This is a genomic window from Rhodococcus sp. 06-156-4 (assembly GCF_002259345.1).
Classification (GTDB): Bacteria; Actinomycetota; Actinomycetes; order Mycobacteriales; family Mycobacteriaceae; genus Rhodococcoides; species Rhodococcoides fascians_E.
In genome coordinates this window covers 1-56532 of sequence record NZ_NPGB01000015.1, presented here as the reverse complement: position 1 = coordinate 56532, position 56532 = coordinate 1, and the positions used below count along the sequence as shown (strand labels likewise).

Below are 56532 nucleotides of genomic sequence, written 5' to 3'. Positions count from 1 at the left end.
CGCCGTAGACCAGTCCGCTGTCGGAGGTCCACCGATCGAACAGGGGCTCACGCCACGCGTCGGATGCGGTGACCAGGCCCTTGCCGCGACCGTCGAACCAGCGTCCGATCATCTCCATCCCGACGATCGCGCCGGCGCAGGCGGTCCGGATCTCGATCGGCAAACAGTCCTCGATACCGAGTTCGTTCTGGATGTATGCGCCGCAGTTCCACGCCTCGAGCCCGTTGTGCAGGACTACGGCGTGGACGAGGAGGTCGACGTCCTCGGTGCTGATTCCGCTGTCTTCCAACGCAGCTCGGCCCGCGAGAACGGCCATGTCCGGAGCGGACTCGCCGAGGTCGGGGTTGGACACTGCCGCCGACGTCTGCCCGGTCTTCTGATGCTCGACCTCCTCGAAGCGGCCCGCGGCGACCATGTCGGCAGCCTGGACTCGCGCATCCGGAAGATACGAACCGAAGCCCTCGATGTAGAGGCTGTCCCACTTCATGACGCGACCCTCGTGACCGTCGGTTCTCCGAGTTCGGCGTTCTTTCGGCTCAGCAATTTCAGCGCGGAGGCGATTTCGCCGGGCGTGACGTCGTTCGCGAAGTGGTGACCGCCGATGCCGACGGGGAGCGGCAATCGCTGCCGACCGTCACGGTGACGGACGGTGTCGGCGAGTGCGGCGTCGAGCAGTCCTGTCTTGTCCAACACGTCGTTCCAGACCGGCAGCCCGAGCTGCTTCATGACCGTCAGTATCCGGTCGAGGTCGGCGCTGCCGAGGCTGCCGCGCAGGAAACCCAGTGCCGACGTCAGGGCCATGTCGATGCCGACGGCTTCACCGTGTAGCAACGCGGGCAGCGCTTCCATCTCCAGAGTGGGGGAGAACGTGTGCCCGTAGTCGACGCACCGTTCGAGGCAGGACTCCCACAGATTCGGTTGCAGTTCCTCCAACATCAGGTGGATGGACTCCGCGATGACCTGCGTTGCGGCAGTGTCGAGTTCGCCTGACGTCCCCTGAAAGTTGTCGGCGATCAGACGCGGACCGTACGTTTCGAGCAACTCGAACAGGTCGACCGACTTGATCAGCGCCATCTTCAGAATCTCCGCGAGACCGTTGGACAGGTGCCGGTCGTCGAGGGTGCGGAGAAACGCGCGGTCGACGTAGGTGGCGATCGCCGGCGCATACGTTCCGAGACGGTTCTTGCCCATGGCGTAGTTGACGCCGGTCTTGACGCCGACACCGGCGTCGACCAGGCCGATGAGCGTGGTCCGGATGCGGATGTAGGGGGTTCCACGGCGGTACACGCTGGCGGCGAATCCGACGACGTCGAGCAGTACGCCACCACCGATGGCGATGACCGGCTCACGGCGCCGGTCGATGCCGAAGCCGTTCATGGCGTCGACCACCCGGATTACCGAGCTCCACTCCTTGACTGTCTCGTCGGCTCGCATGGGCACGAAGTGTGCGTCGACGCCGTGGTGTTCGAAGTAACTGCGGATACGGTCGCCGTGGATGCGGTCGACATTGGCATCGATGATGATCAGACGACGGTCGCCGCGGGTCAAGGGTGCCGCGCTGCAACTGTCGAGTAGCTGCGTACTTCTCGGCGCGAACAGGTTTCGCGCGGCGATGACATGGTATTCGACTTGCTTGACGGCCTCGACCTTCCACGCGGAGTCGGCGTCCGCCGTGTGGCTGAGGCCGAGTTTGAATGAAGCGGCACTACGCATTTCGATCCCCCTGGACGATGAACTGCAAGCTCGGGCTGTGACGGTTCCTTTGCGGTGCTTCGGCGAACCAAAGTTCGTAACCGAGGGTAAGGGATTCGCGTAGTGATCGCTACAGGAGTAGACTAGATCACAATTCGGAGCGAGACCAGGAGGTCCTATGGCAGGCGTACCGGGGCAGGGGCGGAAGTTCGACGTGGGCACCGCGTTGGAACAGGCGATGTTTGCCTTCTGGGAGCATGGCTACGAGGGCACATCCGTCTCCAAGCTGACCTCCGCGATGCACATCAACCCGCCGAGCCTCTACGGCGCATTCGGTGGCAAGGAAGGCGTTTTCTTCGCGGCCGTGGAGCATTACCTCGCCACACGCGGTGACTTCATGGACCGCGCCTTCTCGGAGGAACCTCATGCGGCCAAGCTGATCTCCCGGCTGTTGTATGACGCCGCGTCGCACTACACCGACGAGTCGTGTCCGGGTGGGTGTCTCATCATCAGCTCTGCCGTCAGCGTCACCGACGCCAACCAGGGTGTCGCAGATCGATTGCGCGACATGCGCAATGCCAACGTGGCGCTTCTGTCGGAGCGCATCACCGCCGACATTGCCGACGGCGTCCTCCCGACATCCTGGGATCCGGTCGAGATCGCCGAATACATCGGCGTGATCATCCAGGGCATGTCGCAACGAGCCCGCGACGGCGCCACGCGTGCGCAGCTCGAGCGGGTGGCCGACCGAACCGTGGCGTCCTTGGGTGCAGCGGCTGCGACGCCCCTGCGCACATGATCACTGCCCGCCCTGTCGAAGACTCATGACCTAGGTCAGTTGAATTCGGATCGAGTCCGAGCGCATCACGATTCACGTTCCGTTCGGCTCACCGACCGTTTCGGAGTCACCTGGATCATCGACGTCATTGCACCCTGGGGCTGAACTCCGCAGGCTGCGTGAGAATGGGTTGGCGTGGTTCAGGTGTTCCTCACCCCCGGCGTGAGTTCGAGACTCTGCGGCGCCGTTCGCGGAACGCGCATCGGGTTGCGCGTTTCGAAAAACGGGGAGGCTCCCTGAAATGCGCCCTCGATTCGACATTCGAGTACGGCTCGGAACCTACTTCGGAGTGGTTGTCGGTGCTTCGGAGGCCGCGGCTGGCACCGCCAGTGCATCTTGTCGAATACGTTGTCGCGGTCGTGAATCACCGCCTATCGTGCAGTGCATGATCATCGTGACTACGAACGAGATTCCTGGCCATCGCATCACGGCGGTACACGGTGAGGTGTTCGGTTTGACCGTGCGCTCGCGCCACATCGGATCGAATATCGGTGCCTCCTTCAAAGCGCTCGCGGGCGGAGAGCTGAAGGGCATCACCACGCTATTGCAGGAAACTCGCACCGAAGCGCTGTCCCGATTGTCGGCGGAAGCCACGGCGAAGGGTGGCAATGCCGTGGTCGCGTTTCGATTCGAAACCAACGATTACGGCGACACCGGAGGAGTCGAGGTGTGCGCCTACGGCACCGCGGTCACCACCGAACCCAGTTGAGGGTTTTATCCGGACGGGCGCGATAACGGTCGGGTCCAAGTCCGTTGTCGTTTGCGGGGGCTCACTGTGGGTACAACCCTGAAATGACAATCGACGACGACCGTACGGCCGGTATCTCCAAAGTGACCGAGCTCCTGAAGGATTCGAAGCTGTGCATGTTCACCACACACGGCCGTGACGGACACCTGCTGTCCCGTCCAATGGCACTGCAGGAGCACGACTTCGACGGTTCGCTGTGGTTCTTCGCGCGCAACGATTCGCGCAAGGTCGGCGACGTTCGCGCGGACAGTTCGGTGAATGTGTCGTTCCAGTCGGGGACAGCCTGGGTTTCCGTGTCCGGACGAGCAGAGATCGTTCTCGACGAGGCGAAGAAGAAGGAACTATGGAATCAGGCGGCGGCAGCATGGTTCGACGACGGCCCTGAGTCTCCCGAGGTCGTTTTGATCTCTGTGGAAGCGGAGGGCGCGGAATACTGGTCAGCGCCGGGGTCCAAGGTATCGACCCTGCTCGCGTACGCCAAGTCCAGGATCACGGGCGACAAGCCGGATGTCGGCATGAACGACACCGTCGAAATGTAGAACCTGGCGCGCTGGAGGAGGGTAGGGTGGCGGCCTCTGGACGGTGCAGGCACGAATGGTGATCGAGGGTGTGCGTGAAGTATTACGAGATGTTCGCTGGCGGCCCGCGCGCGTCGAGCATCGTTCTCGGCCTGATGCGCATCGAAGCACTCGACAATGCGAGTATCGCCAAGCTCGCCGGGACCGCTCGCGATGCGGGTGTTTCGGTGTTCGACCACGCTGATATTTACGGCACAAGTCGGCACGGATGTGAGCGTCGATTCGGAGACGCAGTGACATTCCTGCCCTCCGAACGCGAGCAGGTCGTCATTCAAAGCAAGGTAGGGATCCGGGACGGGTTCTACGACTTCTCCAAGGCGCACATCCTCGACACCGTCGAGAAATCGCTCTCCGCGCTCCGTATGGATCATCTCGACGTGCTGCTGTTGCACAGGCCGGACAGTCTGGTCGAGCCCAGCGAGGTCGCCGCTGCATTCGACGCTCTGCACTCGGCCGGAAAGGTGCGCAGTTTCGGCGTCTCCAACCACACACCCGGTCAAATTCAGTTGCTTGCCACCGAGGTGACGCAGCCGCTGATCATCGATCAGGTGCAACTGAGCCTCACCCATGCGCCGTTGATCGCTGCGGGTTTGGCGTCGAACATCGGTGGTCTCGACCAATCGATCGACCTGAGCAACGGCCTTCTGGATTACGCGCGCATCAACGACATAGCCTTGCAAGCTTGGTCGCCCTTCCAAAGCGGCTACACAGGAAAGGTTTTCATCGGTGATCGCGACAACTACCCAGAACTGAACGACGCTCTCGACGACCTCGCCCGCGATCACGGTGTGACTCCCACTTCCATTGCGACGGCATGGCTCACGCGTCATCCGGCGAAGATGCAAGTTGTCCTGGGGACGACCACGCCGAGTCGAGTAGCTGAAGCCGTGGCCGGGAGCGATATCAGTCTGAGCCGGGAAGAGTGGTATCGACTCTTCCGTGCTGCCGGATACCGCCTGCCTTGACGGTCAGCGCTTGTTTGCTCGGATTCCTTTCAACCATCCTCGGATAACTGTGAGGTCGTGCAGTCCCAAAGGTGCAGTGGTCGAGAGGCAATGCGTCGATTCACTACTTCTGCGCACGTCGTCGCATCTGGGCGATAGGTAATCTAGGGGAATGGCGGCTTTCGAGGTTGGAGACGGGGTAACAACGACGGGTGGGCCCATGAGCGGTGTCTACGGCACTGTTGTCTGGTTCTACGAGGAGAAGAACCAGATCCTGGTTCGTTTCGGTGCTACTCAACAGATGTACTTCGCGCCCGACGAATTGAAGCGTTGGGGCGGGTAGCGCCGGCGAGGCTGGAATCGTCGATCTTCGGGGCAGTCCTGGAGTCATTCGGTCGAATGAATGTCTTTGGAGAGCGCCCGACCGTCCGGCGGACTGCATATTCTGAGACTTCGGAGTCTGTTCGTGCGACAGGAGCGATTGCGCGTGAGTTCACCTTTTCTGACCAGGGGCGAGAACGTCGCGTTACCGGCAGAGGTAACCGAACTGGATGTCATCGTGTCGTGGGTGGATCAGGACCGAGATCTCGATGCATCGGCTCTCCTCGTCGACGACAGCAACCGGGTTCGATCGGACTCCGACTTCGTGTTCTACAACCAGCCCGAGTCTGCCGATGCCGCAGTTCGATACTTGGGACGTAGCAGTACCGACGAGGGCAAGCAGGAGCGGATATCGATCCATCTCCACTCGCTTCCGGCGGACGTGCTCAAGGTTGTGATCGCGGGAAGTTCGGAGGGGCGCCCACTGAGCGACTTCGGAAAGCTGGCGCTGCAGGTCAGAGATAGATCCGGTTCGATTCTGGGTGAGTTCGTCACAGCCGATGCGACATCGGAGCATGCCCTCGTGTTCGGTGAGGTGTACCGCCGGGACGGCGTGTGGAAGCTTCGGGCGGTAGGCCAGGGGTGGGAGTCCGGCCTTGCCGGTTTGGCGCAGGATTTCGGTGTCGACGTCGACGACGCTGATCGAACCGAACAGGTCGACGACGTCGTCGTGGTCGAAGTCGCAGATTCGCATGCGCAGGCCAGGACGGAAACGGGCGAGGTCGTCGAAGTCTCGATAGTCGACGTAGATCCGCCCAAACGAGGCGTTCGAACGAAGAAGCCAGTGGCGAAGAAGGCGTCGCCGCCTCAATTCACTCTGGCGGGAGGGGAGGGGTGGCACACCGCCCGTTTGTTCTCCATCTCGGGTGTCGGCTCGGGTGAAGAGCAGGAGAAGCGGGCGACCTCCGCGCTCATCGCAACGATGCAGGCGGTGCGTCCGTTCGCTCGCGCCATCTGTTCGCGCGCTGGGGCGCCGGCCGGTCCGTTCGAGGGGTACCTCGAGGTTCCCTTCGTCAAAGGTGATGGCAAGGTCATCCCCGACGGCGTATTTCGGGTGTCCCGCGCCGGACACATATGGACGGCACTGCTCGAGGTGAAGACCGGCACCGGCAAGCTGACGAAGGAGCAACTCGAGAACTATCTCGACGTTGCCAAACGGCACAAGTACGAGGTCGTGCTCAGCGTGTCCAACGACATTCCGGCGTCGGTGGGCGAACTTCCGGTTCAGGTGAACAAGTTCAAGCTGAACAATGTTGCCTTGCGGCACATGTCCTGGTCCGAAGTTATTCACGAAGCTCGAATGTTGCTGTCACACGGCGATCTCACGGACTCACTGCAAGTTTGGATCCTGAGCGAGTTCGTTCGATATCTGACTCATCCCAAGTCCGGCGCGACGGAGTTCGTGGACATGGGGCGTCACTGGGTCGCGGTGCGCGATTCGGTGTCGGCAGGCACGCTTCGTCCGAGCGACGCGAAGGCACTGTCGGTCGCCAACACATGGGCGTCGTTGTCACGGCATCTGGCGTTGCGTATGACAGCGGATCTGGGAGCAACGGTGAAGCATCACCTGCCCAGGAAACTCGGCAGCGACCCGCAGGCTCGGAACGAGTTCATCGTCAACCAACTCGCCGCTACCGGTTGTCTTGTTGCCACGCTCCGCATACCCGATGCAGCGGGTGACGTGACCGTCGAAGCGGATCTGCGTACCAACAAGATTCAGTGCAGTACGAGTATCGACGCCCCGGCCGACGGAACGTCTCTCCGACGCGCGTCGTGGTTGTTGAAACAATTGAAGGATGCGCCGGCGGACGTGCTCGTCGAGGCAGTGTTCGCCGATGTCAGCGAGGTATCGTGCGAAAACCTGGCGACCGTCCGCGCTGACACGAAATCACTGACTTCCGGGCGGGTCAGTGAACTGCGACGGTTCACCCTCACGTCACCCTCGAAGATGGGCAGCAAGCGGTCGGGAACTGCTGCGAGCTTCATCGGCAGTGTCACCGATGGGATAGATGCGTTCTACCGTGATGTGGTGCAACCGCTGAAGCCTTGGGTGCCGTCGGCGCCGGAATCGACCACGAGCACGGTCGATTCGGAGTGAGGATGCCAACCTCCGTGCTTCATGGTGGCGCATGGAGTGGAGCGAGATGCAGTTCCCATCGCGCACTGGTAGCCCCAGCGTGATGCTCGAGCCCCACGACAACAGTCACCGTGCAAGCGAATTCGCTCCCGTTGTGCGGCGCCGGAAACTGGGTGTCGGTATCCGGGTGCGGTCAGGGCAGCACTCCGGGTAATCCTGGATGTGCCACCCTCGGGTAATTCGTACCGTTGTTCCATGCGAACACGGGGCACCGAGCGAACGAAGGCTTCGACTGCAGCGTTCGCGGTTGCCGCCGGGGCCGGGGTGGTTCACGCGGTGGCAAGCATGTACTGGGCGCTCGGCGGGCGATGGCAGCTCGAATCGGTCGGGGAGTGGGCCGTCCAGCTTTCGGTTGAACACCCGCTGACGACCGGGCTGGCGCTGGGGACGATCGCTGTCGTCAAGCTGGTTGCGGCGGTCGTGCCGTGGGTCGACGAGCGTCATCAGGGGCGCTTCCACCGCCCGTTGCGGGTGGTCGGTTGGGCGGGCGGATTCGTTCTGGTCGGGTGGGGCGGCATGTCGACCATCGCGGCAGGCGCGGTGCTGGCTGGACTGTTCACACCGAGCGGTGGATACAACGAGACGACAATGATCGGACACGCGATCGTGTGGGATCCGCTGTTCGCGCTGTGGGGAATCGCGTTGTTGACAGCGTTGGGTTTGACGCGCACCGCAGAATCATCGACTGCGGGCCTCGGCCGAGTGCGTCACCGCTGAAGCCCGATCTGCGGACAAACCAATACCTGCAGCGACGGAATCCGAATACCCATCGAGAGGCATTCGACGTCGATGTCGGGGCCTGCTGACTGGAGGAGTGAGTTCATGCGGGGCGACAGGAACCATCTCAGGCTCGTCGACGATGCACCCGAAGTGTCCGCGTCGGTCCCACGAAGCGGTGCGGCCAACGTGATCGCAGTCCGAGCCGACAACGTTCGCCCAGGTCAGGTCTGCGAGGTGTTGCACGCGGGGGTGTTCGCACTGAGTCACCGCGTGGTGGTTCCCGAGGGTCACACGGGCGTCACGATGTCGACCTTCGCGCTGGTGGAGGGCAACTACGAGGTTTCGTTGCGGATCGACGGCGTCGTATACCCGTGCGCCGGTCCAGAGTCGGTTCGTGTGGGCGAACGACGCACCGAGCCGACGACCGCGCCCTCCACGCCGAAGCCGTCGTACCCGAACATCCGTACCGCTGCTGCCGGGCCGCGCAGCCTGAGCCGACCGCGGTCGGCTCAGGTCGCTGCGCACTCGCGCTGAGCACCTGTCGAGTCGTCGTGGGTGCGGCGGTCACGTCGTCTTCACGGTGCCCCCATCCACGATCACGTCGTGTCCCGTCATCGATGCAGCCGCGTCGGACACGACGAATCCGATGACGTCGGCTATCTCGGAGGCCGGCGCCAATCGGCCGGCCGGAATCCCACCGAGCGAGTCCATGAGAACAGTCATGCCCTCTTGCTCGTTCACATCGCGAGCCGCGGCTATCCGCCTGGCCAGATCGAGTGCGCCGTCGCTCTGAATCCCGCCGGGTGAGACCGTGTTGACGCGGATTCCATGAGGAGCGAGCTCGTTCGCGAGCCCCTTGCTGTACGTGCGCAACGCGGCTTTGGCAGCGGCATAACCCAGCGTCCCGTCGTACAACGGCATCCTGCCTTGTATCGACCCGACATGCACGATCGCACCCGCGCCGTTCGCGAACAGAAGTGGCACCAACGCTCTGTCGATGCGGACCGCTGCCAGCAGGTTGAGCGCGAGTTCATCGTTCCAGTGAGCATCGGTCATCGTCGCGTGACCACCGCCCGGCGAGGAGGACCCGCCGGCAACGTGCACCACGATGTCGACTCCGCCCGCTTGCTTCGTTGCGCGAGCAATCTCGGCCGCCGATGTCGGATCTGTGACGTCGACCTGGATCGTGCCTGCCGCTCTGGTTTCGGGTGCAGCTGTACGGCCAACCGACAGCACAAGTGCCCCGGCGTCGGCGAGACGATCGACGACCGCCGATCCAAGGCCTCTGGTCCCGCCGACCACAACGGCCCTTCGACCCTTCAGCGACAGGGTGGTCGGGTAGAGGGTATGTGTTTCCGGCGGCGTTGGTTCGTTCATGCTCCTACCATCCAGTCTCCCTGCAGGGGAGAGTCAAGCTGTCGGTGCGAGCGAACCAGTCGCCTGGTGATTGCTGCAAAGTGGTGTCCGGGTCGATAGTGGATGCATGGACACCCTGAACCCGGATGTACCCGACGATGTCTTTTCCGATGTGCTGACGCAGATCTCGAAATTCGTGCGGTCACGCGTCGTACCGCGCGAAGTGGAGATCATGAACGCTGATGCCGTACCGGATGATGTACGGGCGCAGTGCGCGGAGATGGGCCTGTTCGGGTTCGCGATACCGCAGGAATGGGGCGGACTGGGTCTCAACCTGATTCAGGATGTCGAAGTCGCGATGGAGCTCGGCTACACGTCGCTGGCCCTGCGGTCGATGTTCGGTACCAACAACGGGATTGCCGGGCAGGTTCTCGTCGGTTTCGGCACCGAGGAGCAGAAGGCGAAGTGGCTGCCGGGTATGGCAGCAGGCGACATCGTCGCCTCGTTCGCTCTGACCGAGGACGGTGCCGGTTCCAATCCTGCTGGGCTCGCGACCACGGCCAGAGTCGACGGTTCGGGCTGGGTGATCAACGGCAACAAGCGGTACATCACCAACGCGCCGATCGCCGATATGTTCGTCGTCTTCGCCAAGTTGGATCCGAAACCGGAGAGCGGTAACGGTATCGCAGTGTTCCTCGTCCCTGCCGACACTCCTGGAATCACCGTCGGGGCCAAGGACGCCAAGATGGGCCAGCAGGGATCGGGAACCGCGGACGTGACGTTCACCGACGTGAGGGCCCCGGCCGATTCGCTTGTCGGCGGAAACGGCGACATCGGGTACAAAGCGGCGATGACGTCGTTGGCGCGCGGGCGAGTGCACATCGCCGCACTCGCCGTCGGTCAGGCACAACGTGCGCTCGACGAGTCGGTGTCTCACGCTGCGGTGTCGAGGCAAGGCGGTGAGCCGATCGGAAACTTTCAACTCGTGCAGGCGATGATCGCCGACCAGCAGGCAGGGGTCATGGCCGGCCGCGCCATGGTCAGAGAAGCAGCGAGGGCTTGGGTCGAGAAAACAGACCGACGCATCGCCCCCTCTGCCGTGAAACTCTTCTGTACCGAAATGGTTGGCAAGGTAGCCGATCTCGCGGTCCAGATCCACGGCGGTGCAGGCTACATGCGCGAAATACCGGTCGAACGGATCTACCGCGACGTGCGGTTGCTACGTCTCTACGAGGGTACGAGCGAGATACAGCGTTTGATCGTCGGCGGCGGGCTGATCCGAGCGGAACAGAAGCGGAACAAGTAGCTCGCAGGACGGACCGGACCCTGGGATGTCGTTCTTCTCGCACTACCCCCAGTTCTCGGCTTTGGTCAGGCAGAAGGGGTGACCAGACGGATCGAGCAGGACCCGCCAGGTTTCGCCGGGCTGGTCGTCGGGGAGGGTGGCGCCCAGGTCGACGGCCGCGCGTGCTGCGTCGTCGAGATCGGCCACGGCTAGATCGAAGTGAAACTGCTTGCTGCCGTGTTCGTTGGGCCACGTGGGCGGGGCATAGTCCTCGACTCGTCCGAATCCCAACGCGCTGCTGGGGCCCGCCAACATCGCGTAGTCCTTCTCGGAGTGGACGACGTCCCATCCGAGCAGAGACGACCAGAAGGTCGCGCTGGCCTCGGGATCAGCGCAGTCCAGTGTGACCATCTTCAGTGTTGCCAAGGGCGTGGTGTTCATGTCTCTCTCCTGACGAACGGTGTCGTCACAGCCTCCTAGACTGCTCCACGTGGCGGATAGGAAAAATGCGACAGCAACCACTGCGGGTGTTCTACGACCCGCCGAACTCGCACGCCACGTCGAGCTCACTCGGCTTCCCTGCTCGGCTCCGTTGTCTCCATGGATCGAGAACTACTGGCTTCTGCACTGGGATCTGCCGTCCGGATCGACGTACGCCAGCTCGACGCTTCCGCACCCGGCATGCACCTTGAGCGTCGAACGCGGGCACCTTCGTAAAGGGGTGACCGATCCGGTGGTCGTGACGGGCGTACTCACTCGACGGTTTGACGTCCGACTGGCGCACTCCGGATGGGTGTTCGGGGCCAAGTTTCGTCCGGGAGGATTCGCGTCGTTCACCGGCACTCACGCCCGCACGTTGCGCGACGTGTTCGTCGCACCTCCCGTCGCGTTCTCGACGGAGACCGTCGGGTCGCTGGCAACTCTGGGTTCGCATCTCACGCCGGACGAGTGTCGATTGCACATGGACGCCGCACTCCGCCCGTACGTACGGGGCGTCGAGCCGGACTACTCCACAGTTCTGGACATCATCGAGGTGATGCTGCACGACCGATCCCTCGTCCGAGTCCAGCAGGTCGAGGACCGGTGCGGGATCGCGACGAGGAGGCTGCAGCGACTTTTCGAGAAGCTCGTCGGCGCCACACCCAAATGGGTACTGGCGCGCTATCGCATCCACGACGCGGTGACGGACCTGGACAACGGCTACTCCGGATCGCTTGCTGACCTCGCGGCTCGCTACGGCTGGTTCGACCAAGCTCACTTCACGCGGGAGTTCACCGAACTCGTCGGCGTTCCGCCGGGAACCTATGCACAAGCACGACCGACTGAAACCTGATCGTCGGCGGTGAGGCGCGAGTGCGTCGGGTGCGCAGATCCGAACCCCCGTTCTGGCGGCGTGATGGAATGGAGTCATGGTGACCGAAGTCGAACGTGCGCCTCGTGTGATCGTCGTGACCGGAGCGGGATCCGGGCTGGGGCGCGCCATGGCGACAGGCCTGCTGAACGTCGGCCATCGTGTGGTGTTGGTGGGCAGGACCCGGTCGAGTCTCGACGAGGTTGCCGAAGGACACGATCGAGCAGACGTCCGTGAATGTGATGTGTCCGTGCCCGATTCGGTCAAACGACTGTTCGAAGGAGTGGTCGCGGACTTCGGGAGACTCGACGTGCTCGTCAACAACGCGGGCACGTTCGGGCCGTCGGGAAGCATCGACGAGGTCGATCCCGCCGACTGGTCGCAGACCGTTGCCACGAATCTCACCGGGGTGTTCCTCTGCGCGCGCGAGGCAGTGCGCATCATGAAGGCCCAGGACCCACGAGGCGGCCGGATCATCAACAACGGTTCGATCTCCGCGCACACGCCGCGCCCCGGGAGTGTCGCCTACACCGCAACCAAGCACGGAGTGTCCGGGCTGACCAAGTCCATCGCCCTCGACGGCCGCGATTTCGACATCTGTTGCAGCCAGATCGACATCGGCAACGCCGCGACCGACATGACCGCGGGCATCGCACACGCCGCTCGGCAGGCAGACGGGTCCAGCCGCCCGGAACCTACGTTCGATCCGGTGCACGTGGCGAACACTGTCGTGCAGCTGGTGGACCTGCCGCTGGACGTGAACGTCCCGACCATGACGATCATGGCGAACCGGATGCCGTACATGGGACGGGGCTGACTCGTCCGAGTCGACTCAGCCCGGGTCGACTGTGCCCGAATAGACTCTGGGAACTACATCATTCCTGTTCGCGGGAACACCACCACGTCGTACGGCCGCCGACGGTTCCGCGAGACATCGGTGCGCCGCAGCGAGGACACGTCGCATCCTTCTTGCGGAACGGGATGATCTCACCGGTGTGTACTCCGCCTTTCTTTATGGCGGACCTGATCGCGCGCCGCAGAATCACTCGGAGTTCGTCGAGTTCGTCGACCGTCAGGGTCTTCGCACGGCGTGACGGTGACAGTTCGCTCTGCCACAGAACCTCGTCGGCGAGGAGGTTTCCGATCCCGGACACCGCGGCCTGATCGAGCAAGCGTGCTTTCAGGGGAGCACCGCTGATGCCGACGCGGTGCCGGAAATCGTCGCGGGTTATCTCGGCGGCATCCGGGCCGAGCGCGTCGATGTCGGGTTCGAGCCGTACACGGCCGAGCCGCCGCTTGTCGAACAGACGGAGCTGTCCGCCGTCGTCGAACGTGATCGCGAACCGAGTCCACTCGGGTTTGTCCGTGTCCCGTTCGCCGACATGCGGATCGCCGCCGCCGTACCGGGACGTCTGCTCGCCGTCCGGTGCGGTGACGATGATGCGTCCACCCATACCGAGGTGAATTCCGAGAGTCGGGCCGTCGGAGCCGTCGGCGAGCCTGGTCTCGCACCACATCGCTTTGCCGCGGCGGCGCGCTTCGACCAGCATGCCGCCGGTGAGTGCCCGGGCAATGTCGCCCGGACGATGGGGTCTGCATTCGAAGGTGTCGGCGTCGTCGACCTCGACGATGACGCGATCGAGCGCCTTCTCGACGACTTGTCTGGCGTTCTCGACTTCGGGTAGTTCGGGCACCGATGGTCCTTACCCCGTCGGGCAATCGTCTATGCCTGCACCGGTGCACCGAGCTACGGGGACGTGGTCCGACGCGCCAGGATTCGTCGAGCATGGGTGAGCACCGGAGCGTCGATCATCTGGCCGTCCAGGCTGAACACGCCGCGGTTCGACTGCACGGCACCCAGAACGCGCTCGGCCCAATCGATCTCGTCGTCCGTCGGCGCGAAGGCGCGGCGGATCACCGGGATGTGACTGGGATGGATCGCGACCTTGCCGTCGAAGCCCACGGCCACGGCGTCGTCGGCCTCCTCGCGCACACCGCCGAGATCGGGAATGTCGAGATAGACCGAGTCGAGGGCGAACAAACCCCGCGCTTTCGCGGCGAGCAGAACCTGCGACCGGACATGGTGCGCGACAGTTCGATACGAGCCGTCCAGCAATCGGCTGGAGCTCCCGCCCAAGGCGGCGATGAGATCCTCGGCGCCCCACATCGCACCGACGGCGTTGCCGGCGCCCAGAGCACGGTGGCACTCGACGGCCCCGGCCGGTGACTCGAACAACGCGATCACCTCGCGGGGCGCCAGGGCGGACACGTCCTGGGGGCTCTCGCACTTGGGAAGCATGACGACGGTGTAGTCGGTTCTGTCCAGTGCGGTGAGATCCGCGGAGCAGTCGTCGGTGCCGTGCGCGTTGACTCTGACGACAGTTCTGGTCGGGTCGAGTGGGGTGGCAACCAGTGCTTCGCGCGCCGCAGCCTTGTCCGCCGGTGCAACGCCGTCCTCGAGGTCCAGGATGACGACGTCTGCGCGCGCGGCCGCTTTCTCGAACCGTTCCGGTCGATCCGCTGGGCAGAACAACCAGGCCGGACCGGGCGGCACCCAGTTCATGAACGATCCTCCGACAGTGGGTCCGTGGCCGGTTTCATCCGAACCAGTGTCTTGCGGACAGCGACCACGACAACGTCGCCGTGCTGGTTACGCCCGGTATGCGTGAACGTGACGACGCCTTCGCCGGGCCGGCTCTTGGACTCACGCTTGTCCGAGATCGAAGTTTCGGCGTACAGCGTGTCGCCGTGGAACAGCGGCTTGGGGAACGTCACCTCGGAGAAACCGAGATTCGCCACGATGGTGCCCTGAGTCAGCTGTGCGACGGACAGGCCAACGACGGTGGACACCGTGAACATCGAATTGACCAACCGCTCACCGAACGATGTGCTCTCGCTGTACGCCGCGTCGAGATGTAGTGCCTGAGTGTTCATCGTCTGGGTCGTGAACAGCGTGTTGTCCGCTTCGGTGACGGTTCGGCCGGGCCGATGCTCGTAGGTGACGCCGATCTCCATTTCCTCGAACCACAGGCCTCGCTGCCGAATAGTCCTGCCGCTCACAGCCCCAACCCCCGCGCAATCAACATCAATTGGACCTCGGTCGTTCCTTCGCCGATCTCGAGGATCTTGCTGTCCCGATAATGCCGAGCCACCACGTACTCGTTCATGAATCCGTATCCACCGTGGATCTGCGTCGCGTCTCGGGCATTGTCCATCGCAGCCTCGGAGGCGACGAGCTTGGCGATCGACGCTGCTTTCTTGAACGGTTTACCTGCCAGCATCAGCGCGGCGGCGTCGTAGTACGCGGTACGGGCGGTGTGCGCACGCGCTTCCATCCGCGCGATCTTGAACGAAATCGCCTGATTGCGTCCGATCGGTGCGCCGAACGCCTCGCGCTCCTTCGCATACTTGACGCTCTCGTCGACGCATCCTTGTGCCGCACCGACGGACACGGCAGCGATGGCGATACGGCCTTCATCGAGGATCTGCAGGAAGTTGGCGTACCCGCGCCCCTCGTCCCCGAGCAGGTTCTCCACGGGTACGCGGACGTCGGTGAAGCTCAACGGATGTGTGTCCGATGCGTTCCACCCGACCTTGTTGTAGGCGGGTTCGGCGACGAATCCCGGTGTGTCGGTCGGCACGAGGATCGACGAGATGCGTTTCTTGCCTGTCGCCTCGTCGACCCCGGTCACTGCGGTCACCGTCACCAGCTCGGAGATCTCGGTTCCCGAATTGGTGATGAATTGCTTGCTGCCGTTGATGATCCAGTCACCGCCGTCGCGTTTCGCGGTGGTCTTGGTGCCGCCGGCATCGCTGCCCGCTCCCGGCTCGGTGAGACCGAAGGCCGCCAGCGCCCTACCCGTGGTCAATTTCGGTAGCCACTGTTGTTTCTGCGCGTCGTTGCCGAATCGGAACACGGGCATCGCGCCGAGGGACACCCCTGCTTCGAGTGTCATCGCGACGCTTTGATCCACCTTGCCGAGCTCCTCGAGGGCAAGGCAGAGCGCGAAGTAGTCGCCGCCCATCCCGCCGTACTCCTCGGGAAACGGGAGTCCGAACAAGCCCATGTCGCCCATCTTCGCCACGACGTCGTAGGGGAAGGAGTGCTCCTCGTCGTGTTTCGCCGATACCGGCGCGACCACCGTTTTCGCGAAATCGGCTACCGAGTCCTTGAGTTGGCGATACTCGTCCGGCAGGGAGGACGATGACAGGTAGTCGGTCACGATTGCACCTCTGAATCTTCGTTGGGAATGATGCGGGCGAGAACTTGGTCCACCTGAACCTGGTCTCCGACCGACACTGCGAGTTCGACGGTTCCGTCGACAGGTGTGGTCAGGGCATGCTCCATCTTCATCGCTTCGACGACGACGACGGCGCTTCCTGCACTCACGGCGTCGCCGGTAGCGACCTCGACAGCGATGACCGAACCGGGCATCGGGCTGACGATCTCGGCGTTACCCGAGTGGGCTTCCTCGGCGCGAACACTCGGCTCGGACACCGTCGACATCGACCAGGTTCCGCGTGAACTGGAAATCCACGTCGCATTCTCGGCGTGGGCGAATCGCGCAGTCTCACGGTGACCGTCGACGACGGTCACGATGGTGTCCGTTCGTAATTCTGCGTGCAGGGGCCTGGATGGCCCATCGCCGACGGCAACCGTCGCAGATCCAGGAACACCGGTGATCGAGACGTGCACTGCCGCTTCGCCCGTGGACAATCGCACAGTGAACGGCGCGTGCTCGCCCACCCGCCATCCGGTCGGGGATGACCAGATGTCGGCCCCGGCGCCGGTCCACATCTCGAGCCAAGAGACGGCTGCAGCTGCGATCAGCGCCTGATCCGGCACCGACTCAGGAGTGAAATCTTCCAGTCGGCGGTCCAACAGACCTGTGTCGAGCGTGCCCGCTCGGACGTCGTCGTCGTCGAGCAGGAATCGGGCGAACTCGATGTTGGTGACGACGCCCAGTACGGCCGTCTCCGACAACGCGCGATCGAGTGTGCGCAGGGCGGTGGGTCGATCGGGCCCGTACGCAATCACTTTCGACAACATCGGGTCGTAGTTGCTTCCCACCTCGGTACCGACGGAAAGCGAGGAATCGATCCGAACCCCGTCACCGCCGGGTTCGCGGAGCCCGACGACGGTGCCACCGGTGGGTAGGAAGCCGCGGCCAGGATCCTCCGCGTACACGCGGGTCTCGATGGCGTGACCGGTGAGAACGATGTCGTTCTGCTGCAGACTCAGTACCTCACCTGCAGCGATACGAACTTGCCATTCGACGAGATCGAGTCCGGTCACCATCTCCGTGACCGGGTGCTCGACCTGCAAGCGGGTGTTCATCTCCATGAAGAAGAACTCGTCGGGGCTGTTTGCGGAGACGATGAATTCGACAGTTCCTGCGCCGGTGTAGTCGACGCTGCGGGCCGTGTTGCACGCCGCTTCGCCGATGCGGGCGCGGGTCTGCGCGTCGAGCAAGGGCGACGGCGCTTCCTCGATCACCTTCTGGTGCCGGCGTTGCAGGCTGCACTCGCGTTCACCGAGATGAATGACGTTGCCGTGCTGGTCCGCCAGGATTTGCACTTCGATGTGTCTGGGCCGGAGGACGAACCGTTCGAGGAAGAGCGTGTCGTCGCCGAACGACGACGCAGCCTCACGGCGGGCACTGGCCAGAGCGGCCGGCAGGTCCTCTGCTCGCTCCACCAGCCGCATTCCTTTTCCGCCGCCGCCTGCCGACGGTTTGACCAGTACCGGGAAGCCGACCTCGTCGGCGCCGGAAATCAAGTCGGCGTCGGTCAACCCGGGCCTCGAGATGCCCGGAACGACCGGGACCCCGAACTGGGTCACGGCGTCCTTCGCCGTGATCTTGTCGCCCATCGCGGCGATGGCCGTGGCCGACGGTCCGAGGAATGCGATGTCGGCCTGCGCGCACGCGGCCGCGAACTCTGCGTTCTCGGAGAGAAATCCGTACCCCGGGTGAATTGCCTGGGCGCCTGTGCGTTCGGCAGCCTCGATCACGTTGCGGATCGACAGATAGCTGTCCTTCGCTGCAGCCGGTCCGATGCGTACGGCGGTATCTGCCTCGGTGACGTGCCGAGCTCCTGCGTCCGCATCGCTGTAGACAGCAACGGAGGTGATCCCCATCGTGCGCAGGGTTCGAGCCACGCGGACTGCGATCTCACCGCGGTTGGCGATCAGAACGGTATCGATTCTTTCGACCATTTGTCTCACATCCTGAAAACGCCGTAGGAGACCGGTTCGAGCGGTGCGTTGGCGCACGCCGACAATGCCAGTCCAAGAACAGTTCTGGTATCGGCCGGGTCGATTATGCCGTCGTCCCACAGCCTGGCCGTCGAGTAGTACGGGTTGCCCTGTGTCTCGTACTGGGCGCGAATCGGCGCTTTGAACGACTCCTGATCTTCTTCCGACCAGGGCTTGCCCGCGGCATCGAGTTGGTCGCTGCGCACGGTCGCCAACACCGACGCGGCCTGCTCGCCGCCCATGACGGAAATGCGCGCGTTGGGCCACATGAACAGGAAGCGGGGGGAGTAGGCGCGCCCGCACATCGAGTAGTTGCCTGCGCCGTACGATCCGCCGATCACGACGGTCAACTTCGGAACGCGGGCACACGCGACGGCAGTCACCATCTTGGCACCGTGTTTGGCGATTCCGCCCGCCTCGTAGTCGCGCCCGACCATGAAGCCGGAGAGGTTCTGCAGGAACACGAGTGGGATGCTGCGCTTGTCGCAGAGCTCGACGAAGTGGGCGCCCTTCATCGCCGATTCGGAGAAGAGAACACCGTTGTTGGCGACGATACCGACGGGATGACCGTGGATGTGCGCGAAGCCGGTGACGAGAGTCTTACCGTATTCGGCCTTGAACTCGTCGAACTCACCTGCGTCGACGACTCGGGTGATCACTTCGCGCACGTCGTACGGAGTTCGTGGGTCCGTGGGGACCACGTCGTACAACTCGTGCTGGTCTGCGATCGGTTCACGGGGCGTCACGATGTCCCACGGGCGCGGGGTGCGAGGTCCGAGCGTCGAGACGATCTTGCGCACTCGGTCCAGTGCGTCGCGATCGTCCTCGGCCAGATGGTCGGTGACACCGGAGACCTTGGAGTGCACGTCACCGCCGCCGAGCTCCTCGGCCGTGACGATCTCCCCGGTGGCCGCCTTGACCAAGGGCGGACCACCGAGAAAAATGGTTCCCTGATTCCTGACGATGACGGCCTCGTCGCTCATGGCCGGAACGTACGCGCCGCCGGCGGTGCACGACCCCATCACCGCAGCGATCTGCGCAATTCCCTTGGCGCTCATGGTGGCCTGATTGAAGAAGATGCGGCCGAAGTGGTCGCGGTCAGGAAACACCTCGTCCTGGCGGGGGAGAAACGCACCGCCGGAATCGACCAGATATATGCACGGCAGGGTGTTCTGCAGCGCGATCTCCTGGGCACGCAAGTGCTTCTTGACCGTCATCGGGTAGTACGTGCCGCCCTTGACCGTTGCGTCGTTGGCGATCACGACACACTCGCGCCCCGACACCCTGCCGATTCCCGCAATGACCCCTGCGCCCGGGCACTCGTCGTCGTACAGGCCGTTGGCTGCGAGCGGAGCGATCTCGAGGAAGGGGCTTCCCGGGTCGAGCAGTTCGTTCACGCGATCGCGGGGGAGCAGCTTGCCTCGGGCAACGTGACGTTCTCTCGACTTCTCGCTACCGCCGAGCGCGGCGCCGGCGAGGCGTTCGGAGAGTTCGGCGGTGAGGAGCTGGTGTTCTGCCCTGCTGGCGTTGGGTTCATGTGCCATGTGGTGCGCGCCTTCGGTCCGATCCTGCGAAACGAATGATTTCAGTTAACTAGAAATAACTGAACTTATAGTAAACTAGAATTAACCGAGTTGTCCAGGATGGGGAGGGGAATCGATGGCCGAACAGACCGTGGAAGGCGAGTCCAAGCCGGAAACGCTGCGCGAGCGCCGCAAGGCGGAACGGCGTGCGCAGCTACTCTCCGCGGCGGCCGAACTGTTCGCCGACCGCGGTTTCGCATCCGTGCGGCTCGAAGATCTGGGCGCTGCAGTGGGTGTCAGTGGGCCGGCCGTCTACCGGCACTTTCCCAACAAGGAGTCCGTTCTCGTGGAACTTCTCGTCGGAATTTCGGAGTACCTACTCGACGGTGGACGGCGAGTAGCAGAGCGCGAGCCTGCAGGTCGTACCGTGCTGGACGACCTGATCGAGTTCCACCTCGACTTCGCCTTCGAATCCCCGGCGCTCATTCGAATCCAGGACCGCGACCTGCAGAATTTGCCGGACGCAGCCCGGCGAAAGGTGCGCCGGATGCAGCGCGAATACGTTGAGCTATGGGTTGCCCAACTGAGGGCTCACGACACGAACCTCAGCGAAAGCGATGCTCGCACAAAAGCGCACGCGGTGTTCGGTTTGATCAACTCGACTCCCTACAGCGCCGGTCGCACGCGGTCCAAGAACGTCCGCCCGCTGCTGCGGGGAATGACCGTCGGCGCGCTCGGCATCGATCGCTGACGCGCAAGAATGCGGGCCGCTACTCCGGTTCGAATGTGTCGGACCGTAGCGGCATATCGGGATACATTTGAGGTGTGAGCACGGACAACTCTTCGGGATCCAAGCAGCAGCCCTTGCTCGTTCTGGGCAAGATCACCGAGATCCTCGACGCCTTCTCCTTCGATCGTCCGTCGTTGACACTGGGTGAAATCCAGCACGCCACCGGTCTTCCGACGTCGACGGTTCAGCGGCTGGTCACCAACCTGGTGCAACAGGGTTTTCTCGATCGAAGCGGCGACCGGATTCGGATCGGCGTGCGAATGTCCTACTGGGCCGCGACTGCCGCCAAGGACCTCGACGTGTTGTCCATCGTGACCCCGATCCTGAAGAACTTGCGGGACGAGACCACCGAGACGACGTGCTTTTTTCGAGCGGAACAGAACTATCGAGTGTGTGTCGCGTTGGCGGAGACGCGGCATCCCCTCCGGCGCGACATGTACGTGGGCAAGATCGCTCCGTTGAACGCGGGTTCTGCGGGGCGAGTGCTGCTTGCGTACGACGACGACTTGGCGGAAGAGATTCTGGCACAGGAACTTCAGCCGGTGACGGACCGAACGGTGACCGATACCGACATTCTTCGGGAACTGCTGCGGAAAACCAGATCCGACGGTTACGCCATCACGACGGGCGAGCGGGACACAGGAGCATCCGGATTGTCGGCCCCGGTGTTCAATTCCGCGGCCGACGTCATCGGCGCCGTGTTGATCAGTGGCCCGACACTCCGGATGCCTCTCTCGAAATGCGAGGAGTGGGTGGATCTGCTGGTCTCGCACGCCGAGCAGATCACCCGAACTCTCGGTGGTCGCTACCCGGCGTGAGTCCACGCTTCGGGGTTGACCGGGTGCGGAGGAAGGGAACCTCCGAACATTGCGGCGGCGTTCTCGGCGCACAATCTGGCCATTTCCGACCGCACCGACACCGTCGCGCTGCCCACATGCGGGAGTAGCACAGCGTTCGGGAGCTCCGCGAGACCCGGCGCAAGTGCAGGCTCGCGTTCGAACACATCCAGTCCTGCAGCGGCGATCGTTCGGTGTCCGAGTGCCTCCACGAGCGCGGCCTCGTCCACGACGGGTCCGCGCGCTGTGTTGATCAGAATCGCCGAGTCCTTCATCGCCTTCATCACGTCGGCGTCGACGAGGTGATGCGTCGCGTCGTTCAGCGGAACGTGAAGGGACAGAAAGTCACTTGTCGTCACCAGCTCGTCCCACGTCACGTGCTCGACGCGCCCGGCGAATTCACCGAGTTCGGCGTCGCTGACGTCTCGATCCGACGGTGGACGTGGGCAGAACTTGACCTGCATACCGAAACCGAGTGCACGCCGCGCCGTCGCGCGCGCAATCCGGCCGAAACCGGCGAGGCCGAGAACCCGCCCGGACACGTCCGTGCCGAGCATGAACTCGGGTGCCCAGCCGGTGAAGCCTCCGGATCGCACGAGGCTGTCCGCCTCCACCGCGCGGCGTGCCGTCGACAGCATGAGCAGCAACGCGATGTCTGCCGTCGAGTCGGTCAGCACACCAGGGGTGTTTCCGACGGTGATGCCGCGCGCGGTTGCCGCTGCCACGTCGATGTTGTCGAATCCGACTGCGTAATTGGATATTCCGGTGAGCTTGGCCGATTCCAGCAACTCGGCGTCGAATTTGTCGCGAAGTTGGGACACGACGACCGAATACTCACCCGACGCACATCGTTCGACGAGGCCCGCGTGATCGAGCGCGAGCACCTCGACCTCACCGGCTGCAGCCAGGATGTCCATGCCGGGAGCCGGGATGGGGGTCGTGACCAGAATCTTGCTCATATGACCCACTCGAATGCGTTGGCGGATCCGGTGCCCTCGGTGCGGGTGCCGCGACTCGAGCGTGCACCCTGAACGGTCTTGGACCGCATGGGTTCACCGAGCTCGGCAAGCAGTTTCTCCGATAGTTCGACCATGGTGGCGAGTTTATCGGGGTCGAACCAGTCCGGACGAGTGGCGAAGAGGATGTCCTCGGTCGAGGTGTTTCCGCTCGCACCGGGAGCGAACGGGCAACCCCCGAGACCGCCGAGGGACCCGTCGACCAGAGTGGCACCTGCAGTGATCGCGGCGAGCGTGTTCGCAACCCCGAGGCCCCACGTGTCGTGACCGTGATAGACGATGCGTCGCTGCGGGGACTCGGCAGCAACTCGCTGAACGAGCGATGTCACCTGAGCGGGAACGGCCTGTCCGAGAGTGTCACAGATGACGATGTCGACCGATCCGGCCGTTCTGTCGTCGTTGGCGATGGACAGTACGCGATCCTCGGGAACGTGGCCGTCGAACGGGCAGGTGAACGACGTGGCGATGCACAGTTCGATCTTGCCCCCGACCGACTCGGCGATCGCGGTGGCGTCGGGCATCGCGGCGATCGAGGTCTCCGTCGAACGGCCGATGTTGGCCTGATTGTGTGCATCCGACGCCGACAGACAGTACTGAAAATTACGTGCACCGGCCGCTGCGGCCTTCTCGACGTGGCGCGGCGTGGCGACCCACACCCAGCACCGCTCGAGCTCTTCCGGTGTCAGTTCGCCGATCAGCTCGAGTGTTCCCGCCATCGGGGGAACCTTGTCCGGTCTGGCGAGCGAGCCCAACTCGATCTCGGGCACACCGAGAGCGATGAGCTGTCGGGTGATGTCGAGCTTGCGTTCGACGGAGAGCAACTTGCCCGTCAGCTGGAGTCCGTCGCGCAACGTGACGTCGCGCAAGTGCGCTGTGGGAGTGAACGTGTACATCAGGCGCCTATCTCTTCGGATTCTCTACCCAGGAGGTTCTTCAGTACTTCTGCTGTGTGTTCGCCCAGCTCGGGGCCGACGGATCGGATCGGTAGCGACGTGTCGCCGATGACGGGAACGATGCCCACGAAACCGACGTCCGCCGGTTCACTGTCACCGGTGTCGACCTGAAAGTTCTGAATCATGTTGCGCGCGTTGTACTGCGCGTCTGCCACCACGTCGGCGGCAGTGTAGATCGGGCCGGACGGAACACCGGCAGCATCGAGGAGCTTCAGGGCGTCGTCACGAGAATGCAACCCGGTCCACGCACTGATCGCGGCGTCGAGCTCGTCGCGACGCTTCCATCTGCCGGCATTGGACTGGAGGTCGGGATCTGCGCCCAGGTCGGGTCGCTCGATGGTCTCCATGTAGCGCTGGAAGATCGCATCGCCGTTACCCGCGATGATGATGGAGTGACCGTCGTTGCACGGGTAGGCGTTCGACGGTGCGATGCCCTCCATGCGGCCTCCGACGCGTTCGCGTTCGACGCCGTAGGCAAGATAGTCCGGAATCAGGGATTCCATCATCGACAGGATGGATTCGTTCAGGGCCACGTCGATGGACCGTTGTGTCAGAGACAGAGTGGATTTCGCGGTCTGCCGTTGGAACAGGGCCATGACGCATCCGAACGCCGCGTAGAGACCTGCGATCGAATCGCCGATCGAGACTCCGACGCGCACCGGTGGTCGGTCGGGATCGCCGACGAGGTTGCGGAAACCCCCGTATGCCTCGGCAACTGCGGCGAATCCGGGACGCTCGGACATGGGTCCGGTCTGTCCGAATGCGGAGATCCTGGTGATGATGAGGTCGGGATTCTTGCGGCTGAGAACTTCCGGCGAGATTCCCCATTTTTCGAGCGTCCCTGGGCGGAAGTTCTCCAGAACGATGTCGCATTTCTCGGCGAGGTCGATGACGTCCTGCCGGCCCTGGTCGGTTCGAAGATCGAGAACGATGGACTTCTTGTTGCGATTGATCGTGCGGTAGAGCATCGAGGTGGTGCCGGAGTACAGACGCCAGTTGCGGAGTTCGTCGCCGGTGCCCGGTCGCTCGACCTTGATCACCTCGGCGCCGAAATCGGCCAGCATACGGGCAGCAGTCGGTGCGGCGATGTAGTTACCGAGCTCGAGTACCCGTACTCCGCTCAGTGGTAGGGCTTGGTCGGTCATGGTGTTCCTTTCGGTACTCGGCACTGCATTCTGGTCGTGTGCACGGTCCGTGCGGCTCGAGTCGGGTGTCACAGTACGAGGCTCATCGGCATGATCAGCAGGATGGCGATCACGGAGGCGACGGACACGCCGACCGAGCACGTCTTGAGCGTTCCGCGGGTGGTCTGGCCCATCAGTGACTGCAGTAGCCAGAAGGTGTTGCTCGTGACGTGAACCGCGAACAGTGAACCGGCGCCTGCCGCAAGAGCGATGAAGACGGGGTCTAGTCCGATCAGCGGCGCGACAGGGGCCAGGATTCCGGCCGAGGTGATGGCGGAGATCGTGACGGAGCCGACGGCGATGTGCAGTGCGGCAGCGATGACCCACACCATCAACAACGGCGCTGCGGTGCTCGCGGTGAAGTACTGCCCCAGAATCTCACCGAGTCCTGCCTCGTTGATGACTGCCGCCAACGATCCGCCGACACCGGTGAGGATGAGGATCTGCCCACTCTCGGCGAATCCTCGTGCCAACGCCTTCTCGACGCGCTTCTGCCCGACGTGGTACCGGCCGATCAGGCACGTACCGACGAGACCGAACAGCAGAGCGATGACCGGGCTCGCTACGAACTCCACGATGGGCTGGGAAAGTTCGGCGACTTCGAAGACCGCGCCGGTGGCGATCAGGAAAAGCGAGAGCAGCAACGGGGAGAGCAACACGATGAGGCGGGTCTGCTTTTCCGCACGCACCTTCTCGGCGACACCGACCGCGCCCGAGCCACCGTTTCCGGACGCACCGTCGTTCGACGTACCGCTGACGGAACCTCCTGCAGCGGGCGTTCCGCCCAGCTCGTCGTTCGTGTCCGCACCGTCGATGGGCCCGACCGTCTCGTCGATGACCGCGACCTGCTCCTCGTCCTTCTCCTCGTTCCACCAGCCGTGACGGAAGACGAACGACATGATCGCGACCGAGAGCACGACGACGGGGACGATGAGGATGAGTCCGTAGATCATCATCTTGCCGAGCGGCACACCGAGTAGGCCCGCAAGAGCCAGGGCGGCAACACCGGGAACCATGAACACGATGCCGCACTCGAGTGCGATGGCCAGCGCCGTGGCCATGCGGGCGGTGCCGTACTTACCGATCTTGGGTCCGAGGTTCCGGGCGAGTGGTGCAGAGATGACGAGCAGAACGTCCAGGAAGATGGATTGAAGTACGGTCGCGATCGTCAGCGACAACGCGTACGGCATCCGTTTCGGGCCGAAGATGCGCAGCAGTGTGCCCACCAGCCGTTGAATGGCGTTCATCTCCTGGAGCACGGAGCCCATGAGAACGCCGAATGCAATGAGCAGGCCGACTTCGGCCATGATTTCGCCGAAACCGCCGGCAATGGTGTCGACCGTCTTCTCGACGCCCAGCTTGGTGGCGAGGCCGAGGTAGGCGGCACCGAGGACGAGCGAAACGACGGGGTTGAAACGAAAGCGCACGATGAAGATAACGACCGCCAGCACTGCTATGGCGGTGTTGATCACGATCCACATGTCGGACATCGGTTGGTCTTCCCACGAGTTGTGAGTGGCGTCATGGAGGAAACTTGGCTGTGACGCGCCACACTGTCACCCACATTATGGGCATACATTTACTTCGTGAGCAAGCTTGGATTCGGCGGAGTTTGCAACACTCCTGGGGTGCGCTGGTAAGAGTCCAGAAGTGGTGCAGATATCGGCCGTGTGGGAGGAGCCCGCCCTCGCTCGCAGGCGCCTTCGATGTGTAGGGGTTGCCGGCTCACCCGTTCGGTGCCCGTTGTAGCTGTTTCAGGGGTTCGACGTGGTGCTCGATTCGGTTGAAACGTCTGCATGCTCGCGTTGCCGGACGAGAACAAGAACGATGACCGCACCGACGATGCCGAGCGCACCGGCGGTCGCGAAGGCGCTGCCGTAGTGGTCGCCCGCGACGATGACGCCGGTGACGGTCGGGACGGTGGTGAACAAAGACATGTCACGGAGGCTGACGCCTTGCGCGTCGACGAGATAGTCGGGGAACCACGTCATGAAGAAGAACAGGATGTAGTTGTAGCAGAACAGGGACAACGCGATTGCGAGCACGGAGGGCTGAACCACTGCCCGCCAGGCCGAGTGGCTCGCACCGGCAATTTCCTGCGCAGTGCGCTGCTCGATGCCGGCGTCCTTCCTGATCAATGCGAGCTCGGCGGCGTCGACCCGTGAACTGTCGCGCGGATCGTCCGTCGATGCGAGTTTCCATGCGATCGCCCACGTGAGACCGACGAAGGCGATGACCACGACGAAACTCGTCGAGCTCAGCTACGGGTGCACCTGCTGCACACTGCGGGAGGATCTCGTCGAGACCGTCGGAGCGCCGGCCCTCGAGCGCAGGTGGAGGTCCTGCCGCATCGGTGAATCCCAGGGCAACGAACTTCCCGTTTTCGGGCGGTCCGATGTTGTGGTCATCCAAGTACGACGCTGTCGTACTTGCCCTTCAGGCGTCCCTTGACGAGCTTGCCCGTCGGTGTGCGCGGGAGGTCCGAAGTGAAGACGATGTGACGCGGAACTTTGTACCGTGCCAACGAGTTTCGTGCCTCGCTCAGGATCGACTCGGCCAGTTCGTCGGAAGATTCGACACCGGGCAGCAACTGCACGACGGCGAGCACCTGCTCGCCCATTTCCGGGTCGGGTACGCCGATCACAGCAACATCGAGGATGCTCGGATGCGAGGCCAGGACGTTCTCGATCTCCTGCGGATAGATGTTCACCCCACCGGAGATGATCATGAACGTTGCACGATCGGTGAGGAACAGATAGCGATCCTCGTCGAGGTAGCCGACATCCCCTGTTGTGGACCAGTTCTCGTGCAGTGGGTGCTGTGCGCTCTTCGTCCTGGCAGGGTCGTTGTGATAGGCGAACGGCATGACGTCTCGTTCGAAATAGACGTCGCCGATTTCGCCGGGAGGCAGGACCTCGCCGTCAGGACCACAGATGCGCACTGTGCCCAGAAACCCGTCCTTACCGACCGAACCGGGCTTCTTCAGCCACTCCGCAGATGTGATGCTCGTCAATCCGGCCAGTTCGGTGGAGGAGTAGTACTCGACGAGAATCGGCCCCCACCACTCGATCATGGCGTGTTTGACGTCGACCGGGCAGGGCGCCGCTGCATGGATCGCCACCCGCAGCGTCGACAAGTCGTACTTCGCTCGGACCTCGTCGGGGAGTTTCAGCATACGAACTAACATTGTCGGCACCCACTGACTGTGCGTGACAGCGAACTTCTCGATGTAGGACAGTGCGCGCTCGGCATCGAACTTCCCCATCACGACGACCGTTCCGCCGAGAGCCTGTACCGCTGCGGCGGTGCGAAGGGGAGCAGCGTGGTAGAGAGGGGCCGGCGAGAGATAGACCGTCGACGAATCCACACTCCAGATCGTCGACGCCAACGCAGCCATCGTGTCTCCGGGTTCTTCGATCTGCCGATTCGGAAGTGACGGCTCGATCCCCTTGGGCTTGCCCGTGGTTCCGGAGGAGTACAGCATGTCCGCGCCGCGCGGCTGATCGGCCAAGGGTTCGTCCGACAGGTCGACGATCGCGTCGTCGAGGTCGTCGAACCCCGGAACCGGACCCCCGAAGGCCAAGCGGATGTCCACGCCGTCGACCAAGTCGGCAACCTTCGTGGCAGTGTCCCCGAGCGCAGCGGAGGTGATGACAGCGCGGGCTCCGCAGTCGTCGACTATGTACGCCATCTCGGCGGGGGTGAGATGACGGTTGACGGCAGTGATGTACAGACCTGACCGGAGCGCAGCCCAATACACTTCGAACACCCTGACCGTGTTGTCGCTGACGAGCGCAATGTGGTCGCCTACGCGAAGTCCGGCGTCGCGCAGATAGCGAGCAATGCGGACGGACTGGGATTCCAGTTCGGCAAACGTCACTGTCTCACCGGTTTCGGCCATGACTACAGCAGCTTTGCTCGGGTGGGTCGCAACGTGGGCCCCGGGATACATGGCATGCCTTTCGCTGAACAGAGAACGTTCGATCGATGCAACCGTATCAACGATCGGGGTCGCACTCCGCGAGTATCAAGGTCGAGGTTTGGAATTCAGACGTTGACACATAAATGCACCGCTGACAAACTAAACAGAAGTCGAACGATTGAACGGTCTGTTGTACCGTTGTAGTCGTGTGCAAGTCACTTCCGAGAGGTTCGTCAGATGGGCATTCGCACAGCACGCCAGTACCGAGAGGGGCTGCGAGACGGCCGTAACGTCGTGTACCAGGGCCAGAAGGTCGACGACGTCACGGCGTTCTCCGAGTTCGACACGGCGATCTCTCACTCGGGGCTTGCGTACGACATTGCGGAACTCGAACCCGATCTGGCCATCGCCGACGATGGACAGGGTCCGTACACCGCGTTCTATCGAGTACCACGTACCGCCGAGGACATCGAGCGTCGCGGGCGGCTGATCGAAAGTGTGTGCAAACTCGGCACTGGCACGATCGTCTTGAAGGAGGTCGGTAGCGACGCACTGTTCGGTCTCCTGCGGGCTCTGTCCGGGGAGGGATTGGAGAACGCCAAGGCGTTCTACGAGCATTGCTGCGCGAACGACGTCGCGATCGCGGTCGCACAGACCGACGTCAAGGGCGACCGGATGCTCGCACCACATCAGCAGGCCGATCCCGATCTGTACCTGCACATCGTCGACGAGGACGCCGAGACGATCACGGTTCGTGGCGCGAAGGTGCACACCTCCTTCTCCGCGAACGCAGACGAAATCCTGGTCCTGCCCACGCGCGCAATGGGTCCCGCGGACGCGGACTATGCACTCAGCTTCGCTGTGCCGGTGGACACACCCGGGCTCACCCTGTACGTCTCGCCCTACCTGCACGGAGACAGGGACGAGTTCACCCACCCGCTCTCCTCCAAGCACAAGCTCCTGGAGAGCCTGACCGTCTTCGACGACGTTCGGGTCCCGAAGAACCGCGTGTTCCTCGCTCGGCAACCCGAACTGGCAGGTCCGCTTGCGATCGCATTCGTCGACTACCACCGGTACACCGCCATCAATTACAAGTTGCCTCTGCTCGACCTGCTCGTCGGATCGGCGACAATGGTCGCCGAGGCCAACGGAATCTCCAAGGCCGGTCACGTGAAAAGCAAGTTGACCGAGCTGATTTCGTACACAGAAACCGTTCGTGGCTTCGGCCAACTCGCCGCGATCCGGTCGACACAGGGCGACAACGGCGTTCAGCTGCCCGACCCTCTCGCTGTGAACATGGCCAAGTATCACTTCGCACATGGATTCCATGCGGCGACCGCAGCGGTTCTCGACCTCGCAGGCGGACTGGTGGCCACAGGGCCCGGCGCGGGCGACTGGGCAGACCCCGACACCCGCAAGGTCCTCGAGAAGTACTTCGCGGCAGCAGTTCCGGCCGAGCAAAGACTTCGGCTGATCAATCTGATCGGCGATCTCTGCACCGGCAGCTGGGGTGGGTACCAGTCGGTACTCGCTACCCATGCAGAAGGTTCGGCCGAGGCCGAAAAGATGCAGATTGCACGGTCCTTCGACGCATCCAGAGCTCGGGGCTACGTGTCCGAGCTTCTCGGCTTCTGATATTCGATCAACTCCAGCGAGGAATTCCCATGAGCACAGCAGTCATCGTCGATGTCATCCGCACACCGTCGGGCAAGGGCAAGCCCGGCGGTTCGCTGTCATCGGTACACCCGGCCACCCTTCTCGCCGATCTGTTGGCGGAGCTGGTTCGCAAGCACGATCTCGACCCGGCTCTCGTCGACGACGTCATCGCAGGCTGCGTCACCCAGTCCGGCGAGCAGGCCGTGAACATCGCTCGTACCGCTGTTCTTGCTGCCGGATTTCCCGAATCCGTACCGGCCACCACCATCGATCGCCAGTGCGGTTCCAGCCAGCAGGCCGCAGCATTCGCAGCTCAAGGCGTCGCCGCGGGTGCGTACGACATCGTCATCGCCTGCGGTGTGGAGTCGATGAGCCGAGCCCCGATGTTCTCGAACGTCGGGGGCGCCGATCCCAACGTGGGACCGTTGAAGGCACGATTCCCCGAGGGGCTCGTGTCACAGGGCATCGGAGCCGAACTGATCGCAGCACGGTGGAAGTTCGGTCGTGAGGAACTGGACGCGTACGCAGCCCGCTCGCATCGGCTCGCGTCGCAGGCAGCCGAGCGCCTGCAGGCAGACCAGATCGTGCCTGTCAGGACCACGGACGCATTAGGAAACGACATATTGGTGAGCGTCGACGAGACCGTCCGATCGTCCACTACTGCAGAGTCGTTGGCATCGCTTCGTCCGGTGTTCCGCACCGACGAGATGTCCGCCCGGTTCCCGGAGATCGACTGGTCGATCACCGCCGGAAACTCCTCGCCACTGACCGACGGCGCGTCGGCGGCCCTCATCATGAGCGAGGAGAAGGCGTCGGCGCTCGGGTTGACCCCCCGCGCTCGGTTCCACAGCTTCAGCGTCGCAGGTAGTGATCCGCTCCTGATGCTGACCGGTCCGATTCCGGCAACCGAGAAGATTCTCGCCAAGTCGGGTCTGACGCTCGACCGGATCGACGCGTACGAGGTCAACGAAGCGTTCGCGCCGGTTCCGTTGCTGTGGCAGAGCCACTTCGACACCGATCCCGAGCGCTTGAACCCCGCAGGCGGCGCGATCGCGCTCGGGCATCCCCTCGGAGCGTCCGGCGGTCGACTTCTGGCCTCGATGCTGACCTACCTGGAGCACACGGGCGGTCGGTACGGCCTGCAGACCATGTGCGAAGGCGGCGGCATGGCCAACGCGACGATCATCGAACGAATCTGACGGAGGAACATCATGAGCGACCTACGCTTCGACGGACTCACCGCGGTGATGTCCGGTGGCAGCCGCGGAATCGGCTTGGCCATCGCCACACAGCTGGCGAAGGGTGGTGCCAACCTGGTCCTGCTGGCCAAGACCGACAACCCGGACCCCCGGCTTCCCGGGACCATTCACTCCGCCGTCGAACAGATCGAGGCCGCAGGCGGGAAGGCCGTCGGAGTCGTCGGAGACGTGCGCATCGACGCCGACGTTCAGCGAGCTGCCCAGACCGCGATGGACACGTTCGGCGGAATCGATTTCTGCATCAACAATGCGAGCGTGCTGAATCTCGCGAAGACAGAGGACCTGCCGCTCAAACGGTTCGACCTCATTCAGCAGGTCAACGTGCGCGGGACGTTTGCGCTGACGCAGGCGTGCCTTCCGCACCTGAAGAAGTCCGATTCCGCGCAGGTTCTGACGCTGTCTCCACCGATGAACATGTCGAACGAATGGTTGGGCAAACATCCCGGGTACATGCTCGGAAAATACGGAATGACCCTGCTTGCACTCGGTTTCGCCGCCGAGTTCGCCGAGTTCGGTATTGCAAGCAACTGCCTGTGGCCCGAGACCACGATCGCAACCGCTGCCGTCAAGAACCTGCTGGGCGGAGAAGAAGGCACTTCGCACGCGCGCGATCCGCAGATCATGGCGGATGCAGCGGCGCTGCTGCTGGCCCACCGCCCGAGCCGCCGAACGGGACGAACGACCATCGATGTCGACGTGCTGGCCGAGGCCGGAGTCACGGACCTGCAGCAGTACGGGGGAGTCGAACCACTCGACTACGACATCTTCGTCGATCCACGCTGACATCGCCGCGGTCCGACCGGACTGCTTCCCCCGCCCGTGCACGATCCGAACCAGTACTCATGACGGAACACACTCGTCGTGGACACAGAACAGGAGCTTTTCGTTGAAGACCGACAACATCACCGCATTGGTCACGGGAGGTGCGTCCGGTCTCGGACTGGCCACCACCGAGGCGCTCGTGGCTGCAGGAGCTCATGTGGGCATCCTCGACCTGCCGGGATCACCCGGTGAGGCCGTCGCGCAAGCACACGCGGGTTCCGTCACGTTCCTTCCCGGAGACGTGACTTCGACCGAGGACGTGTCGCAGGCACTGGACGTACTGTCGGAGCAGGGACCGCTCCGAGTCGTGGTGAACTGCGCAGGCGTCGGCCCTCCCGGAAAGGTCCTCGGCAAGAACGGCCCGCTTCCCCTCGAGGACTTCGAACGTATCGTTCGGATCAACCTGTTCGGCACGTTCAACGTCATTCGCCTTGCAGCAGAGAGGATTGCGGCCACCGACAGTGTCGACGGCGAGCGGGGCGTCATCGTGAACACTGCGTCCGTGGCGGCGTTCGACGGCCAGATCGGTCAGCCTGCCTACGCGGCATCCAAGGGCGGCATCGTGTCGATGGCTCTCCCCATCGCCCGTGAGCTCGCGCGTCACCAGATCCGTGTCGCGACCATCGCACCGGGAATCTTCGACACACCTCTGCTGAAGACGCTGCCGGAAGACGCACGGGCATCTCTCGGTGCGCAGGTGCCACACCCGTCGCGGCTGGGTGACCCGGACGAGTTCGGTGCGCTCGTACGCCACATCGTCGAGAACCCGATGCTGAACGGTGAGGTCATCCGATTGGACGGCGCCATCCGTATGGCACCACGATGACCGACGCGATCGTCGACGAGCCGGTGATTTACTCGACAGACGGCGCGCTTGCTCGCATCCGTCTCTCGCGCGGCGCCGCGTCCAACTCCATCGATACGGATCTGGCCGAGGCGTTCGAACGAGCAGTCGAGAATGTCGCCGCGGACCCGTCGGTCCGCGTGGTCCTGCTGAGCGGAGACGGCAAGAACTTCTGCGCCGGTGGCGACGTACGGCAGATGGCGGCGGCGGAGGACACTCCCGGATTTCTACGCGATCTGGCCGGTGTGGTTCACCGGGCACTGGCGAAGCTCGACACGCTGCCGGTCATCGTCGTTGCTGCCGTGCAGGGTTCGGCCGCGGGTGCAGGGCTCGGCCTCGTTCTCGCTTCCGATTTCGTCGTCGCCGGGCCGTCGAGCAAGTTCGCCGCGGCGTACTCGGGCGTGGGTCTGTCTCCGGATTGCGGAGTGTCCGCGCTGCTGCCGGCGGTCGTGGGCGCACGCAATGCCGCTCGGATGTTGCTGACATCCCGCGTCGTCTCCGCCCAGGAAGCGCTCGACACGGGCCTGATCACCGACCTCGTGGACGATTCCGACATCACCACCCGCGCAGAAGAACTGGCGGCAACCCTCGTTGCCGGCGCCCATCCGGCACTCGGTGAAACACGGCGGCTGATGCGCAAGGCAATGACGTCGTCGTATCAGGAGCATCTGGACGACGAAGCCGAGACGATCGCCAGGGTCGGTACGTCCGACGATGCCCAAGGCCGTATCGGCCGTTTCGCCGGCAGATGATCGATCCGGCACGGTGCGGGGTGCCAGAACGAGGGGATCAACCGCAGAACAGGTGGACCCGGCACCGCTGTTCAGTGCTGGTGAACGGCAGTGGGTTGGTAGGCTGAACGCATGACCAGTGCAGAATCGTCGACCAGTCCCGGCGCGTATGTCGGTGCCCGGGTCAGGGACATGCGTACTCAGCAGGGGATATCCCTCCGGGAGCTGGCGCGCCGGCTGGACCTGAGCCCGGCTACCATCACGGCTCTCGAGACCGGTCGAACCACGATGAGCATCGATCGTTTGCACGCTATCGCGACTGTCCTCGACATCGCGCCCGGCGATCTGTTCACGGGCGCCCCAGCAGCGTCCGGCAGCGCGAACTCGAACGCTGCTGGAGATCGGCCCCCGAACTGGCGTGAGTACGGTGAGCTCGACATGGACGTCGTGCTGCGAGCTGCGGTGGCGTGCATCGTGCGGAAGGGATACGAGGGCTCTTCCATTCGCGACATAGCCGAGGAAGCGAACTCGAGTGTATCCGCTCTCTACCACTATTACCCGAGTAAACAGGCAATGCTCGTAGCCATCTTCGAGCTCACGATGACCGACCTCCTACGTCGTGTCACCGCCGCCCGTGACGAGGTGGAAGGAGATTCTCCGATCAGTCGATTCGCCCGGCTGATCGAGAGCCTGACGCTATATCACAGTTACCGCAAGGAGCTCGGATTCATCGGGTCCAGTGAAATGCGTAGTCTCGAGGACTCCAATTACTCGCGCATCGCAGCCAAACGCGTCGAGGTCCAGCGCATGGTGGATGCCGAGGTCTACGCGGGGGTGGAGCAGGGGTTGTTCGGCACCACAAGGCCGCGTGAGGCCGCACGCGCCGTCGTGGCGATGTGCGTCGCCGTGGCCCAGTGGTTCGACACCGCGCGCAACGAGCGACCGGAGGACGTCGCAGCCGCATACATCGAGTTCGCATTGGACCTGGTCAAGCACTGATCGAAAGGTCTTAGTCTCACCAACCATAGGACAGAAAAGATGACTTCGCAGACATCCCGCAGTTCGGTGCTCGTCAGCGTCGAGGAACTCGGTCGTGCCGCGTCGGCGGACGGACTCGTCGTGGTTCTCGACGTGCGGTGGGCACTCGGACGAAGCGACGGCCACGAGCTGTACCGGCAGTCGCACATACCGGGCGCAGTCTACGTGGACCTGGACACCGAACTCGCCGGGAATGCGGGGCCGGAAGCAGGGCGGCACCCGTTGCCGGACATCGCCGATCTTCAGGCGTCCGCCCGTCGGTGGGGATTGGACAACGGAGACGACGTCGTCGTGTACGACGCGGGTCCGACTACGTCGGCGGCGCGGGCGTGGTGGCTACTGAGGTGGGCCGGGGTCGCGAACGTGCGGATCCTCGACGGCGGTTTCGCTGCGTGGACCCGATCGCATCGTCCAGTCGAATCGGGCGAGGCATCGGTCGAATCCGGCAACGTGACGCTGAGTGCAGGCAGCCTCACAACGGTGGATGCCGATGGCGCGGCACGGTTCGCCGAGTCGGGCCGACTTGTGGACGCACGCGCAGCCGAACGCTTTCGAGGCGAGGTCGAACCGGTGGATCCGAAGGCCGGTCACATTCCAGGCGCGAAGAATTTCCCGACCAGCGCTCTGCTGGCGGAGGACGGGACATTTCTTGCCGACGACGAGCTTCGATCGGCGCTGACCGACCACGTGGGGGACGGCACCGACGTTGCCGCTGTGTACTGCGGATCTGGAGTCACCGCCGCTCATGTGATCGCGGGCTTGAACATTCTGGGCATGGAGGCGGCCCTGTACCCGGGTTCGTGGTCCCAGTGGTCGAACGACTCGACCCGATCTGTCGCGATCGGACCGGCGTCGGCCGCCGAATTGCGTCGCGAGTGAGTGCACCGCCGACGCGCATTTTCATCTGAACGTTTGTACATTTGAACTTCCGTACGAACGAAGAAGGTAGATGAACACACGTTTCGGACATCGCTGCGCCGCGGGAGCGGTCTGCATCCTCGCGCTCGCGTCCTGCGGTGCGCCCACCGGTTCGACAAATGTGTCGTCGGAGGGGGGCATCGTCCTCGCCGACGGGTATCAACTCGGTGGCTACAACCCGATCGCGGGTTACGGCTCCGCAGGCGAGGCCAAGATGTACGACGGGCTCCTACGCCTGGATGGCACACCAGGTCTCCCTGGGTTCACACCTGCTCTCGCCACCGAGATCCCTACAGCCAACGCGGATGCGACGGTGTGGACGGTGCCGCTGCGCGGCGGCGTCACGTTCTCCGACGGCTCGGAATTCGATGCCGCCGACGTGGTGGCAACCTACCGTGCGATCCTCGACCCGGCATCGGCTTCGGAAGCGCGGTCGTCGTTCGACATGATCAGCGACGTCGTTGCAGTGGACGACAGTACGGTCGAGTTCCGTCTCGCCTATCCGTACTCGGCGCTGCCCACGAAACTGCTGATCGGCATAGTTCCCTCGGAATCGGTGGCCACGCCGGGGCTTGCTGCGGAATCGAGCCTCAACACCGCGCCGATCGGCACCGGACCCTACACTCTCGTCGACCTGACACCGGACCGCGCGATATTCGAGGCGAACGAGAAGTACTTCGGTGGCGCGCCCGAGGTGAAGAAATTGACCCTGCTGTACGTGCCGGACGACAACACGCGCGCCCAACGCATGGCGGCCGGGGAGATCGACGGTACGAACCTTCCTCCACTGCTCGCCGAGTCGATCGGCGGGCGCGACGGAATGTCGCTGGCGTCCAACACTTCCGCGGACTGGCGCGGGGTGTCCCTCCCGACGGACAATCCGGTGGCGGGGGACGAGGCCGTGCGGATGGCGTTGAACCTCGCGGTGAATCGGCAATCGATGGTCGACGGCATCCTGGGTGGGTTCGGGCGGCCGGCGGCTACGCCGATCCCGGAGGTCTACGGTGACGCGTACGAACCGTCGGCGGTGTTCTCGTACGACCCCGGGAGTGCGGCGCGTGTCCTCGACGGCGCGGGGTGGCGGCTCGGCGCGGACGGGGTGCGCGCCAGGAACGGTACCCGCGCGGCGTTCACGGTGATGTACAACTCGACGGACACAGTACGTCGAGACCTTGCTCAGGCCTTCGCGTCCGACGCATCGGCGGTCGGTATCGACGTGAGTCTGGAGGCGTTGTCCTGGGACCGGATCGATCCCAGGATTTCGTACGACGGGACACTCCTCGGCGGTGGTTCCGAACCGTACGACCCGGACACGCAGGCATACAACGCGTTGAACTCCGTGTTTCTTCGCCCCGATGTCGGCAGCGTGTACGACAACGCGAGCGATTACTCGAACGCGAACGTCGATGCTGCGTTGGAGCGGGGGCGTCGAAGTCTGGACACCGCGGAGCGTGACCGTGCCTACCGCGACATGCAGCGAGCCTACGTCGAGGATCCGGGGTACGTGTACTTGGTGTTTCTCGATCACACCTACGTCGCGAAGGACTCGGACTGGACAGTGTCGGGCCCGATTCTGGAGCCGCACTCTCACGGCGTCACGTGGGGACCATGGTGGTCCTTGCAGACCTGGACGACAACACCGTGACCTCCACACTGCTTCGGCGACGGGTGACGGCTCGGCGGGATCGCCACGCCCGACGGCGTTCGATCGTCGCCATGGTGCGTAGGCGACTGCTGTTCGTGGTGCCGGTCTGCGTGGCCGTGTCGGTCGGGCTGTTCGCGGCTGCGGCGGCGTCGCCGTTCGATCCTCTCGTGGCATACCTGGGTGTGCGGTACACCACGACATCGGAGGCGGACAAGGCTGTCCTCACCGAACAACTCGGTCTGGACCGTTCGTGGTACGACGCGTACGGACAGTGGGTACAGGGCGTGTTCACCGGCGATCTGGGAACGTCGAGATCGTTCGGACAACCAGTGACTCAGGTGGTGGTGGAGCGCGTCCCGTGGACTCTGCTGCTCGCAGGACTCGGTCTGCTGCTTGCCGCGACCCTTGCGCTGGTGCTCGGCGTCCTTGCCGGTAGTCGTCGCGGAGGATGGCTCGACCGCGTGACGACCGGAGTCTGCCTAGCTGTGCAAGGAGTGCCGCCGTACGTGCTGTCTCTCGGCGCGATTGCGCTGTTCGCGCTCGGACTGGGATGGCTACCGGTAGCAGGACTCACCGAGGCGGGTGCCGACCCGACTCCTGTCGGAGTGCTCGAACACCTCGCGCTTCCGGTGTCGGTGCTCGCCCTGTCACAGCTACCGTGGTTGCTGCTGGCGGTGCGCGAATCGGTATCGACCTCTCGTGGTGAGGACTTCGTGGCGGGCGCTGTCGCGCGAGGAATTCCGGGCCGGACGGTCACGACTCGGCATATCGTCCCGGCCTCACTCGCCCCGTTCGTCAACGTCGTGGGAGCCCGATTACCGGAGCTCGTCGTCGGAGCCGTACTCGTCGAGGAAGTGTTCTCGTGGCCCGGCATCGCAGGCGCCCTCGTTCAGTCCGCGCGGGATCTCGACATGGCGTTGCTGGCCGTTCTGACGGTCGGTACGACCGTTGCGGTCATGCTCGGCTCCCTGATCGCCGACGTGTCCGCAGCCGTGTTGGATCCCCGGGTGAACACCGATGGCTAGGCGACGCTCGGTCGTCGCTGTCGCCGTTCTCTCGCTCCTCGCGCTGTACGCCGTCGGCGTTCCCTGGTTGTCCGGCGTCGACGATCGCATCACCGATTTCGAGCAAGCAAGGTTGGCGCCATCGTTCTCGCACTGGTTCGGTACCGATTCGGCAGGCCGAGATCTGTTCGTACGCAGCGCAAGCGCGATACGGACGTCCCTCCTGATCGCCGCGTCGTGCGCGGTGCTCGCCACGCTGATCGGGACTGCCGTCGGTGCAGCGGCCGGACTCCGTGGTGGCTGGTTCGACCGGGTCGTCATGCGGGGCACCGACGCCGTCAATGCGCTCCCGCATCTGCTGCTCGGTATCGTCATCGTCGCGATGTTCCGAGGCAGTGCGACCGCGGTGATGCTGTCGATCGCACTCACACATTGGACGCAGGTCGCTCGCATCGTTCGATCGGAGATACTCGGACTGAGGGGCAGGCCCTACATCGACGCCGCCATCCTCGCCGGCGCGAGTCGACGTCACGTCACAGTGCGGCATCTGCTGCCTGCGGTGATGCCGCAAGCCCTGATCGCTGTCGTACTCCTGTTGCCTCACGCGATCTGGCACGAGTCGACGTTGTCGTTCCTGGGCTTCGGACTTCCACCGCACCAGCCGAGCCTCGGAACTCTGTTGTCCGAAGCGAGAAGCTCGTTGCTCCTCGGAGGATGGTGGACACTGGTGTTTCCGGCGGGAATTCTCGTGCTCGCAACGATGTCCGTGGCGCTGGCGGGCTCGGCCTTGCGCTCGTCGATCGCACCACCCGTGCCATCGGAGCTGCGGTTGTGAGCGCTCTGACGATCGAGAATCTGACCGTCAGGATTCCGGTGCGCGGCGGTGGCGTCGTGCACGCGGCCAGCAACGTGGACCTCTCGGTCGAACGGGGTACCATCACGGCGCTTGTCGGCGAATCCGGCTGTGGCAAATCGATTCTCGCGTCTGCCGTGATGTCGATGCTCCCGAGGGAATCGTCGGTGACGGGCTCGATTTCGGTCAGGACCGACACCCGGACGGTCGACGTGTTCACCGACAAGTCCTTCCGCGGACGGGACGTTGCACTGATTCCGCAGTCGGCTTCGTCCTATCTGACCCCGGTACGGACAGCGCGCTCACAACTGAACGAAACGATTCGGGTGCTCGGGTCCACCCACACCGCGGACGACTTGGCCCTTCGAGTCGGGTTGGACCCGGCGGCGCTGGACTGCCATCCACACGAGTTGTCCGGGGGCATGGCGCAACGGGTCGCGATTGCCGGGGCGCTCGTCGGGGATCCCTCGGTGATCGTCGCCGACGAACCGACGGCCAACCTCGACACCGAACTCGCCGATCGCGTGCTGGCACTGCTGCGTCGGTCGGCGGACAACGGTGCCGCCGTCCTGCTCATCACCCACGACCTGTCGTCCCTCCTCAGATCGTCCGTCGCCGATCGAGTCGCCGTCATGTACGCGTCGCGCATCATGGAAACGGGTCCAGCTCGGTCCGTGCTCGACGATCCGTTGCACGACTACACCCGCGACCTCCTGAACGCCCTTCCGTCCCGTGGCCTGAACCCGATGCCGGGAATACCGCCGCAGCTGACCGACCTGCCCGACGAGTGCGTGTACCACCTCCGACGACCGGACACGATGTTCTCGGGTGGACCGACGAAGCTGATCACCGTCGGGGCCAGGTCCTACAGAACGAAGGCGACATCATGAGCCTCGACGCATCGGATATCACGGCCGCGTACCCCGGCACGAACGATGTACTCGTCCGGCAGTCCTTGTCGGTGCCTGCCGGCGAACTCGTCGGTCTCGCGGGACCGTCCGGATCCGGCAAATCCACCATGGCGCGAGTCCTCGCGCTACTTCTCGCGCCGCGCGAAGGTGTCGTCTGCATCGACGGCGTGGACGTGAGCGGGGTGGGGTTCTCCGTCCCACCCGATGTGCGGCGGAAGGTTGCGCTGCTCTTCCAATCTCCGCGATCGGCGACCGATCCACGCATGACGTTGCGGTCGATCATCGAGCAACCCGCTGTGATCGCGCGTCGTGCCGCGGATGTCGACGAGCTCGCCGACAGTGTCGGATTGACCACCGACCTCCTGGCCAGGAAGCCTCACCAGGTCAGCGACGGTCAACTTCAACGTGCTTGCGTGGCAAGAGCTCTCGCGCAGAAACCGAAGTATCTGATCTGCGACGAGGCCACGGCCATGCTCGATGCAGCGACGACCGCTGCGATCGTCCGCTTGATCCAAGGGAATGCGGACGCGGCCGGCATGGGTGTGTTGATGATCAGTCACGACGTCGAACTCCTGTCTGCGATCGGCGCCGACACCACGTTCATCGGGAGCTGAAGACGAAGTGGCCCGAGGATTGTGATTCGCCGGCAACCAGAGCTGCCGGGAAGGTGGTAGCGCTTTAGAGCACTCTCGGACGCCACGTGGTTGACCGTCGACCGGTGTAGCCCTAGTCTGCACTGGAACGTACTACTAGTACGTACTAGTCTTCAGAACGGAATAACGATGTCCACGAAGAATCCAGTTCGACTGGCCCTGATCGGTGCCGGACGAATCGGCTCCAGCCACGCCGAACTCATCGCCCGCCACGTCCCCGGAGCCGAGCTCGTCGCCATTGCGGACCCGACGCCGAGCGGTGAACGGCTGGCCGATCTACTCGGCGTCGACATCGCGGAGACATCCGCAGCGGCGATCCTCGCGCGCGCCGACGTCGACGCAGTTGTCATCACCACGCCGGCCAGGACGCATACAGAGCTCGTGGTCGCGGCCGCCGAAGCCGGCAAACACGTCTTCGTCGAGAAGCCGATGGCCATCACGCTGGCCGACGCCGATCGAGCGATCGCCGCTGCCGGCGCTGCGAACGTGGTGCTGCAGGTCGGGTTCAATCGCCGCTTCGCGGCCGGCTGGATCGCTGCTCGCGCCGCAATCGACTCCGGACGAGTCGGCACCCCGCAGCTTCTGAGGTCGGTCACCCGCGATCCAGGTCCGTTCACAGCCGATCCGGCACGAATACCGCCCGGAACGATCTTCCTCGAGACACTCATCCATGATTTCGACGCACTGGCGTTCCTCAATCCGGGCGCGAGCCCCACGCGCGTGACCGCAATCGCCGATGCGCTGATCCGTCCCGACGCGAAAGCCGACGGCCACCTCGACACTGCCGTCGTCACCGTCGAATTCGACAACGGCGCAATTGCTGTTGCCGAGGCCAACTTCAGTGCGCTGTACGGGTACGACGTACGCGCCGAAGTGTTCGGATCGGGCGGCATGGTCACCGCAGGCAACGCACGGTCGAGCGACATGACCTACTACGGTCCGGGCGGAATCGGAGTCGACACTGCCCGTCGCGACACCGATCTGCTGCGCGACGCGTACCTGGGTGAGTTCGTCGCATTCGTGAATGCGATCCGTGAGGGAACCGATGCGCCGGTGACCGGTCAGGACGCGCGCACAGCACTGACCGTCGCACTCGCGGCCATGGAGAGCGCAGCCACCGCACGCTCCGTGGACATCGACGCAACCGGGTTCGACGCATGATCGGCGGGGTCGACCTTGCCGCGTGCGCGGAGATGCTCTATCTCGATCTGCCGATGCTCGAACGAGTTCGGCGCATATCCGACCGTGGCCTGCTGGTGGAAATCTGGGACTGGTCGAACAAGGACATCGATGCTCTCGCCTCGTCCGGGGCCGAATTCTCCTCCATGACAGGCTATCTCACCGGGAACCTGACCGAACCCGACGGTATCGCGGAGATACTCGCGTCCGCCGCGCGGTCCCTGGACGTTGCCGACCGTCTCGCATGCCCTCGGCTGAATCTGCACGGTACCGGCCTCGGCGAGGGCGGTCTGCCACTACGGCCCGTACAGGTGGTCACACCGACGATGTGGCTCACGGCTGCCGACACGTTGCGCACGCTCGCGGAGTTGGGGGAGAAGGCAGGCCGCACGTTCGTGCTCGAAAATCTCAACGTCGCCGTCGATCATCCCGGCACACCGTTCGCATCCGCCGCGGACACCCTGTCCCTGGTGCGCGCTGTCGACCATCCCCACCTTCGTCTGAATCTCGACCTCTACCACGCTCAGATCGGGGAGGGGAATCTGATCGAGTCGGTCACGGAAGCTCTGCCGTACATCGGTGAGATCCAAGTCGCGGACGTGCCCGGCAGGTGTGAGCCCGGTACCGGAGAGATCAACTACGCCGCAATTGCGTCCGCGCTGAAACGCATCGGCTACACCGGGGTCGTGGGGCTCGAGGCATGGGCGTCCGCAGACTCCGACGATGCTCTCGACGCGTTCGAGACAGCCTTTGCCGCAGCCAGGCGATGACCTGGGACGACACAGACACGGACAAGGCCCGGGGACACCGTCGGTGGCGTCCCCGGGCAGTCGACCTGCTACGTGGGGGTCAGGTCATGTCCACAGCCTTCGTCTCTACGAGGGCCTTGGTGCAGGCGAGGCTGAGAACGGACAGCAGTGCAAGCATCACGCCGACGGCGATACTGCCGAACTGCGCGGTCAACGGGGCCGCAAGCAGAGGAGGAATCGCGCCACCCAGTACACCCGCCAGGTTGTACCCGAGTCCCGCTCCGGTGTACCTGAACCTGGTCTGAAACAGCTCGGGAAGCAGGGCGCCCGTGGGACCGTACGCAATACCGAAAATGGACAGGGTCACACACATCGCAAACACGTACGCACCGGGGTTGCCGGTATCGAGCAGCGGAAACAGGACGAGTGTCCACGGAATCGCCACCGAGCAGGACGCCATGATGACGCGGCGACGGCCGACACGGTCGGAGTACACCGCGGACAGCCCGATTGCGATGCCGAACACCACGGCCCCGAGGATTCCGGTCCACAGTACGAACGGCCGGTCGAATCCCAGACTCTTGGTCCCGTAACTGGTCAGATATGCGGTGCCCATGTAGAAGAGGGAGAACAGCGATGCCAGTGCACCTGCGGCGAGCAGGACCTCGCGCTTCTGCACGTGCCACGCGTCGAGCACGGGGAGCTTCGTCGCGCGGGCCTGTACCTTCTCTTCCTCTGCCTGGTTCGCACGGAAGATCGGTGTCTCCTCGATCGCCAGCCTCATGTAGAGACCGATCAACACCAGCACCGCGCTGAGAAGGAACGGAATTCGCCAGCCGTAGTCGAGGAAGACCTCGTTGGTGTCACCGAACACCGCCCCGGTGATGAGGAACGTCCCACTCGAGAGAATGAACGCCGCCGACGGGCCGAGCTGCGGAAACATACCGTAGAAGCCACGTTTCTTCGCAGGCGCGTACTCGGCGGTCAACAGCGTTGCGCCCGCCCATTCACCACCCACTGCGAACCCCTGTCCGAACCGAAGAACGACCAGGATGATCGGCGCCGCAACACCGATCGTGGCAGCACCGGGCAGAAGTCCGATCACGAAGGTGGAGATTCCCATGAGGAGGAGCGTGGAGATCAACGTCTTCTTACGGCCGATCCGGTCACCGAAGTGGCCGAAGAGCACTGCGCCCGCCGGACGCGCGATGAAGGCGACCGCGAACGTCGCGAACGATGCGACCGTTCCTGCCGTCGAGCCGAGAGCAGGAAAGAACACCGTCGGAAAGACAAGTGCGGCGGCGGTTCCGTAGATGAAGAAGTCGTAGAACTCGATGGTCGTGCCGATGCCGCTCGCGACCGCGACCTTGCGAACACTCGTCGTCGGTACCGGATGCGGTGCGGACGACGGTGTCGCGTCGGGGGTTCGACGGGTGACCGCGTCGTCGGGTGTCAGTGATGTCATGTCTCTCCAGGAATCGGCGCCGAAAGGGTGGTCGGTTCAGGATCGAGACGTTATGTGACGCGCGCCATAGTCGACTACCCCCGCATGGGGGTATCCGGTCCACCGAGAAGATCGCACGCGAGGGACCCCTGGCGGTACGGTGATCCCCTGGCCACCTGAACGGCGCGAGGGGAGCAGGCGATGAAGATCGACTTCAAGAAGACGATTCCGACCTACTCCGCGCGGCAGGGGCGCTTCGACGTCGTGGAGGTCCCGCCCCTGCAGTACATCGCGATCGACGGTTCCGGTGATCCCAACACCGCCCCGGAGTACCGAGAGGCGCTCCAAGCGTTGTTCCCCGTCGCCTACGCCATCAAATTCGCGAGCAAGAACGAGCTCGGGCGCGACTACGTCGTCATGCCGCTCGAAGCGCTCTGGTGGGCACCGAACATGAACTCCTTCACCACCGCCCGAGACAAGGCGCAGTGGAAGTGGACGGCGATGATCTTGATCCCCGACTGGATCGACGACGAAAAAGTTTCTGCCGCACAAGATTCCGTCGAGCGAACAGGTAACCCAGTGGGTCTTCGGCGAATCCGAACCATGACGCTGGACGAAGGCCGGTGCGTGCAGACACTGCACGTCGGCCCGTACGACGACGAGGCAGCAATCCTGGCGACGATGCACGACGACGTCATCCCACGAACCGGTGCGTCGATGACGGGGAAGCATCACGAGATCTACCTGAGCGATGCACGACGGGTCGAGCCGTCCAGGCTCAGAACGATTCTGCGTCAGCCCATCTCTCCCTGACCGGCACCGAGTACGGCGTCGGCCGGTTCGGGATCACCCTCGTCCAGGCCTCGCGCGATGGCGGTTCGCGAGGCGAGCCACAAAGCGACGCCCGCGACGAGCACGAGACCTTCACTGACGGTCAGCGCCCAGATGATGCCGTTCAGCCCGAACCAGAGGTTGCCGAGAACGACGATGGGGACGAACGCAAGACCCTGCGTCATCGACATGATCGTCGCCGGAAGTACGCGACCGGTTGCCTGGAACAGTGTTGTGACCAGTCCCGCGGCACCGTTGAAGATCACCGACACCAACTGAGCCGTGATCACGACACCGCCGAGGGCGAGCAGCGAGGTGTCTGCGACGAACGCTGCGAACACCTGCTCGCGGAACACGAACACCGCAGCGGAGAAGACCACCGCGATGACGCCGACGGCCACACCGGCACCCCGCACCGATGCATACAGTCGCCGCGCATCACCCTTGCCGTAGGCGTAGGCGAGCAGCGGCAGGCAACCGAGCGTGACACCCATGATGAGAAATTCAGGCACCTGCGCAATGCGTACCGCTACACCCATGGCCGCGAGCGGTCCGTCACCGTACGCAGCGGCGAGGTTGTTCAGAACCAACGAGGTGACCACCAGGAAACCTGCCTGAGTCAGCTCACCGACGCCGATTCCGAACACCGGCCCGGTGATCGACCGCGTCAGCCTCACATGCCTCGGCGCGAGGCTGACGTGTTCACTGTGCCGTGACAGCCACGTCACGAAGTACACGGCGGTGACAACGTTCGCGAGGCCGACCGACAGTGCCGCACCGGCGACACCGAAGTGCAGTACGAGAATGAACAGTACGTCGAACACCACGTTCGCGACGGTCGACAGGATCAGACCGGTCATCACCTGCCGCGTCGCGCCCTCTGCTCGCACCAGCTGCTCGAGGCAGAAGGACGTCGTCAGCACCGGAACGAACACCAGCAGCACCACCACGAACGCCGTCGTGGCATGGACCTCGTTGCTCTGCGCGCCGAGCATCGCAACGAGTGGATCGACGAAAACGACTCCGGCGGCACCGATCACGCCACCCACCGCGGCAGCTCCCCACACCGAGAACGAGGCCACGTGCTTGATCTCTCCGGCCTTCGACGGATCGGCCTCGGACCCTCCGAGCAGCCGTGAGATCAACGCGCTACCGCCGGTGCCGAACACTCCGCCCACGGCCATCACGATTCCCAGAACCGGTGAACCGAGGGTGACGGCAGCGAGGAGTGTGGCGTCGTGGAGCGAACCGATGAACCCTGCGTTGACCACGTTGTAGACCGCGGTCACGATCAGCGCGGCGGCCATCGGAATACACAAGTGCGCGAGCGCACGAAAAATCGGTGCGGACGACAGATACCACCGGTTCGAACCTTCGGTCTCGGTGACGTTCTCGGTAGAGGCGGTGGAGGTATTCATGGCAACTCCTCGTGTGCAGCGGTGGGATCCGGGCATGGTCGGGATCCGGGCATGGGTGCGAAAGCCCTGTCCGACAACGCGGTACGCGGGCACGGTCGGTCGACGCATCGGCGTCGTCGATGCGTCGGAGGTGGGGGCGAGGTCGGTCAGTCGCGGGACGGGGGCGCGAGCTCTGCGGTGACCTTGCTCAGAAGCGTGTGCAGAGTGGTTCGTTCGTCGTCGTCGAGCGGCCCGAGGAGCTTGTCCTCGATCGCCCTCATCGCGTCGTCGAATCCGGCGATCAGTGCGCTGCCGGATTCTGTGGCGTAGACCCGTTTGATGCGTTCGTTCGTCGGATCGGGACGCCGCTCGATCAACCCTCGTGCCTCGAGTCCCTGCAGAAGACTCGACACACTGGCGGGCGTGGTCCGTGTCATGTTCGCGATGTCCCGCTGGATCGCCCCGGGCGACCTGGTCAGGTAACCGAGGACGAAACTTTGCTGGTGACCGAGGTCGCGTTCACGAATCCAGTCGAGGCCGGCCTGCTGCTGAGCCCATCCGATCCACCTCAGTAGGTCGAGAGTGCTGGTGAGATTGACGTCAGGTCCGGTCATAATTAGAAATCTAACCGTTAGATTTCAAACTGTCAACGGCGTGCTCGATCCCTGCCTCAGTCCGATGTCTGACACGATGTCGGTCATGACGTTCGCGTTGCGGGGGACTTCGTTCACGGTCGGCACTCTCACGCTGCTCACCGCGCTCTATTTCGCCCAGGGTCTTCCCTACGGATTCTTCACCACTGCGCTGCCGGTCGTCCTGCGCGAGTCCGGATACTCCCTCGTCGAGATCAGCGCGACCGGGTTCCTGTTCCTGCCCTGGGCACTGAAGTTCCTGTGGGCACCGTACGTGGATCGCTACGGCACCCGGCGACGGTGGTTGCTCGGCCTGCAACTGGGCGCAGCTGCCGTGGCCCTGGGAATGGCCTTCCTCGAACTGTCCACGAGCCTGCGCTGGCTGTTCGTCGGAATCTTCCTCGTCAACGTTCTGTCCGCGACTCAGGACATCGTCACCGACGGCCTCGCCGTCCGACTCCTCGGTGTCCGACAACGCGGCGTGGGCAACGGAATTCAAGTCGGTGCATACCGGATCGGAATGATCTGCGGGGGAGGTTTGCTGCTGTGGCTCTTCTCGCTCGCCGGATGGCGCGCGCTGTTCGTCACGATGTCCGTGCTGCTGATCGCCACGACGATTCCGGTCCTGTTCGCCCGTCGACCACTGGCCGAAGCCGACGTGGACACCACCGACGAATCCGAAGCGGGCCCGCTCGTGCGGGCTTCGCTCCTGACCATCGGATGGTTGGCCAGGCTGCGACGCCCGGGGATGGTGGCGTTCATCGGGCTCGTCGCGCTGTTCAAGTTCGGTAACTCGATGGGCTCGGCGCTCGTCGGCCCCTTCATGTCCGACAGCGGCCTGACTCTCGCCCAGATCGCGTTCGTCGACGGGGGACTGTCCTCGGTGGCGGCGCTCGGCGGCGCTGCACTCGGCGCGTGGCTGTCTGTGCGCTACGGACGACGGCGGTCACTGCTCGTCGGTGGTGTCACTCAAACCGCAAGTCTGGCACTCTATGTGGTCGCATCGTTGGGCGTCGGCGGATTTCCACTCCTCGTCACTGCGAGCGTGGCAGAGCACGTACTCGGAGGCGCAGCGACCGTCGCGATCTTCGCACTGATGATGGATGCAGCCGACAAGCGTTTCGCAGGAGCCGACTACACACTGGTCGCATGTGCGGTGGTGTTCTCGCAGGGTGCTGCAGGGCTCGCTGCCGGCGTGGTCGGCGACGCATTCGGGTTCACGGCAGTCTTCGGCGTTGCACTGATTCTGTCCGGAATCGGATGCCTGGTCCTTCTCGTCGCGCTCGACCGAGGCATCGGGCCCAGCGGGCTGAAGGAGACCTTTCCGCCGCGTGTCACGCGCGCGTGAGCGCAGGGCCCGACAACGGCCCGGCCCCAACGGAAGTGGGGCCGGGCCGCAGTATCAGTCGACGGCGATGATGGAACCGGCGATCGCGGCCAGTCTCGTCTGCGTCGCGGAGACCACGCCGTGGCGGTTCTTGTGTGCTTCCTCGAACGCGAGAATCGTCCGAAGCTCCTTCGGATCACTCGAGTCCTTGATCGCTGCCACGGCTTCCGCGACGTTCAAGGATTCGTAGTCGTCGATCGGTAGCTCGTCGGCGTCCAGAACGCCTGCGGCGGAACGTGCAGAGTGGATGGCGTCGGCGACGCCGTCGACACCTTCCTCGCGCACGACGTCCTCCGCAGCCTCCAATGCCGCGTCGCGGCTCGCCGACAGCGTTCGAGCGGCGATGTCGCCCGCATGCGCGCCGCGGCCCAACAGCTCGGACAAACGATTCGGTGTGGATCGGGCGACATCCAGTGCGCGGTCGATGCCCCGAGCAGACCACGTCGCGGGCGCGTTCACGATCTTAACGGCCCCACCGGCAGCCGCTTGAAGCGGTGTCCTGCGCAGGGCGACGGGGCCTCCGAGTGCTTCCTCGGCGAGAACTGTCTCCAGCCACTCGACCGTGGCCGAGTGCGCACGAACGAGACGGTCTGCCAGTTGGACGACGCTCCGCTCGGAATCCGCCGTCGCAAGCGCCTTGATGTACTTGGAGCGACTGACCAGCTGGTGTTCCAGAGCGAGGTCGCCCAGAAGCGCCTCGTCGAACGGCTGGGCCTGCTCGGCGAGCGTCTTGAACAATGCAAGCGTCCGACCCACGAGAGGCCCGACGATGTCGGGAAGCCCGCCGAGATCACGCAACTCCGACTCGATGGCGGCCGCACGTTCGCGCCCGTTCGCGGCGTTCTGTGTGAGTTCGGTACGGACGGCATCCGTGCGGGCCTGCGCCACACGGGTTTCCGCGACCTGAATTTCGGTGTTGGTCAGCTGAAGTACGGCTCGCAACTGCGCGAGCAGGGTGGGTGTAGCCATCGTGCGCTCCTGTTGGTCGAGTGGGTGGTTCCGATCGGTGCCAACTGTCGTGCCAGGCACTGTGTCGTCGGGTAGCCCACGCACGACCACGGCAAACCGTGGAGCGGATGTGTGACCAAGCTCTCAGGCGCCGCGGTAGTCGGCGGTACCGTCGGATCCCTCGCTCCTGGGCGGACCCGTCGTCGATCGAACGACCAGCTCGGGTTCGATGACGCACTCGAAGCCTTCGGTCCGATCGTCGTCCAGCCGGGTGACGGTGAACTCGAGTGCCCTCCTGGCCAATTCCTCGCCGTCCTGGCGCACCGTGGTCAGGTCGATACGCGCCAGCCGCGACAACGGCGAATCGTCGTAGCCGACGATGGACACGTCGCCCGGAATGGACACCCCCGCCCGGGTGAGTTCGTCCATGATGCCCAGCGCCGATCGGTCGTTGCCTGCCATGACCGCCGTCGGAAGCTGTGCCTCGGACAGAAACGATCGCGCAGCAGCGGCGCCTGCTTCTTCGTCGTGCGCACCGCCCACGACGCGGGCGAACGTATCGAGTCCGTGCCTTCGCATGGACGCGACGTAGGCGCGTCTGCGCGCATCCGACACAGCGTGATCACCGCCGTCGACATGGACGATGCGAGAGTGACCCAGTTCGACGAGATGATCGACCGACGCACGGATGCCTTTGCTGTCCGCAGAACGAACCGTGTTGACCGGGGGAGAATCGGGCCCACGGGCAGGAATCTTGCGGCCCACGATCGTCAGGACGGCTCTGGCCGCGACGGACCGCAGGTACGCGGAATCGGAGAGCGGATTGAACAGAATCAGCCCCTCGCACCGGTGGCTGAGCAAGGCCTCGATCGCTTTGCGTTCGTCGCGAGTCGGGCCGCTGGCCGACAACAACACGTCGTATCCGGCGGTTTCGGCGGCGTCGTAGACGGTCCCGAGCATCTCGGCCTGGAACGTCTGCTTCACGTCGGTCAACACTCCGAGAGTGCGGCTCCGGCCACGAGCGAGCAGTTGTGCCGCCCGATCCGGTTGATAACTGAGCTCGTCGGCCGCGGCGAGGACTCGGTCGCGTGTCTCCTGGGAAGCACCCGGTTTGTCGCTGAAGATCAGCGACACAAGTGTCCGCGACACACCCGCACGCTCGGCGACATCGGCCATCGTCGGACGTCGATGCGGCGTTGATTCCGGCGATGGATGCACGGTGTCCCCCTGGAAAGTGACCGCGTACGAAGCGGCATTCAGAATGTCTTGACAATCACACAGTGGATCATCATAGTATACGACTGAAGCGCGTCAGTAACGCGCGTCAGATCCAGATCTTCCTCGTAGCGCGTCGAGGCGCGCACCGAGACTTCTCGAAAGGACAACCATGAGCGTGATCCGCGTTGGATCTGCACCGGATTCGTGGGGCGTGTGGTTCCCGGAAGACCCGCAGCAGACGCCGTACACCCGATTCCTCGACGAGGTTTCGGCATCCGGTTACGAGTGGATCGAGCTCGGTCCTTTCGGATACCTGCCCACCGACCCCAAGCAGCTTTCCGACGAGTTGGCGGCACACAACCTCAAGCTCTCGGCGGGAACCGTGTTCGAACACCTGCACCAGGACGACTCCTGGGATGCGGTCTGGACCCAGATCGAGGACGTCGCCAAGCTGACCGCTGCGGTCGGTGGCAAACACGTCGTCGTCATCCCAGAGATGTGGCGTGACCCGGGCACGGGCGCCGTTCTCGAGGACCGCAACCTCACCGCAGACCAGTGGCGCAAGAAGACCGAGGGAATGAACGAGCTCGGCAAGCGCATGTTCGAGCAGTACGGCGTCAAGGCGCAGTACCACCCGCATGCCGACAGTCACGTCGACACCGAGGAGAACGTCTACCGATTCCTCGACGGAACGTCGAGCGAGTTCGTGAACCTGTGCCTCGACACCGGCCACATCAGCTACTGCGGCGGCGACAACATCGCCATCATCGAGCGCGCTCCCGAGCGCATCGGATACCTCCACCTCAAGCAGGTCAACGTCGAGGTCCGGGCCAAGGTCGAAGCCGAGGATCTTCCGTTCGGTGAGGCGTGCAAGCTCGGCGCGATGACCGAGCCGCCGCTGGGAATCCCGGACATGCCGCCGCTGCTCGGAACCATCGAGCGCCTTGCCGACGAGGGCAAGCTGACCGCGGACATCTTCGCAATCGTCGAGCAGGACATGTACCCGTGCGCTCCCGATGTGCCGCTGCCCATCGCGCAGAGGACCCAGAAGTACCTGAGCTCCTGCGGAATTCCCTCCGTCTCCTTCAAGTAACGCGCCCGCCGCACCCTGACGAAAGAGATCTTCAATGTCGAACGAACTCCGCATCGCCGTACTCGGTGTCGGAATGATGGGCGCCGACCACGTCGCTCGAATCACCAACAAGATCGCCGGCGCGCGTGTGGCCGTGGTCAACGATTACTTCACCGAGAAGGCCGAGGAACTGGCAGCCACGATCCCTGGTGCTCGTGCCGTGGCCGACCCGTTCGAAGCCATTGCCGACCCCGAGGTGGACGCCGTCCTGCTCGCGACGCCGGGACCCACCCACGAGAAGCAGCTCCTCGCATGCCTCGAGCACGGCAAGCCGGTCCTCTGCGAGAAGCCGCTGACCACCGAGGTCGAAACCTCACTCGCCGTCGTGAAAGCCGAAGCAGCCCTGGGTAAGACCCTCATCCAGGTCGGCTTCATGCGTCGATTCGACAACGAGTACGCAGAGCTGAAAGCGCTCATCGACTCCGGTGACATCGGCCGCCCGCTCGTCGTTCACTGCGCGCACCGCAACCCCGCCGTGCCGCCGAACTTCGACAGCGCGATGATCGTCAAGGACTCACTGGTGCACGAGGTCGACGTCACCCGCTTCCTCCTCGACGAGGAGATCACGTCGGTCCAGATCATCAAGCCGTCGGCGAACGCGAATGCACCCGAAGGCCTACAGGATCCGCAGATCGCCATCTTCGCGACCGAGTCCGGACGCCACGTCGACGCCGAGGTGTTCGTCACCACCGGCGTTGCGTACGAGGTTCGCACCGAGGTCGTCGCAGAACTGGGCAGCGCGCAGATCGGCCTCGACGTCGGCCTCGTGCGCAAGACGAAGCCCGGCAACTGGGGTGGCACGATCACTCCGTCGTTCAAGGAGCGTTTCGGACAGGCGTACGACACCGAGATGCAGCGGTGGGTCAACGCCGTCAAGGCAGGCGCCGAGACCGGCAACTACATCGACGGACCCGGCGCATGGGACGGCTACGCGGCTGCAGCCGTCTGTGCAGCAGGCGTGAAGTCGCTCGAGTCCGGTGAGCGTGTCGCCGTCGACATGGTCGACCGCTCCAGCATCTGACACACCCGCTTCACCCGAGTCCGAGGGTGGACCACTCCGCGAGGGAGATATCCGTCGTGATGTGGTCCACTCCTCTGTGCACGGCCCCGTACAGCGGGCCGTCGTCGCCGTGTACCCCGTCGAGAACCTCGGGGGGAGCGGCTTTTCTGAAGGACATGAGGCCCTCGACGTACGCGCGGCGAAAACTGTCCTGCGCTGCGCCTCGAAGGGCAGGAGCGAGGCCGCCGAGCGTGACGACCTCCGGGTCGTGCAAGTTCACCAAGCCGGCGATCCCGCGCCCGAGGGACTTGGCGACCCAGTCGAACGCAGGGGCGAGTCCGCTGTCTCCGGCGTCCAGCTTCGCCACGAGGTCGCGGGCGTAGCCAACCGGATCCGCCGGGGGAGCGTCGCCGATCGACGACGCCAGTGCGCGCCCGTCGATCGACAGATCCCAGCAACCCCGCGCGCCGCACGGGCACTGCACGGCAGGGTCTCCGAACGGTATGTGGCCGTACTCGCCCGCCGCGCCGCGGGCACCGGTGGTCGGCGTGCCGTCGACGACGAGCGTCCCGCCGATTCCGACGGCGATGATCAGATGCAGAGCCGTCGACGCTCCTCTGGCCGCACCTGTTCTCGCCTCTGCCAACCCGGCCAACGTTGCATCGTTCCCGACAAGGAACGCCACATCCGACGGAAGCCCCGCCGTCATCGGTGTGAGGTCTGCATCCGTCCAGCCACGCGGCGTGAACTGAACGAGTGTGTTGTCACTGACCGTGCCTGCCACGGAAAGGGATACCGCGCGGACCCTGCCGTCGGATTCGAGGTGGATGCGCTCGATCTCCTCGGCCATACCCGCCAGCACCTCGTCGGGATCCGGCCGCGAGCGAGGAGCGCGCGACACGATGACCGGATCTCCGAAGATGTCGGAGACAGCCAGCCGCCAATCGCTCGAGCGGAGTTCCGCAGCAAGTACCAGCGGACCTTGGGGGTGCGGTCCGAGGACCGTCGTCGGACGACCGCGGCCGCGTGTCTTCGCCGGTGTTTCGTCGAGGATGCGCGCATGCTTCAGTCGGGCGACGAGCTCGGTTGCCCCTCCGCTCCCGATGCCCAGACGCTGAGCAGCTTCGACCCTGGTGATGCCGGGGTTCGCGCGTACGACGGCCGTCAACTGGGCCGCGCCGAGCCATCGAGCGCGCGCGGACGTATCGGAAGTAGTTGCCATCGCGGATCATCTTCTCACTTGATTAAACTCAACAATTGAGTATATTACGTCCGATGTCGACCGGAGACACGAGCACGCGAACCGACGGGGGCCTGCGCACCAATACGAAGGGGCTGCTGTCCCTGTCGCTGGCGTCGTGCTTGGCGGTGACCACCGAGATGCTGCCGGTGGGGCTGCTCCCGGTGATGGGCCGATCGTTCGGCGTCGCGGAATCGTCGATAGGCCTTCTGGTGAGCCTGTACGCGGGTCTTGTGGCGCTTCTCGCCGTGCCGATGACCATCTGGACACGCCGGTTGCCACGTAAACCGATTCTCGTCGCGACGCTCGGCGGATACGTCGTCAGCAACCTCGTCGTCGCCCTGTCGCACTCACTCGAATGGCTTGCGTTCGGTCGCGGCATCGGCGGCGTCGCGCACGCATTGTTCTTTTCTCTGTGCATCGGGTACGTGCCCCGACTCGTCGGACCGGCGAACCTCGGCAGGGGATTGGCGATCGCTGCAGCTGGTGCCACGGCCGGTTATGTACTGGGAGTGCCGATCTCGACATCGATGGGCAATGCCATCGGATGGCGATCGTCCTTCGTGGTACTTGCCGTGCTGTCCGCCGCCACCGTCGTCGCCGTGACAATCCTTCTCCCTGCAGTCCCCGGCGACGCGGGCCGACGCGAAAAGTCTCGCGGCCACGGCAGTCTCTCGGTCGTGGTGACTTCCAACGCGCTCACCTTCCTCGGCCACTACACCGTCTACACCTACATCAGCATCCTGCTTCTGAATGCCGGAGTCGTCGAATCCGCGCTCGGACCGGTGCTTTTGATCCTCGGAGCATGCGGCGTGCTCGGATTGTGGCTCACCGGACGTACGCTCGACCGCAGTCCGCGCCGAACGATGCTCGTGGTGCTCGGTCTCGTCGCGACATCGATCGTGGCAGTCGGGAGCACACACCTGTGGTTGTTGCCGCTTCTCGTGTGCACCGCTGTGTGGTCCGGTGCGTTCGGGGGAGTTCCGTCGATGTACCAGTCCGCCGCAGTCCGAACAGAACCGACGTCACCGGAGACCGCAGGCGCGTGGATCAACGCGACGGCGAACGTGGGGATCGCGGGCGGTGCCGGGGTGGGAGGCATCGTTCTGCCGTGGCTCGGCCTCGGCGGCCTCGCACTCACGGGAGCAGCGTTGGTCGCCGCTGGTTTGCTCGTCGCATCCTTCGCCCGAACCAGCGTTTCGGCCTCCGCCACCTCGTCGTGACCGTGTCCCTCGTGGTAGACACAGGCCGGACCGCGCAGCACCTACCGAGCGACGCGGACGACACGAAGCGAAGGCGGGGTCGAGAATGTCTCGCATGTGGGGGCGCGCCGCCGACTGGTATCGCCCGAACACGGCGGTCACGTGCGCGCTGGTGGTCGTCCTGGTGTCGCTGTGGACGGCCGTGTATTCGGTCAGCATCCTCGGCGCTCTCTGGCGATTGCGCGATCCGAACGCACCGATGCCGATCCTGAGCGTCCGAGATCAAGCCGCCGACCTCGCGGTGCTGGTTGTACAGCTCGCACTCGGCACGATCGCGATCACCGCGGTCGCCTACCTACGGCGATCGGACATCGGGGAACTTCTACCGCGCAGGCAAGGAACGGCCGTCGACGCAGCAGTCGCCTGGTGTGCCGCGATCGCCGCCGCGTCGGCCCTCGCTCTCGTGCTGGACCGACTCTCGGTGGCGCGGTTCGATTTCTCGGTGCCGGCAGTGGTCGAATCTCCGGCGTTGGCAGTGCTCACCGCCCTGTCCGCCGGACTACGTGAAGAACCACTGCTGGCAGCACTTCCTGTGTTGCTCTTGGTCGGTCGAATACCCATCGGGTGGGTCATGATCCTCGCCGGGTGCATGAGAGGGCTCCTGTACCTGTTCTTCGGCGGCGGCGGCTTCGTGTGGGCCGCACTGTGGGGAGCGGCCGCAGTATGGGTGTACTTCAAGTACCGGCGACTGTGGGTGCTCGTCGTCGTTCACGGAATCGCCATGAACATTCAGGTGCTGGACCGAGTGATTCCGCTCGACAGCGCCGCCACGCTTCTTCAGTGGGCGAACATATTGATCATGTTCGGTGCGTTGACGATGTGGTTGGTGCCACGCGCCCTCGGAGGGATTCCGTCCACCCCTGTGTCCGACGAGGTCCCGCGGCCGACAACGCCGCCCGTCGAACGGTAGGCGTCACTCCCGAATGGACGTGACCGGTTCAGCGACCGTACCCGCGGTAACCGACACCGTGAGTGTGATGCGCAGCACGTGGCCCTCGTGCAGGTGATGCAGGTAACCGTCGCCGCGTAGTGGGCGTTACCGCCGGTTACATTAAGCTCCGAACAATGATCGAATCCACCTCCGCGGTGAAGCGCAGGCTGCTGGGACTGCTGCTGTTTCTCATGATCATCGTGTTCGTGACGTGGTCGGTCACCTCGTACAGCAAGACTTTCAAGAAAGTCGTCAGTATCGACCTGGTGACCGATTCGGTGGGTAATGCGTTGCCCAGCAACGCGGATGTGAAGGTTCGCGGTTTGATCGTCGGTGAA

56 protein-coding genes and 1 pseudogene (1 of these 57 only partly in view) are annotated in these 56532 nt (G+C 64.0%); 35 read left to right on the top strand and 22 right to left on the bottom strand.

The features are described from left to right. Together CH290_RS09660 and CH290_RS09655 are read right to left on the bottom strand one after the other, a co-directional pair. Positions 1 to 487: the start of a 3-oxoacyl-ACP synthase III family protein gene (locus CH290_RS09660; protein WP_033188763.1), read on the bottom strand. The gene continues 551 nt to the left of window position 1, outside the view; 487 of the gene's 1038 nt are visible here — the first part of the coding sequence; it begins with the start codon at positions 485 to 487; its stop codon lies off the left edge, out of view. Continuing rightward, positions 484 to 1713 (bottom strand): sedoheptulose 7-phosphate cyclase, encoded by a 1230-nt coding sequence (locus CH290_RS09655; protein ID WP_033188762.1) that lies wholly within the window; start codon positions 1711 to 1713, stop codon positions 484 to 486. The genes CH290_RS09660 and CH290_RS09655 overlap by 4 nt, the downstream gene beginning before the upstream one ends. 157 nt (positions 1714 to 1870) lie before the next feature. Here CH290_RS09655 and CH290_RS09650 point away from each other — a divergent pair, with 157 nt between their 5' ends. The 8 genes from CH290_RS09650 to CH290_RS09615 all read left to right on the top strand — a co-directional run bounded on the left by CH290_RS09650 (position 1871) and on the right by CH290_RS09615 (position 8572). Beyond that, positions 1871 to 2491 carry a TetR/AcrR family transcriptional regulator gene (locus tag CH290_RS09650; protein ID WP_033188761.1) on the top strand — a complete coding sequence of 207 codons (621 nt, stop codon included), beginning with the start codon at positions 1871 to 1873 and terminating at the stop codon, positions 2489 to 2491. Positions 2492 to 2915: 424 nt separating this feature from the next. Continuing rightward, a complete protein-coding gene (locus tag CH290_RS09640) occupies positions 2916 to 3239 on the top strand; it encodes a YbjQ family protein (protein WP_026348243.1) in 324 nt (107 codons plus the stop codon). A gap of 83 nt (positions 3240 to 3322) precedes the next feature. Next, positions 3323 to 3817: a pyridoxamine 5'-phosphate oxidase family protein gene (locus CH290_RS09635; protein WP_020113259.1), complete on the top strand. Its 495-nt coding sequence runs from the start codon at positions 3323 to 3325 to the stop codon at positions 3815 to 3817. Positions 3818 to 3891: 74 nt separating this feature from the next. After that, the gene (locus tag CH290_RS09630) at positions 3892 to 4821 is read left to right on the top strand and encodes an aldo/keto reductase (RefSeq protein WP_033188760.1); all 930 of its coding nucleotides are present in this window, start codon (positions 3892 to 3894) and stop codon (positions 4819 to 4821) included. A gap of 151 nt (positions 4822 to 4972) precedes the next feature. After that, positions 4973 to 5143, top strand: coding sequence for a hypothetical protein (locus CH290_RS30525; protein ID WP_196806200.1), 171 nt, complete (start codon positions 4973 to 4975; stop codon positions 5141 to 5143). Between the two features lie 144 nt (positions 5144 to 5287). Next, positions 5288 to 7279: a TerD family protein gene (locus CH290_RS09625; RefSeq protein ID WP_033188843.1), complete on the top strand. Its 1992-nt coding sequence runs from the start codon at positions 5288 to 5290 to the stop codon at positions 7277 to 7279. A gap of 234 nt (positions 7280 to 7513) precedes the next feature. After that, positions 7514 to 8035, top strand: a complete 522-nt coding sequence (locus CH290_RS09620) for a DUF3995 domain-containing protein (protein ID WP_019667769.1) — start codon at positions 7514 to 7516, stop codon at positions 8033 to 8035. Between the two features lie 105 nt (positions 8036 to 8140). Next, complete coding sequence (locus CH290_RS09615) at positions 8141 to 8572, top strand: hypothetical protein (RefSeq protein WP_033188759.1); 432 nt, start codon at positions 8141 to 8143, stop codon at positions 8570 to 8572. A gap of 30 nt (positions 8573 to 8602) precedes the next feature. Here CH290_RS09615 and CH290_RS09610 read toward each other — a convergent pair whose 3' ends face one another. Further along, positions 8603 to 9415 carry an oxidoreductase gene (locus tag CH290_RS09610; RefSeq protein WP_230620914.1) on the bottom strand — a complete coding sequence of 271 codons (813 nt, stop codon included), beginning with the start codon at positions 9413 to 9415 and terminating at the stop codon, positions 8603 to 8605. Between the two features lie 106 nt (positions 9416 to 9521). Between CH290_RS09610 and CH290_RS09605 the strand changes: the two genes are divergently transcribed. Then, positions 9522 to 10700: an acyl-CoA dehydrogenase family protein gene (locus CH290_RS09605; protein ID WP_033188757.1), complete on the top strand. Its 1179-nt coding sequence runs from the start codon at positions 9522 to 9524 to the stop codon at positions 10698 to 10700. Positions 10701 to 10742: 42 nt separating this feature from the next. On the opposite strand, the gene CH290_RS09600 is transcribed toward CH290_RS09605, so the two are convergent. Continuing rightward, positions 10743 to 11120 carry a VOC family protein gene (locus tag CH290_RS09600; RefSeq protein WP_033188756.1) on the bottom strand — a complete coding sequence of 126 codons (378 nt, stop codon included), beginning with the start codon at positions 11118 to 11120 and terminating at the stop codon, positions 10743 to 10745. A gap of 49 nt (positions 11121 to 11169) precedes the next feature. Between CH290_RS09600 and CH290_RS09595 the strand changes: the two genes are divergently transcribed. Together CH290_RS09595 and CH290_RS09590 are read left to right on the top strand one after the other, a co-directional pair. Then, positions 11170 to 12012, top strand: a complete 843-nt coding sequence (locus CH290_RS09595; protein ID WP_230620913.1) for a helix-turn-helix transcriptional regulator — start codon at positions 11170 to 11172, stop codon at positions 12010 to 12012. Positions 12013 to 12088: 76 nt separating this feature from the next. Beyond that, a complete protein-coding gene (locus tag CH290_RS09590; protein WP_020113267.1) occupies positions 12089 to 12847 on the top strand; it encodes an SDR family oxidoreductase in 759 nt (252 codons plus the stop codon). Between the two features lie 58 nt (positions 12848 to 12905). On the opposite strand, the gene CH290_RS09585 is transcribed toward CH290_RS09590, so the two are convergent. Genes CH290_RS09585 through CH290_RS09560 form a run of 6 tightly spaced genes read right to left on the bottom strand, consistent with a single transcriptional unit; the run spans position 12906 to position 19830 of the window. Further along, positions 12906 to 13724: an Fpg/Nei family DNA glycosylase gene (locus tag CH290_RS09585; protein ID WP_033188755.1), complete on the bottom strand. Its 819-nt coding sequence runs from the start codon at positions 13722 to 13724 to the stop codon at positions 12906 to 12908. Positions 13725 to 13777: 53 nt separating this feature from the next. Beyond that, positions 13778 to 14593, bottom strand: a complete 816-nt coding sequence (locus CH290_RS09580; RefSeq protein WP_033188754.1) for an HpcH/HpaI aldolase/citrate lyase family protein — start codon at positions 14591 to 14593, stop codon at positions 13778 to 13780. After that, a complete protein-coding gene (locus CH290_RS09575; RefSeq protein WP_033188753.1) occupies positions 14590 to 15090 on the bottom strand; it encodes a MaoC/PaaZ C-terminal domain-containing protein in 501 nt (166 codons plus the stop codon). The genes CH290_RS09580 and CH290_RS09575 overlap by 4 nt, the downstream gene beginning before the upstream one ends. Next, entirely contained in the window at positions 15087 to 16253 is a 1167-nt protein-coding gene (locus tag CH290_RS09570; RefSeq protein ID WP_019667759.1) for an acyl-CoA dehydrogenase family protein, read from the bottom strand. Before CH290_RS09570 ends, CH290_RS09575 begins: the two co-directional genes overlap by 4 nt. Further along, a complete protein-coding gene (locus tag CH290_RS09565) occupies positions 16250 to 18247 on the bottom strand; it encodes an acetyl/propionyl/methylcrotonyl-CoA carboxylase subunit alpha (RefSeq protein ID WP_033188752.1) in 1998 nt (665 codons plus the stop codon). The genes CH290_RS09570 and CH290_RS09565 overlap by 4 nt, the downstream gene beginning before the upstream one ends. Before the next feature lie 5 nt (positions 18248 to 18252). After that, the gene (locus CH290_RS09560) at positions 18253 to 19830 is read right to left on the bottom strand and encodes a carboxyl transferase domain-containing protein (RefSeq protein WP_033188751.1); all 1578 of its coding nucleotides are present in this window, start codon (positions 19828 to 19830) and stop codon (positions 18253 to 18255) included. Positions 19831 to 19945: 115 nt separating this feature from the next. Here CH290_RS09560 and CH290_RS09555 point away from each other — a divergent pair, with 115 nt between their 5' ends. Further along, entirely contained in the window at positions 19946 to 20560 is a 615-nt protein-coding gene (locus CH290_RS09555) for an SACE_7040 family transcriptional regulator (RefSeq protein ID WP_019667756.1), read from the top strand. A 74-nt stretch (positions 20561 to 20634) separates the two neighbouring features. After that, a complete protein-coding gene (locus CH290_RS09550; protein WP_033188750.1) occupies positions 20635 to 21417 on the top strand; it encodes an IclR family transcriptional regulator in 783 nt (260 codons plus the stop codon). Here the strand turns inward: CH290_RS09550 and CH290_RS09545 are convergent. From CH290_RS09545 to CH290_RS30685, 5 genes are all read right to left on the bottom strand, one after another. After that, positions 21405 to 22394, bottom strand: coding sequence for a 2-hydroxyacid dehydrogenase (locus CH290_RS09545; RefSeq protein WP_019667754.1), 990 nt, complete (start codon positions 22392 to 22394; stop codon positions 21405 to 21407). The two genes, CH290_RS09550 and CH290_RS09545, sit on opposite strands and share 13 nt — an antisense overlap. Then, a complete protein-coding gene (locus tag CH290_RS09540) occupies positions 22391 to 23344 on the bottom strand; it encodes a hydroxymethylglutaryl-CoA lyase-like TIM-barrel protein (protein ID WP_019667753.1) in 954 nt (317 codons plus the stop codon). Before CH290_RS09540 ends, CH290_RS09545 begins: the two co-directional genes overlap by 4 nt. Then, positions 23344 to 24549, bottom strand: a complete 1206-nt coding sequence (locus CH290_RS09535; protein WP_026348238.1) for a CaiB/BaiF CoA transferase family protein — start codon at positions 24547 to 24549, stop codon at positions 23344 to 23346. Before CH290_RS09535 ends, CH290_RS09540 begins: the two co-directional genes overlap by 1 nt. 68 nt (positions 24550 to 24617) lie before the next feature. Beyond that, positions 24618 to 26078: a GntP family permease gene (locus CH290_RS09530; RefSeq protein WP_033188749.1), complete on the bottom strand. Its 1461-nt coding sequence runs from the start codon at positions 26076 to 26078 to the stop codon at positions 24618 to 24620. Between the two features lie 264 nt (positions 26079 to 26342). After that, a complete protein-coding gene (locus CH290_RS30685) occupies positions 26343 to 26828 on the bottom strand; it encodes an MFS transporter (protein ID WP_033188748.1) in 486 nt (161 codons plus the stop codon). Here CH290_RS30685 and CH290_RS31115 point away from each other — a divergent pair. Next, complete coding sequence (locus CH290_RS31115) at positions 26821 to 27039, top strand: GTP-binding protein (protein ID WP_371828577.1); 219 nt, start codon at positions 26821 to 26823, stop codon at positions 27037 to 27039. The two genes, CH290_RS30685 and CH290_RS31115, sit on opposite strands and share 8 nt — an antisense overlap. On the opposite strand, the gene CH290_RS09520 is transcribed toward CH290_RS31115, so the two are convergent. Continuing rightward, a complete protein-coding gene (locus tag CH290_RS09520; RefSeq protein WP_020113277.1) occupies positions 26993 to 28540 on the bottom strand; it encodes an acyl-CoA synthetase in 1548 nt (515 codons plus the stop codon). The genes CH290_RS31115 and CH290_RS09520 overlap by 47 nt on opposite strands. A 207-nt stretch (positions 28541 to 28747) precedes the next feature. Between CH290_RS09520 and CH290_RS09515 the strand changes: the two genes are divergently transcribed. The 14 genes from CH290_RS09515 (at position 28748) to CH290_RS09450 (ending at position 42793) form a co-directional block, all read left to right on the top strand. Further along, positions 28748 to 30145: a 4-hydroxyphenylacetate 3-hydroxylase N-terminal domain-containing protein gene (locus CH290_RS09515; RefSeq protein ID WP_019667747.1), complete on the top strand. Its 1398-nt coding sequence runs from the start codon at positions 28748 to 28750 to the stop codon at positions 30143 to 30145. 29 nt (positions 30146 to 30174) lie between these two features. Beyond that, positions 30175 to 31365: a thiolase family protein gene (locus tag CH290_RS09510; RefSeq protein WP_033188747.1), complete on the top strand. Its 1191-nt coding sequence runs from the start codon at positions 30175 to 30177 to the stop codon at positions 31363 to 31365. A 12-nt stretch (positions 31366 to 31377) separates the two neighbouring features. After that, positions 31378 to 32208 (top strand): SDR family oxidoreductase, encoded by an 831-nt coding sequence (locus CH290_RS09505; protein ID WP_033188746.1) that lies wholly within the window; start codon positions 31378 to 31380, stop codon positions 32206 to 32208. Between the two features lie 103 nt (positions 32209 to 32311). Further along, positions 32312 to 33073 (top strand): 3-hydroxyacyl-CoA dehydrogenase, encoded by a 762-nt coding sequence (locus tag CH290_RS09500; protein WP_020113280.1) that lies wholly within the window; start codon positions 32312 to 32314, stop codon positions 33071 to 33073. Continuing rightward, positions 33070 to 33843, top strand: a complete 774-nt coding sequence (locus CH290_RS09495; RefSeq protein ID WP_033188745.1) for an enoyl-CoA hydratase/isomerase family protein — start codon at positions 33070 to 33072, stop codon at positions 33841 to 33843. The genes CH290_RS09500 and CH290_RS09495 overlap by 4 nt, the downstream gene beginning before the upstream one ends. Before the next feature lie 111 nt (positions 33844 to 33954). Next, positions 33955 to 34821, top strand: coding sequence for a TetR-type transcription factor C-terminal domain-containing protein (locus CH290_RS09490; RefSeq protein ID WP_019667742.1), 867 nt, complete (start codon positions 33955 to 33957; stop codon positions 34819 to 34821). A gap of 39 nt (positions 34822 to 34860) precedes the next feature. Next, positions 34861 to 35739 carry a sulfurtransferase gene (locus tag CH290_RS09485; RefSeq protein ID WP_033188744.1) on the top strand — a complete coding sequence of 293 codons (879 nt, stop codon included), beginning with the start codon at positions 34861 to 34863 and terminating at the stop codon, positions 35737 to 35739. A 70-nt stretch (positions 35740 to 35809) separates the two neighbouring features. Further along, complete coding sequence (locus CH290_RS09480; RefSeq protein WP_020113283.1) at positions 35810 to 37423, top strand: ABC transporter substrate-binding protein; 1614 nt, start codon at positions 35810 to 35812, stop codon at positions 37421 to 37423. After that, the gene (locus tag CH290_RS09475) at positions 37378 to 38448 is read left to right on the top strand and encodes an ABC transporter permease (RefSeq protein WP_020113284.1); all 1071 of its coding nucleotides are present in this window, start codon (positions 37378 to 37380) and stop codon (positions 38446 to 38448) included. Before CH290_RS09480 ends, CH290_RS09475 begins: the two co-directional genes overlap by 46 nt. Beyond that, the gene (locus tag CH290_RS09470) at positions 38441 to 39262 is read left to right on the top strand and encodes an ABC transporter permease (protein WP_033188743.1); all 822 of its coding nucleotides are present in this window, start codon (positions 38441 to 38443) and stop codon (positions 39260 to 39262) included. Before CH290_RS09475 ends, CH290_RS09470 begins: the two co-directional genes overlap by 8 nt. Further along, positions 39259 to 40170 (top strand): ABC transporter ATP-binding protein, encoded by a 912-nt coding sequence (locus tag CH290_RS09465; RefSeq protein ID WP_033188742.1) that lies wholly within the window; start codon positions 39259 to 39261, stop codon positions 40168 to 40170. Before CH290_RS09470 ends, CH290_RS09465 begins: the two co-directional genes overlap by 4 nt. Next, positions 40167 to 40805, top strand: coding sequence for an ABC transporter ATP-binding protein (locus CH290_RS09460; protein ID WP_033188741.1), 639 nt, complete (start codon positions 40167 to 40169; stop codon positions 40803 to 40805). Before CH290_RS09465 ends, CH290_RS09460 begins: the two co-directional genes overlap by 4 nt. A gap of 168 nt (positions 40806 to 40973) precedes the next feature. After that, positions 40974 to 42005, top strand: coding sequence for a Gfo/Idh/MocA family oxidoreductase (locus CH290_RS09455; protein WP_020113288.1), 1032 nt, complete (start codon positions 40974 to 40976; stop codon positions 42003 to 42005). Further along, positions 42002 to 42793: a TIM barrel protein gene (locus tag CH290_RS09450; protein ID WP_020113289.1), complete on the top strand. Its 792-nt coding sequence runs from the start codon at positions 42002 to 42004 to the stop codon at positions 42791 to 42793. The genes CH290_RS09455 and CH290_RS09450 overlap by 4 nt, the downstream gene beginning before the upstream one ends. Positions 42794 to 42872: 79 nt before the next feature. Here CH290_RS09450 and CH290_RS09445 read toward each other — a convergent pair whose 3' ends face one another. Beyond that, a complete protein-coding gene (locus tag CH290_RS09445; protein ID WP_033188740.1) occupies positions 42873 to 44237 on the bottom strand; it encodes an MFS transporter in 1365 nt (454 codons plus the stop codon). Between the two features lie 180 nt (positions 44238 to 44417). Here CH290_RS09445 and CH290_RS09440 point away from each other — a divergent pair, with 180 nt between their 5' ends. Continuing rightward, entirely contained in the window at positions 44418 to 45029 is a 612-nt protein-coding gene (locus tag CH290_RS09440) for a GyrI-like domain-containing protein (protein WP_019667732.1), read from the top strand. Here the strand turns inward: CH290_RS09440 and CH290_RS09435 are convergent. Together CH290_RS09435 and CH290_RS09430 are read right to left on the bottom strand one after the other, a co-directional pair. Then, entirely contained in the window at positions 45011 to 46465 is a 1455-nt protein-coding gene (locus tag CH290_RS09435; protein WP_033188841.1) for an MATE family efflux transporter, read from the bottom strand. The genes CH290_RS09440 and CH290_RS09435 overlap by 19 nt on opposite strands. 146 nt (positions 46466 to 46611) lie before the next feature. Then, entirely contained in the window at positions 46612 to 47058 is a 447-nt protein-coding gene (locus CH290_RS09430) for a MarR family winged helix-turn-helix transcriptional regulator (RefSeq protein WP_019667730.1), read from the bottom strand. Between the two features lie 64 nt (positions 47059 to 47122). Here CH290_RS09430 and CH290_RS09425 point away from each other — a divergent pair, with 64 nt between their 5' ends. Beyond that, entirely contained in the window at positions 47123 to 48424 is a 1302-nt protein-coding gene (locus CH290_RS09425) for an MFS transporter (protein ID WP_033188739.1), read from the top strand. Between the two features lie 54 nt (positions 48425 to 48478). Here CH290_RS09425 and CH290_RS09420 read toward each other — a convergent pair whose 3' ends face one another. Together CH290_RS09420 and CH290_RS09415 are read right to left on the bottom strand one after the other, a co-directional pair. Then, a complete protein-coding gene (locus tag CH290_RS09420) occupies positions 48479 to 49432 on the bottom strand; it encodes a hypothetical protein (RefSeq protein WP_019667728.1) in 954 nt (317 codons plus the stop codon). Positions 49433 to 49555: 123 nt separating this feature from the next. Then, complete coding sequence (locus CH290_RS09415; RefSeq protein ID WP_033188738.1) at positions 49556 to 50587, bottom strand: LacI family DNA-binding transcriptional regulator; 1032 nt, start codon at positions 50585 to 50587, stop codon at positions 49556 to 49558. Positions 50588 to 50798: 211 nt separating this feature from the next. Between CH290_RS09415 and CH290_RS09410 the strand changes: the two genes are divergently transcribed. Together CH290_RS09410 and CH290_RS09405 are read left to right on the top strand one after the other, a co-directional pair. Then, positions 50799 to 51722: a sugar phosphate isomerase/epimerase family protein gene (locus tag CH290_RS09410; protein WP_033188737.1), complete on the top strand. Its 924-nt coding sequence runs from the start codon at positions 50799 to 50801 to the stop codon at positions 51720 to 51722. 34 nt (positions 51723 to 51756) lie between these two features. Next, positions 51757 to 52782, top strand: coding sequence for a Gfo/Idh/MocA family protein (locus CH290_RS09405; RefSeq protein WP_033188736.1), 1026 nt, complete (start codon positions 51757 to 51759; stop codon positions 52780 to 52782). Between the two features lie 10 nt (positions 52783 to 52792). Here CH290_RS09405 and CH290_RS09400 read toward each other — a convergent pair whose 3' ends face one another. Then, positions 52793 to 53983, bottom strand: a complete 1191-nt coding sequence (locus CH290_RS09400; RefSeq protein ID WP_230620912.1) for an ROK family protein — start codon at positions 53981 to 53983, stop codon at positions 52793 to 52795. Between the two features lie 53 nt (positions 53984 to 54036). On the opposite strand from CH290_RS09400, the gene CH290_RS09395 reads away from it, so the two are divergent. The 3 genes and pseudogenes from CH290_RS09395 to CH290_RS09385 form a co-directional block, all read left to right on the top strand. Beyond that, positions 54037 to 55224, top strand: coding sequence for an MFS transporter (locus tag CH290_RS09395; RefSeq protein WP_019667723.1), 1188 nt, complete (start codon positions 54037 to 54039; stop codon positions 55222 to 55224). Between the two features lie 85 nt (positions 55225 to 55309). Further along, entirely contained in the window at positions 55310 to 56173 is an 864-nt protein-coding gene (locus tag CH290_RS09390) for a CPBP family intramembrane glutamic endopeptidase (RefSeq protein WP_230620911.1), read from the top strand. A 155-nt stretch (positions 56174 to 56328) separates the two neighbouring features. Further along, positions 56329 to 56532, top strand: a pseudogene (locus CH290_RS09385) (MCE family protein); the annotation flags it as partial.

What these genes read in the sequence shown, in the direction of transcription:
- CH290_RS09415 (WP_033188738.1), bottom strand. Translation starts at nt 50,587, where the DNA reads ATGGCCGATGTCGCCGAGCGTGCGGGTGTGTCGCGGACACTTGTGTCG.
- CH290_RS09510 (WP_033188747.1), top strand. Translation starts at nt 30,175, where the DNA reads ATGAGCACAGCAGTCATCGTCGATGTCATCCGCACACCGTCGGGCAAG.
- CH290_RS09605 (WP_033188757.1), top strand. Translation starts at nt 9,522, where the DNA reads ATGGACACCCTGAACCCGGATGTACCCGACGATGTCTTTTCCGATGTG.
- CH290_RS31115 (WP_371828577.1), top strand. Translation starts at nt 26,821, where the DNA reads ATGACCACGACGAAACTCGTCGAGCTCAGCTACGGGTGCACCTGCTGC.
- CH290_RS09410 (WP_033188737.1), top strand. Translation starts at nt 50,799, where the DNA reads ATGAGCGTGATCCGCGTTGGATCTGCACCGGATTCGTGGGGCGTGTGG.
- CH290_RS09620 (WP_019667769.1), top strand. Translation starts at nt 7,514, where the DNA reads ATGCGAACACGGGGCACCGAGCGAACGAAGGCTTCGACTGCAGCGTTC.
- CH290_RS09540 (WP_019667753.1), bottom strand. Translation starts at nt 23,344, where the DNA reads ATGTACACGTTCACTCCCACAGCGCACTTGCGCGACGTCACGTTGCGC.
- CH290_RS09450 (WP_020113289.1), top strand. Translation starts at nt 42,002, where the DNA reads ATGATCGGCGGGGTCGACCTTGCCGCGTGCGCGGAGATGCTCTATCTC.
- CH290_RS09480 (WP_020113283.1), top strand. Translation starts at nt 35,810, where the DNA reads ATGAACACACGTTTCGGACATCGCTGCGCCGCGGGAGCGGTCTGCATC.
- CH290_RS30525 (WP_196806200.1), top strand. Translation starts at nt 4,973, where the DNA reads ATGGCGGCTTTCGAGGTTGGAGACGGGGTAACAACGACGGGTGGGCCC.
- CH290_RS09560 (WP_033188751.1), bottom strand. Translation starts at nt 19,830, where the DNA reads ATGGCACATGAACCCAACGCCAGCAGGGCAGAACACCAGCTCCTCACC.
- CH290_RS09580 (WP_033188754.1), bottom strand. Translation starts at nt 14,593, where the DNA reads ATGAACTGGGTGCCGCCCGGTCCGGCCTGGTTGTTCTGCCCAGCGGAT.
- CH290_RS09390 (WP_230620911.1), top strand. Translation starts at nt 55,310, where the DNA reads ATGTCTCGCATGTGGGGGCGCGCCGCCGACTGGTATCGCCCGAACACG.
- CH290_RS09640 (WP_026348243.1), top strand. Translation starts at nt 2,916, where the DNA reads ATGATCATCGTGACTACGAACGAGATTCCTGGCCATCGCATCACGGCG.
- CH290_RS09530 (WP_033188749.1), bottom strand. Translation starts at nt 26,078, where the DNA reads ATGTCCGACATGTGGATCGTGATCAACACCGCCATAGCAGTGCTGGCG.
- CH290_RS09610 (WP_230620914.1), bottom strand. Translation starts at nt 9,415, where the DNA reads ATGAACGAACCAACGCCGCCGGAAACACATACCCTCTACCCGACCACC.
- CH290_RS09435 (WP_033188841.1), bottom strand. Translation starts at nt 46,465, where the DNA reads ATGAATACCTCCACCGCCTCTACCGAGAACGTCACCGAGACCGAAGGT.
- CH290_RS09455 (WP_020113288.1), top strand. Translation starts at nt 40,974, where the DNA reads ATGTCCACGAAGAATCCAGTTCGACTGGCCCTGATCGGTGCCGGACGA.
- CH290_RS09635 (WP_020113259.1), top strand. Translation starts at nt 3,323, where the DNA reads ATGACAATCGACGACGACCGTACGGCCGGTATCTCCAAAGTGACCGAG.
- CH290_RS09490 (WP_019667742.1), top strand. Translation starts at nt 33,955, where the DNA reads ATGACCAGTGCAGAATCGTCGACCAGTCCCGGCGCGTATGTCGGTGCC.
- CH290_RS09425 (WP_033188739.1), top strand. Translation starts at nt 47,123, where the DNA reads ATGTCTGACACGATGTCGGTCATGACGTTCGCGTTGCGGGGGACTTCG.
- CH290_RS09655 (WP_033188762.1), bottom strand. Translation starts at nt 1,713, where the DNA reads ATGCGTAGTGCCGCTTCATTCAAACTCGGCCTCAGCCACACGGCGGAC.
- CH290_RS09650 (WP_033188761.1), top strand. Translation starts at nt 1,871, where the DNA reads ATGGCAGGCGTACCGGGGCAGGGGCGGAAGTTCGACGTGGGCACCGCG.
- CH290_RS09395 (WP_019667723.1), top strand. Translation starts at nt 54,037, where the DNA reads ATGTCGACCGGAGACACGAGCACGCGAACCGACGGGGGCCTGCGCACC.
- CH290_RS09405 (WP_033188736.1), top strand. Translation starts at nt 51,757, where the DNA reads ATGTCGAACGAACTCCGCATCGCCGTACTCGGTGTCGGAATGATGGGC.
- CH290_RS09445 (WP_033188740.1), bottom strand. Translation starts at nt 44,237, where the DNA reads ATGACATCACTGACACCCGACGACGCGGTCACCCGTCGAACCCCCGAC.
- CH290_RS09485 (WP_033188744.1), top strand. Translation starts at nt 34,861, where the DNA reads ATGACTTCGCAGACATCCCGCAGTTCGGTGCTCGTCAGCGTCGAGGAA.
- CH290_RS09460 (WP_033188741.1), top strand. Translation starts at nt 40,167, where the DNA reads ATGAGCCTCGACGCATCGGATATCACGGCCGCGTACCCCGGCACGAAC.
- CH290_RS09590 (WP_020113267.1), top strand. Translation starts at nt 12,089, where the DNA reads ATGGTGACCGAAGTCGAACGTGCGCCTCGTGTGATCGTCGTGACCGGA.
- CH290_RS09400 (WP_230620912.1), bottom strand. Translation starts at nt 53,983, where the DNA reads ATGGCAACTACTTCCGATACGTCCGCGCGCGCTCGATGGCTCGGCGCG.
- CH290_RS09515 (WP_019667747.1), top strand. Translation starts at nt 28,748, where the DNA reads ATGGGCATTCGCACAGCACGCCAGTACCGAGAGGGGCTGCGAGACGGC.
- CH290_RS09470 (WP_033188743.1), top strand. Translation starts at nt 38,441, where the DNA reads ATGGCTAGGCGACGCTCGGTCGTCGCTGTCGCCGTTCTCTCGCTCCTC.
- CH290_RS09555 (WP_019667756.1), top strand. Translation starts at nt 19,946, where the DNA reads ATGGCCGAACAGACCGTGGAAGGCGAGTCCAAGCCGGAAACGCTGCGC.
- CH290_RS09495 (WP_033188745.1), top strand. Translation starts at nt 33,070, where the DNA reads ATGACCGACGCGATCGTCGACGAGCCGGTGATTTACTCGACAGACGGC.
- CH290_RS09420 (WP_019667728.1), bottom strand. Translation starts at nt 49,432, where the DNA reads ATGGCTACACCCACCCTGCTCGCGCAGTTGCGAGCCGTACTTCAGCTG.
- CH290_RS09545 (WP_019667754.1), bottom strand. Translation starts at nt 22,394, where the DNA reads ATGAGCAAGATTCTGGTCACGACCCCCATCCCGGCTCCCGGCATGGAC.
- CH290_RS09600 (WP_033188756.1), bottom strand. Translation starts at nt 11,120, where the DNA reads ATGAACACCACGCCCTTGGCAACACTGAAGATGGTCACACTGGACTGC.
- CH290_RS09520 (WP_020113277.1), bottom strand. Translation starts at nt 28,540, where the DNA reads ATGTATCCCGGGGCCCACGTTGCGACCCACCCGAGCAAAGCTGCTGTA.
- CH290_RS09505 (WP_033188746.1), top strand. Translation starts at nt 31,378, where the DNA reads ATGAGCGACCTACGCTTCGACGGACTCACCGCGGTGATGTCCGGTGGC.
- CH290_RS09535 (WP_026348238.1), bottom strand. Translation starts at nt 24,549, where the DNA reads ATGACCGACCAAGCCCTACCACTGAGCGGAGTACGGGTACTCGAGCTC.
- CH290_RS09440 (WP_019667732.1), top strand. Translation starts at nt 44,418, where the DNA reads ATGAAGATCGACTTCAAGAAGACGATTCCGACCTACTCCGCGCGGCAG.
- CH290_RS09615 (WP_033188759.1), top strand. Translation starts at nt 8,141, where the DNA reads ATGCGGGGCGACAGGAACCATCTCAGGCTCGTCGACGATGCACCCGAA.
- CH290_RS09565 (WP_033188752.1), bottom strand. Translation starts at nt 18,247, where the DNA reads ATGGTCGAAAGAATCGATACCGTTCTGATCGCCAACCGCGGTGAGATC.
- CH290_RS09430 (WP_019667730.1), bottom strand. Translation starts at nt 47,058, where the DNA reads ATGACCGGACCTGACGTCAATCTCACCAGCACTCTCGACCTACTGAGG.